Annotated in this window: 58 protein-coding genes (1 of these 58 running past the window's edge); 33 read left to right on the top strand and 25 right to left on the bottom strand. The window is 46.7% G+C overall.

Annotation, left to right across the window (positions count from 1 at the left end):
* The 5 genes from L3V37_RS21650 to dnaA form a co-directional block, all read right to left on the bottom strand.
* Positions 1-297: the 5' portion of a GreA/GreB family elongation factor gene (locus L3V37_RS21650; RefSeq protein ID WP_017635594.1), read on the bottom strand. The gene continues 120 nt to the left of window position 1, outside the view; the window shows 297 of its 417 coding nt (coding positions 1-297); its start codon is at positions 295-297; the stop codon falls past the left edge of the window.
* Positions 298-640: 343 nt separating this feature from the next.
* Positions 641-3,058 (bottom strand): DNA topoisomerase (ATP-hydrolyzing) subunit B, encoded by a 2,418-nt coding sequence (gyrB, locus tag L3V37_RS21645; protein ID WP_005378841.1) that lies wholly within the window; start codon positions 3,056-3,058, stop codon positions 641-643.
* Between the two features lie 13 nt (positions 3,059-3,071).
* Positions 3,072-4,151, bottom strand: a complete 1,080-nt coding sequence (gene recF, locus L3V37_RS21640) for a DNA replication/repair protein RecF (RefSeq protein WP_237307078.1) — start codon at positions 4,149-4,151, stop codon at positions 3,072-3,074.
* A gap of 9 nt (positions 4,152-4,160) precedes the next feature.
* Positions 4,161-5,261: a DNA polymerase III subunit beta gene (gene dnaN / locus L3V37_RS21635; RefSeq protein WP_237307077.1), complete on the bottom strand. Its 1,101-nt coding sequence runs from the start codon at positions 5,259-5,261 to the stop codon at positions 4,161-4,163.
* Positions 5,262-5,324: 63 nt separating this feature from the next.
* Entirely contained in the window at positions 5,325-6,731 is a 1,407-nt protein-coding gene (gene dnaA / locus L3V37_RS21630) for a chromosomal replication initiator protein DnaA (protein ID WP_005378835.1), read from the bottom strand.
* Positions 6,732-7,143: 412 nt separating this feature from the next.
* On the opposite strand from dnaA, the gene L3V37_RS21625 reads away from it, so the two are divergent.
* The 23 genes from L3V37_RS21625 to glmU all read left to right on the top strand — a co-directional run bounded on the left by L3V37_RS21625 (position 7,144) and on the right by glmU (position 27,393).
* Positions 7,144-7,890, top strand: a complete 747-nt coding sequence (locus tag L3V37_RS21625; protein WP_005378831.1) for an amino acid ABC transporter substrate-binding protein — start codon at positions 7,144-7,146, stop codon at positions 7,888-7,890.
* A 114-nt stretch (positions 7,891-8,004) separates the two neighbouring features.
* Positions 8,005-8,676, top strand: a complete 672-nt coding sequence (locus L3V37_RS21620) for an amino acid ABC transporter permease (protein WP_005378829.1) — start codon at positions 8,005-8,007, stop codon at positions 8,674-8,676.
* Positions 8,673-9,410 (top strand): amino acid ABC transporter ATP-binding protein, encoded by a 738-nt coding sequence (locus L3V37_RS21615; RefSeq protein ID WP_213971095.1) that lies wholly within the window; start codon positions 8,673-8,675, stop codon positions 9,408-9,410. The genes L3V37_RS21620 and L3V37_RS21615 overlap by 4 nt, the downstream gene beginning before the upstream one ends.
* A 242-nt stretch (positions 9,411-9,652) precedes the next feature.
* A complete protein-coding gene (gene rpmH, locus L3V37_RS21610) occupies positions 9,653-9,787 on the top strand; it encodes a 50S ribosomal protein L34 (RefSeq protein ID WP_005378825.1) in 135 nt (44 codons plus the stop codon).
* Between the two features lie 46 nt (positions 9,788-9,833).
* The gene (rnpA, locus tag L3V37_RS21605) at positions 9,834-10,157 is read left to right on the top strand and encodes a ribonuclease P protein component (RefSeq protein WP_005394102.1); all 324 of its coding nucleotides are present in this window, start codon (positions 9,834-9,836) and stop codon (positions 10,155-10,157) included.
* Positions 10,124-10,381 carry a membrane protein insertion efficiency factor YidD gene (yidD, locus tag L3V37_RS21600; RefSeq protein WP_005378822.1) on the top strand — a complete coding sequence of 86 codons (258 nt, stop codon included), beginning with the start codon at positions 10,124-10,126 and terminating at the stop codon, positions 10,379-10,381. The genes rnpA and yidD overlap by 34 nt, the downstream gene beginning before the upstream one ends.
* A gap of 2 nt (positions 10,382-10,383) precedes the next feature.
* Positions 10,384-12,006: a membrane protein insertase YidC gene (gene yidC / locus L3V37_RS21595; RefSeq protein ID WP_005383834.1), complete on the top strand. Its 1,623-nt coding sequence runs from the start codon at positions 10,384-10,386 to the stop codon at positions 12,004-12,006.
* A gap of 130 nt (positions 12,007-12,136) precedes the next feature.
* Positions 12,137-13,498, top strand: coding sequence for a tRNA uridine-5-carboxymethylaminomethyl(34) synthesis GTPase MnmE (gene mnmE / locus L3V37_RS21590; protein WP_005383836.1), 1,362 nt, complete (start codon positions 12,137-12,139; stop codon positions 13,496-13,498).
* A gap of 100 nt (positions 13,499-13,598) precedes the next feature.
* Entirely contained in the window at positions 13,599-14,033 is a 435-nt protein-coding gene (gene mioC / locus L3V37_RS21585) for an FMN-binding protein MioC (RefSeq protein ID WP_136976933.1), read from the top strand.
* Between the two features lie 477 nt (positions 14,034-14,510).
* Positions 14,511-16,406 (top strand): tRNA uridine-5-carboxymethylaminomethyl(34) synthesis enzyme MnmG, encoded by a 1,896-nt coding sequence (gene mnmG / locus L3V37_RS21580; protein ID WP_005378901.1) that lies wholly within the window; start codon positions 14,511-14,513, stop codon positions 16,404-16,406.
* Positions 16,406-17,041 (top strand): 16S rRNA (guanine(527)-N(7))-methyltransferase RsmG, encoded by a 636-nt coding sequence (gene rsmG, locus L3V37_RS21575; protein ID WP_005378902.1) that lies wholly within the window; start codon positions 16,406-16,408, stop codon positions 17,039-17,041. Before mnmG ends, rsmG begins: the two co-directional genes overlap by 1 nt.
* 10 nt (positions 17,042-17,051) lie before the next feature.
* Positions 17,052-17,825 carry a ParA family protein gene (locus L3V37_RS21570; protein ID WP_005383838.1) on the top strand — a complete coding sequence of 258 codons (774 nt, stop codon included), beginning with the start codon at positions 17,052-17,054 and terminating at the stop codon, positions 17,823-17,825.
* Positions 17,826-17,849: 24 nt separating this feature from the next.
* Positions 17,850-18,731: a ParB/RepB/Spo0J family partition protein gene (locus L3V37_RS21565; RefSeq protein ID WP_017821562.1), complete on the top strand. Its 882-nt coding sequence runs from the start codon at positions 17,850-17,852 to the stop codon at positions 18,729-18,731.
* Between the two features lie 189 nt (positions 18,732-18,920).
* On the top strand, positions 18,921-19,310 hold the full coding sequence (locus L3V37_RS21560) for a F0F1 ATP synthase subunit I (protein WP_005378921.1): 390 nt from the start codon (positions 18,921-18,923) through the stop codon (positions 19,308-19,310).
* Positions 19,311-19,318: 8 nt separating this feature from the next.
* Positions 19,319-20,131: a F0F1 ATP synthase subunit A gene (gene atpB, locus L3V37_RS21555; RefSeq protein ID WP_005378922.1), complete on the top strand. Its 813-nt coding sequence runs from the start codon at positions 19,319-19,321 to the stop codon at positions 20,129-20,131.
* Between the two features lie 57 nt (positions 20,132-20,188).
* Positions 20,189-20,443 (top strand): F0F1 ATP synthase subunit C, encoded by a 255-nt coding sequence (gene atpE / locus L3V37_RS21550; protein ID WP_002540812.1) that lies wholly within the window; start codon positions 20,189-20,191, stop codon positions 20,441-20,443.
* Between the two features lie 74 nt (positions 20,444-20,517).
* Positions 20,518-20,988, top strand: a complete 471-nt coding sequence (atpF, locus tag L3V37_RS21545; RefSeq protein ID WP_005378929.1) for a F0F1 ATP synthase subunit B — start codon at positions 20,518-20,520, stop codon at positions 20,986-20,988.
* Between the two features lie 14 nt (positions 20,989-21,002).
* Positions 21,003-21,536, top strand: a complete 534-nt coding sequence (gene atpH, locus L3V37_RS21540) for a F0F1 ATP synthase subunit delta (protein WP_138939885.1) — start codon at positions 21,003-21,005, stop codon at positions 21,534-21,536.
* Between the two features lie 13 nt (positions 21,537-21,549).
* Positions 21,550-23,091, top strand: a complete 1,542-nt coding sequence (gene atpA / locus L3V37_RS21535) for a F0F1 ATP synthase subunit alpha (RefSeq protein ID WP_005378931.1) — start codon at positions 21,550-21,552, stop codon at positions 23,089-23,091.
* 44 nt (positions 23,092-23,135) lie between these two features.
* The gene (atpG, locus tag L3V37_RS21530) at positions 23,136-24,002 is read left to right on the top strand and encodes a F0F1 ATP synthase subunit gamma (RefSeq protein ID WP_005378932.1); all 867 of its coding nucleotides are present in this window, start codon (positions 23,136-23,138) and stop codon (positions 24,000-24,002) included.
* 35 nt (positions 24,003-24,037) lie between these two features.
* Positions 24,038-25,441 (top strand): F0F1 ATP synthase subunit beta, encoded by a 1,404-nt coding sequence (atpD, locus tag L3V37_RS21525; RefSeq protein ID WP_005378933.1) that lies wholly within the window; start codon positions 24,038-24,040, stop codon positions 25,439-25,441.
* An 18-nt stretch (positions 25,442-25,459) separates the two neighbouring features.
* Complete coding sequence (locus L3V37_RS21520; protein WP_005378937.1) at positions 25,460-25,882, top strand: F0F1 ATP synthase subunit epsilon; 423 nt, start codon at positions 25,460-25,462, stop codon at positions 25,880-25,882.
* Positions 25,883-26,031: 149 nt separating this feature from the next.
* Positions 26,032-27,393: a bifunctional UDP-N-acetylglucosamine diphosphorylase/glucosamine-1-phosphate N-acetyltransferase GlmU gene (glmU, locus tag L3V37_RS21515; RefSeq protein ID WP_237307076.1), complete on the top strand. Its 1,362-nt coding sequence runs from the start codon at positions 26,032-26,034 to the stop codon at positions 27,391-27,393.
* A gap of 84 nt (positions 27,394-27,477) precedes the next feature.
* Here glmU and L3V37_RS21510 read toward each other — a convergent pair whose 3' ends face one another.
* Positions 27,478-28,218: an amino acid ABC transporter permease gene (locus L3V37_RS21510; RefSeq protein ID WP_005383852.1), complete on the bottom strand. Its 741-nt coding sequence runs from the start codon at positions 28,216-28,218 to the stop codon at positions 27,478-27,480.
* Positions 28,219-28,333: 115 nt separating this feature from the next.
* Between L3V37_RS21510 and L3V37_RS21505 the strand changes: the two genes are divergently transcribed.
* Positions 28,334-29,110, top strand: coding sequence for a transporter substrate-binding domain-containing protein (locus L3V37_RS21505; protein ID WP_237307075.1), 777 nt, complete (start codon positions 28,334-28,336; stop codon positions 29,108-29,110).
* A 44-nt stretch (positions 29,111-29,154) separates the two neighbouring features.
* On the opposite strand, the gene punC is transcribed toward L3V37_RS21505, so the two are convergent.
* The gene (punC, locus tag L3V37_RS21500; RefSeq protein WP_005378946.1) at positions 29,155-30,360 is read right to left on the bottom strand and encodes a purine nucleoside transporter PunC; all 1,206 of its coding nucleotides are present in this window, start codon (positions 30,358-30,360) and stop codon (positions 29,155-29,157) included.
* Between the two features lie 152 nt (positions 30,361-30,512).
* On the opposite strand from punC, the gene punR reads away from it, so the two are divergent.
* On the top strand, positions 30,513-31,415 hold the full coding sequence (punR, locus tag L3V37_RS21495) for a DNA-binding transcriptional activator PunR (RefSeq protein WP_017821565.1): 903 nt from the start codon (positions 30,513-30,515) through the stop codon (positions 31,413-31,415).
* 54 nt (positions 31,416-31,469) lie between these two features.
* On the opposite strand, the gene ilvA is transcribed toward punR, so the two are convergent.
* From ilvA to ilvG, 5 genes are read right to left on the bottom strand one after another with little or no spacing between them, the layout of a single operon-like run.
* Positions 31,470-33,017 (bottom strand): threonine ammonia-lyase, biosynthetic, encoded by a 1,548-nt coding sequence (gene ilvA, locus L3V37_RS21490; RefSeq protein ID WP_053304042.1) that lies wholly within the window; start codon positions 33,015-33,017, stop codon positions 31,470-31,472.
* 2 nt (positions 33,018-33,019) lie between these two features.
* Positions 33,020-34,861, bottom strand: a complete 1,842-nt coding sequence (gene ilvD / locus L3V37_RS21485) for a dihydroxy-acid dehydratase (RefSeq protein ID WP_017635601.1) — start codon at positions 34,859-34,861, stop codon at positions 33,020-33,022.
* 13 nt (positions 34,862-34,874) lie between these two features.
* Complete coding sequence (gene ilvE, locus L3V37_RS21480) at positions 34,875-35,813, bottom strand: branched-chain-amino-acid transaminase (RefSeq protein WP_025768922.1); 939 nt, start codon at positions 35,811-35,813, stop codon at positions 34,875-34,877.
* Between the two features lie 12 nt (positions 35,814-35,825).
* Positions 35,826-36,110, bottom strand: coding sequence for an acetolactate synthase 2 small subunit (ilvM, locus tag L3V37_RS21475; RefSeq protein ID WP_005378958.1), 285 nt, complete (start codon positions 36,108-36,110; stop codon positions 35,826-35,828).
* Between the two features lie 11 nt (positions 36,111-36,121).
* Positions 36,122-37,768 carry an acetolactate synthase 2 catalytic subunit gene (gene ilvG, locus L3V37_RS21470; RefSeq protein WP_005378960.1) on the bottom strand — a complete coding sequence of 549 codons (1,647 nt, stop codon included), beginning with the start codon at positions 37,766-37,768 and terminating at the stop codon, positions 36,122-36,124.
* A gap of 464 nt (positions 37,769-38,232) precedes the next feature.
* Here ilvG and L3V37_RS21465 point away from each other — a divergent pair, with 464 nt between their 5' ends.
* Positions 38,233-39,756: a YifB family Mg chelatase-like AAA ATPase gene (locus L3V37_RS21465; protein ID WP_237307074.1), complete on the top strand. Its 1,524-nt coding sequence runs from the start codon at positions 38,233-38,235 to the stop codon at positions 39,754-39,756.
* Between the two features lie 58 nt (positions 39,757-39,814).
* Here the strand turns inward: L3V37_RS21465 and L3V37_RS21460 are convergent, their stop codons facing one another.
* On the bottom strand, positions 39,815-40,771 hold the full coding sequence (locus tag L3V37_RS21460; RefSeq protein ID WP_237307073.1) for a DUF2860 domain-containing protein: 957 nt from the start codon (positions 40,769-40,771) through the stop codon (positions 39,815-39,817).
* Between the two features lie 149 nt (positions 40,772-40,920).
* On the opposite strand from L3V37_RS21460, the gene L3V37_RS21455 reads away from it, so the two are divergent.
* Positions 40,921-41,799, top strand: a complete 879-nt coding sequence (locus tag L3V37_RS21455; protein WP_005383867.1) for an acyltransferase — start codon at positions 40,921-40,923, stop codon at positions 41,797-41,799.
* Between the two features lie 46 nt (positions 41,800-41,845).
* Here L3V37_RS21455 and L3V37_RS21450 read toward each other — a convergent pair whose 3' ends face one another.
* The 5 genes from L3V37_RS21450 to L3V37_RS21430 form a co-directional block, all read right to left on the bottom strand.
* Entirely contained in the window at positions 41,846-42,448 is a 603-nt protein-coding gene (locus tag L3V37_RS21450; protein ID WP_005379036.1) for a thiol:disulfide interchange protein DsbA/DsbL, read from the bottom strand.
* Positions 42,449-42,482: 34 nt separating this feature from the next.
* On the bottom strand, positions 42,483-43,469 hold the full coding sequence (locus tag L3V37_RS21445; protein WP_237307072.1) for a serine/threonine protein kinase: 987 nt from the start codon (positions 43,467-43,469) through the stop codon (positions 42,483-42,485).
* Positions 43,470-43,522: 53 nt separating this feature from the next.
* A complete protein-coding gene (ccoG, locus tag L3V37_RS21440) occupies positions 43,523-44,944 on the bottom strand; it encodes a cytochrome c oxidase accessory protein CcoG (protein WP_005379038.1) in 1,422 nt (473 codons plus the stop codon).
* A 307-nt stretch (positions 44,945-45,251) separates the two neighbouring features.
* Entirely contained in the window at positions 45,252-45,518 is a 267-nt protein-coding gene (locus L3V37_RS21435; RefSeq protein WP_017821571.1) for a YihD family protein, read from the bottom strand.
* A 166-nt stretch (positions 45,519-45,684) separates the two neighbouring features.
* Positions 45,685-45,852 (bottom strand): hypothetical protein, encoded by a 168-nt coding sequence (locus tag L3V37_RS21430; protein WP_005379043.1) that lies wholly within the window; start codon positions 45,850-45,852, stop codon positions 45,685-45,687.
* A gap of 296 nt (positions 45,853-46,148) precedes the next feature.
* On the opposite strand from L3V37_RS21430, the gene L3V37_RS21425 reads away from it, so the two are divergent.
* Positions 46,149-46,955: a sporulation protein gene (locus L3V37_RS21425; protein ID WP_005379045.1), complete on the top strand. Its 807-nt coding sequence runs from the start codon at positions 46,149-46,151 to the stop codon at positions 46,953-46,955.
* A 70-nt stretch (positions 46,956-47,025) separates the two neighbouring features.
* Entirely contained in the window at positions 47,026-47,679 is a 654-nt protein-coding gene (locus L3V37_RS21420) for a hemolysin III family protein (protein ID WP_025768918.1), read from the top strand.
* A 33-nt stretch (positions 47,680-47,712) separates the two neighbouring features.
* Here the strand turns inward: L3V37_RS21420 and L3V37_RS21415 are convergent, their stop codons facing one another.
* The 6 genes from L3V37_RS21415 to def form a co-directional block, all read right to left on the bottom strand.
* The gene (locus L3V37_RS21415) at positions 47,713-48,297 is read right to left on the bottom strand and encodes a DUF3157 family protein (RefSeq protein WP_237307071.1); all 585 of its coding nucleotides are present in this window, start codon (positions 48,295-48,297) and stop codon (positions 47,713-47,715) included.
* 26 nt (positions 48,298-48,323) lie between these two features.
* Positions 48,324-49,769 carry a TrkH family potassium uptake protein gene (locus L3V37_RS21410; RefSeq protein WP_017821575.1) on the bottom strand — a complete coding sequence of 482 codons (1,446 nt, stop codon included), beginning with the start codon at positions 49,767-49,769 and terminating at the stop codon, positions 48,324-48,326.
* 9 nt (positions 49,770-49,778) lie between these two features.
* A complete protein-coding gene (trkA, locus tag L3V37_RS21405; RefSeq protein ID WP_005379062.1) occupies positions 49,779-51,155 on the bottom strand; it encodes a Trk system potassium transporter TrkA in 1,377 nt (458 codons plus the stop codon).
* A gap of 63 nt (positions 51,156-51,218) precedes the next feature.
* Complete coding sequence (rsmB, locus tag L3V37_RS21400; protein ID WP_237307070.1) at positions 51,219-52,502, bottom strand: 16S rRNA (cytosine(967)-C(5))-methyltransferase RsmB; 1,284 nt, start codon at positions 52,500-52,502, stop codon at positions 51,219-51,221.
* 80 nt (positions 52,503-52,582) lie between these two features.
* Positions 52,583-53,530 carry a methionyl-tRNA formyltransferase gene (fmt, locus tag L3V37_RS21395; protein WP_005379066.1) on the bottom strand — a complete coding sequence of 316 codons (948 nt, stop codon included), beginning with the start codon at positions 53,528-53,530 and terminating at the stop codon, positions 52,583-52,585.
* Between the two features lie 33 nt (positions 53,531-53,563).
* A complete protein-coding gene (gene def / locus L3V37_RS21390) occupies positions 53,564-54,082 on the bottom strand; it encodes a peptide deformylase (RefSeq protein WP_237307069.1) in 519 nt (172 codons plus the stop codon).
* A 138-nt stretch (positions 54,083-54,220) separates the two neighbouring features.
* On the opposite strand from def, the gene L3V37_RS21385 reads away from it, so the two are divergent.
* The 4 genes from L3V37_RS21385 (at position 54,221) to L3V37_RS21370 (ending at position 57,536) form a co-directional block, all read left to right on the top strand.
* Positions 54,221-55,315, top strand: a complete 1,095-nt coding sequence (locus L3V37_RS21385; protein WP_237307067.1) for a LysM peptidoglycan-binding domain-containing protein — start codon at positions 54,221-54,223, stop codon at positions 55,313-55,315.
* Positions 55,299-56,408 (top strand): DNA-processing protein DprA, encoded by a 1,110-nt coding sequence (gene dprA, locus L3V37_RS21380; protein ID WP_237307065.1) that lies wholly within the window; start codon positions 55,299-55,301, stop codon positions 56,406-56,408. The genes L3V37_RS21385 and dprA overlap by 17 nt, the downstream gene beginning before the upstream one ends.
* A gap of 2 nt (positions 56,409-56,410) precedes the next feature.
* On the top strand, positions 56,411-56,890 hold the full coding sequence (locus L3V37_RS21375) for a DUF494 family protein (RefSeq protein ID WP_005379074.1): 480 nt from the start codon (positions 56,411-56,413) through the stop codon (positions 56,888-56,890).
* A 76-nt stretch (positions 56,891-56,966) separates the two neighbouring features.
* Positions 56,967-57,536, top strand: a complete 570-nt coding sequence (locus L3V37_RS21370) for a type I DNA topoisomerase (protein WP_017821580.1) — start codon at positions 56,967-56,969, stop codon at positions 57,534-57,536.
* A 42-nt stretch (positions 57,537-57,578) separates the two neighbouring features.
* On the opposite strand, the gene L3V37_RS21365 is transcribed toward L3V37_RS21370, so the two are convergent.
* Positions 57,579-57,671, bottom strand: a 93-nt coding sequence (locus L3V37_RS21365) for an integrase core domain-containing protein (RefSeq protein WP_155489908.1), incomplete at its 5' end; no start/stop codon positions are given.

Here is a 57,671-nt window from a genome sequence, read left to right as displayed (position 1 = left end):
TTTAGCTCGACCTAACAGTCGAGACCCCAAATAAGAATCGACCGCGAGCATACCTGTCATGGGTTGCCCCTTACGCGAGCTGACCAATGTCATGCGATATTGATAGGCGCGTTCAACATCCACTAAGCGAACCGTGTCCCCAACCGCAATACGAGCTCGGTTACGGCAATGGGCTTGTTGCTCGCAGATTTCAAATAGCGATAACAACCTTAGTGGTGATTGATAGGTTAAAAAGCGACTGGTTAACCACCAAGTTCGCAGCGCCAAGCAGTACGCTGAGAACCAGCGTTCAAACATGATTATTTCCTTCTTAATGCCTTGTCTTACAAATAAATTCAGTGCATTGAACCGGAAGTGCATCACTTCCGGCTTAGTTCAGGAAAGTCATCACCATTTTCTTAGTCTCCTTATTCATCAGCTCTTCAGCACTATAGCGAGCAGAAAAAAGAAAGCAAAAACGCTCAAGCGAACAAAATGGCGAGAAAAAAAGAAAACAGAAATAAAATGGCAGGCTTGATCGGGTTGTTGGCAGTTAGTACCAGAAAAACATCCGCTTTAGCAGAAAGTGGCGATTTTAGCTGGTGGTACAACAAAAAAAGCAGCGATTTCTCGCTGCTTTTTACTATCACGAACAGTGTCGTTATACGTCTAGGTTCGCTACTTTCAGTGCGTTCTCTTCGATGAAGTTACGACGAGGTTCTACTTGGTCACCCATTAGCGTAGTGAACAGTTGATCTGCGCCTACCGCATCTTCAATCGTTACCTGCATCATACGACGAGTTTCTGGGTCCATGGTGGTTTCCCAAAGTTGGTCTGGGTTCATCTCACCTAGACCTTTGTAGCGCTGACGGCTTAATCCACGCATTGACTCTTTCACTAACCAGTCAAGCGCTTCTGCAAAGTTTGCCACTGGCATAGTACGCTCACCACGCTTGATGTACGCGCCTTCTTCCAGAAGTCCATCAAGTGCTTCTGATAGATCAGCCAACTTGCCGTACTCTTTCGAGTTTAGGAAGTCGATGCTAATTGCATGTTCGTGCGTCACACCGTGAGTACGAACCACAATCTTAGGCAAGTTTAAGCCAAGCTCTTCGTGCTGCTCAACTTCGTAGCTGTATTGGCTCGCACCCACTTCTTTCGCATTCAGCTGCTCAATAAGCTGCTTCGTCCACGCTTCCACAACTGATGCGTCATGGCATTGCTCTGGCGTTAGGCGAGGAGTGTAAATCAGCTCGTTTACCAAAGCACTTGGGTAACGACGGCTCATACGTTCCGCCAGTTTAATCCCCGCATTGTACTGTTGAACAAGCTTCTCTAGTGCTTCACCTGCCAATGCTGGTGCTTCTGCGTTTACGTGTAGCGATGCATTATCCAGAGCCAATGATACTTGGTATTGGTTCATCGCTTCTTCGTCTTTGATGTACTGCTCTTGTTTGCCTTTTTTCACTTTGTATAGTGGTGGCTGAGCGATGTACACATAGCCACGCTCGATAAGCTCTGGCATTTGACGGTAGAAGAAGGTCAACAGTAGCGTACGGATGTGCGAACCATCGACATCGGCATCGGTCATGATGATGATGTTGTGGTAACGAAGCTTGTCCGGGTTGTACTCGTCACGACCGATACCACAACCTAGTGCGGTGATCAGTGTTGCTACTTCTTGAGAAGATAGCATCTTGTCGAAACGTGCTTTTTCTACGTTAAGAATCTTACCTTTTAGCGGTAGGATCGCTTGGTTCTTACGGTTACGGCCTTGTTTTGCGGAGCCGCCTGCCGAATCACCCTCCACTATGTATAGTTCAGAGAGTGCCGGATCTTTTTCCTGACAGTCTGCAAGTTTACCTGGAAGGCCAGCTAGGTCTAGTGCACCTTTACGGCGCGTCATTTCACGAGCTTTACGCGCTGCTTCACGAGCACGTGCTGCATCGATGATTTTCGAACAAACCATCTTCGCTTCTGTCGGGTTCTCAATCAGGAACTCAGACAGTTTTTCACCCATTGCAGACTCAACAGCTGATTTCACTTCAGAAGAAACCAGTTTGTCTTTTGTTTGGCTTGAGAACTTAGGATCAGGCACTTTCACCGAAACAACCGCAGTTAGACCTTCACGCGCATCGTCGCCTGAAGTCGCTGTTTTCGCTTTCTTCGAGAAACCTTCTTTATCCATAAAGCTGTTCAATGTACGTGTTAGCGCAGCACGGAAACCAGCAAGGTGAGTACCACCATCACGCTGTGGGATATTGTTGGTAAAGCAGAAGATGTTCTCTTGGAAACCATCGTTCCATTGCATCGCCACTTCAACTGAAATGCCGTCTTCACGCTCAGAGTTAAAGTGGAAGATTTTTTCGATGATTGGCGTTTTGTTGGTGTTTAGGTGATCAACGAACGCTTGAATACCACCTTCATACATGAAGTGATCATGTTTGTCCGCTTCACGTTCATCAACCAATTTGATCGACACACCAGAGTTCAGGAATGACAGTTCACGCAGGCGTTTCGCCAGAATGTCATAGTGGAACTCAGTGTTAGAGAACGTTTCGGCACTTGGCCAGAAACGAATTTGTGTACCGGTTTTATCCGTATCACCCACAACGGCTAGTGGCGCTTGAGGCTCACCATGGCGGTAGGTTTGCGTATGGATATGGCCACCACGATGAATCGTTAGCTCAACTTTCTCTGATAGTGCGTTTACTACTGAAACACCTACCCCGTGAAGACCACCCGATACTTTGTATGAGTTATCGTCGAACTTACCACCCGCGTGAAGAACCGTCATGATTACTTCTGCTGCAGAGACATTTTCCTCTGAGTGGATTTCTGTTGGAATGCCACGACCATCATCGCTAACGGAAACCGAGTTATCCTCATGAATTGTCACAACGATGTCTTTACAGTGACCTGCCAACGCTTCATCAATTGAGTTATCCACCACCTCGAAAACCATGTGGTGAAGGCCGGTGCCGTCGTCCGTATCGCCGATGTACATTCCTGGACGCTTACGTACCGCATCCAGACCCTTCAGTACCTTAATACTCGATGAATCGTAATTTTCAGACATGAGTTTCTCTCTTCTAGTTTGACTCTATCCTGCCATGTTCCACATGAAACAATTTACCGTTATCGTCCAACATATCGGCGATTTGGCTTTCAGTGATAGAGCTTACAAATACTTGTGCGCCCGTCTCTTTTAAGCAGTCAGCAAGACGCTTGCGACGTTGGCTATCTAATTCCGACGCGAAGTCATCAATTAGGTAAATGCATTGTTTACCGGCCATCTCTGTCAGGTGTTGCCCTTGCGCTACACGCAATGCACACACCATGAGTTTTAATTGACCGCGTGACAGAACATCTTCAACGGGCGTTCCGTTCACTTTAATGCGCAAATCAGCTTTGTTTGGACCACTAAAGGTGTATCCCAATGCCTGATCACGCTCAAAATTCTTTTCTAGTATCTCGTGGTATGGGGTGTCTTTATCCCAGCCACGATAATACTTCAATTGGATCTCAAATTCTGGCAAAAATGTCTGACAGATAGTTTCTGCGACGGTTTTCATCTGCTCGATGTAACTTGCTCGCCATTGGCTGATGTTTTCAGCCAATCCTGCCATTTCCTGATCCCAATAACTGAGCTCACGATAACTATTGGCGGTTTTCAACAACGCGTTGCGCTGCTTGTTCAGGCGCCTGAACCTTCCCCATGCTTGATAAAAAGCGGGCTCGGTATGAAACACGCCCCAATCAATAAACGCACGACGATGTTTAGGGCCATCTGTCAGTAAATCAAACCCTTCTGGGTGTATCAACTGCAGAGGCAGAACTTGTGCCAACTGCGCTAATTTTTGTCCAGATTGACCGCCTATTTTAACCTCTGTTGAGCCATCACGCTGCTTATTAATGCCGATAGGTAGCTCAAATTGATCCGAGTTCAAAAAACGACCATGAACAAACAGTTCGTCACACTCATTTTGTATCACTCGTCCGGTGAGAGAGCTCTTGAATGAGCGGCCATGTCCGAGCAGATAAACCGCTTCTAAGACACTGGTTTTACCGCTGCCGTTCGGCCCGATAAGAAAGTTAAAGCCTGCTGATAACTCAATATCACAGGCTTTAATGTTTCGAAACTGCTGAATGATGAGACGAGAAAGAGGCATTCAGTTGGCTTATAGACGAATTGGCATCACCACGTACATGGCACTGTCATCGTCGGCATTTTCAATCAACGCGCTAGCGTTAGCATCCGACATCGACACACGTACATTTTCACAACGCAACGTGTTCAGAACATCAAGCACATAGCTTACGTTAAAGCCGATTTCGATGGCGTCACCTTCAAAGGTTACATCAAGCATCTCTTCCGCTTCTTCTTGTTCTGGGTTATTCGCGGTTATGCGCATTTCAGTATCAGCCAGATTCACACGCACGCCACGGAATTTTTCATTGGAAAGAATCGCAGCACGAGAGAAGGCTTGGCGCAACTCGTCACAACTTGCTATTAGTGTCTTATTGGTGCTCTGAGGCAATACACGGCGGTAGTCAGGGAAACGACCATCAACCAACTTAGAGGTAAAAGTAAAGTTATTCACCTCAGCACGAACATTGGAGCTACCGATCTGAAGTACTACGGGCAGCTCTGGCGCATCCATCAACTTTACTAATTCTTGCACACCTTTGCGTGGCACGATGATTTGCTTCTGCGCAAAGTCCGCACCTAGCTGAGTTTGCGATACCGCCATACGGTGGCCGTCCGTCGCCACGCTGCGTAGCGTGGTGCCGTCAATTTCAAACAACATGCCGTTGAGGTAGTAACGAACGTCTTGATTCGCCATCGAGAACTGAGTTTTGTCGATCAGCGTACGTAAATCAGCTTGGCTCAGTGATACTTCCACTTCGCTTTGCCAGTCTTCAATATTAGGGAAATCGTTCGCAGGAAGCGTTGCCAACGAGAAACGGCTGCGACCAGAGCGAACTTGTACGCGATCACCTTCTAATACAAATGTGATGATCGCATCGTCCGGTAAACCACGGCAGATATCGAGAAACTTACGCGAAGGAACGGTAATGCTGCCCGCTTCAAAATCACCTTCTAGCGTCACTTTGCTTACTAACTCTACTTCAAGATCGGTTGCCGTCATCGACAATACGTTCTCTTCTACTTTAAGAAGTAGGTTACCCAAGATTGGCAGAGTTGGTCGGCCACCTAAAGCGCCCGAAACCTGCTGTAGCGGTTTGATTAAATGACTACGTTCAATGGTAAATTTCATGCTTGGCTCTTTACGCTGTCAGCTCAATAAATGATTTGCTTAGAATACCGTTATTCTAACCGATTACGAAGACAGGGTGCGAATCAAGTTAGAGTAATCTTCTTTAATGTCGTGGCTCTCTTCACGCAGCTGCTCAATCTTGCGACAAGCATGAAGTACGGTCGTATGATCGCGGCCCCCAAACGCATCGCCAATTTCAGGCAAGCTATGGTTGGTTAGCTCTTTTGCTAACGCCATAGCCAGCTGACGAGGACGCGCTACAGAACGAGAACGACGCTTAGACAGCAAGTCCGCCACTTTAATCTTGTAGTATTCCGCCACGGTCTTTTGAATGTTATCGATCGTCACCAGCTTCTCTTGTAGAGCAAGCAGATCGCGCAGCGCTTCACGAACAAAATCAATCGTAATTGGACGACCAGTAAAATTCGCATTCGCGATAACACGGTTCAGTGCACCTTCTAGCTCACGAACGTTCGAACGCAGACGCTTGGCAATGAAGAATGCCACTTCATCAGCAAGGTGGATTTGGTGATCTTCAGCTTTTTTCATCAAAATCGCCACACGCGTTTCAAGCTCAGGTGGCTCGATCGCAACAGTAAGACCCCAACCAAAGCGAGATTTAAGACGATCTTCAACGCCATTAATTTCTTTAGGATAACGGTCAGACGTTAGAATGATCTGCTGATTACCTTCCAATAGTGCGTTGAAGGTATGGAAGAATTCTTCTTGTGAACGTTCTTTATTAGCAAAGAATTGGATGTCATCGATAAGGAGCGCATCCACGCTGCGGTAGTAGCGTTTGAATTCTTCAATCGCATTGTTTTGCAACGCTTTTACCATGTCTTGCACAAAACGTTCTGAGTGCATGTAGACCACTTTTGCGTTCGGGTTGTTATCCACAATCGCGTTGCCCACCGCATGCAACAAGTGCGTTTTACCCAAGCCCGTGCCGCCGTATAGGAACAGCGGATTGTATGCTGCACCAGGATTATCCGATACCTGACGCGCCGCAGCCAAACCCAGTTGGTTCGACTTACCTTCAACAAAGTTGTCGAACTTGTGCTTTGGGTTCATGTTTGAGCGGTGATTGATAGCCGCAATCGCTTGAGCATCGTCATCCCAGGTTTTGTGTACTGGCTTACGCGCCTGTAATTGCGCAGGTGCAGATGACTCGGCAGCCACATCTGCAGGCGTACGTGTCGGCGCTGGTTTTGGTGCGGAGACAGGTCGGCTCCCCACTTCAAAACGTAAGTTAGGAATATCGCCACCGCAGTATTCCTGCAGTAAGCGAGTAATATTGTTCAGATACTTATCACGCACCCAGTCCAACACAAAGCGGTTTGGCGCGAATAGAGTGAGAGTATTGTCATTGAGCTCCGCTTGTAGCGGACGAACCCACATGCTGAATTCTGTAGCTGGTAGCTCTTCTTGAAGCTGCTGCAAACATTGCAGCCAAAGCGAAGATGACACGGTGCCCCCACTGAGTAATTGAATTATCGGAAAAGACTGGCAATTTTACCTGTTGATAACCAAGATCGCCAGCGATTGATCGACGATCCAGTGAATAAGATCCAAGTTATTCACAATTATTTCTGCAAACTTGATGAGATCAACACACCTTGCCCCAAATTTGCCCACACAACGATCCACAATTGGGCAAAATTCACAAGATCGAGCGATTGGTGATAAGTCTGTGTATTATTTTATTCCCAATGATGATTTTGTCGATCATTTCGCTAGGTTCAGTTCGCATTTTCGTCACATTTAACATTCTTCTTCTATTATCTAATAACTCACAGGTCTAGGTTATTGCTCTTGGTTATTTATTTAATTGAGCTAACTAACAGTAGTATTTCCAACCATAAAATTATGGAGATGTATTATGAAAAACTGGATTAAGGTTGCCGTTGCAGCCATTGCACTGTCGGCAGCAACCGTACAAGCCGCTACTGAAGTCAAAGTTGGTATGTCAGGTCGCTACTTCCCGTTTACTTTTGTAAAGCAAGACAAGCTACAAGGCTTTGAAGTCGACATGTGGGATGAAATCGGTAAACGTAACGATTACAAAATCGAATACGTAACAGCCAACTTCTCTGGTTTATTTGGTCTTTTAGAAACTGGTCGTATCGATACGATCTCCAACCAAATCACCATGACTGATGAGCGTAAAGCTAAATACCTATTTGCTGACCCTTACGTTGTAGATGGCGCACAAATTACCGTGCGTAAAGGCAACGACAGCATCAAAGGTGTTGACGATCTTGCGGGCAAAACCGTTGCGGTGAACCTAGGCTCTAACTTTGAGCAACTGCTGCGTCAATACGACAAAGACGGCAAGATCAACATTAAAACGTACGACACAGGTATCGAACATGACGTGGCGCTCGGTCGTGCAGACGCGTTTGTAATGGATCGTCTTTCTGCGTTAGAGCTGATTAAGAAAACTGGCCTTCCTCTGGAATTGGCAGGCGAACCGTTTGAGACCATTCAAAACGCATGGCCTTTCGTTGACAACGAGAAAGGTCGTAAGCTGCAAGAAGAAGTAAACAAAGCACTAGCTGAGATGCGCGCAGATGGTACAGTAGAGAAAATTTCCGTGAAGTGGTTTGGCGCTGACATCACGAAATAAGAACTCTTTGTACTTTAGGCCGCAAAGTGGTATCACTCTCGGACTAAAATAAACTTACGTAAAGGTGGAACTTGTTTTCCACCTTTTCTTTTCTCTAGCCTTTAGGTAAGCCGTATGGGATTTGACTTTAATTACATGTTGGAACTGTTGCCGATATTGCTGAAATATCTTGGCACAACCATGGAAATGGCGACATGGGGATTGGTGTTTTCGCTGATTTTATCCGTCATTTTAGCCAATATTCGCGTATTTAAACTGCCAGTTCTGGATCAATTAAGCCAACTGTACATCAGCTTCTTCCGTGGCACCCCACTGTTGGTTCAGCTTTTCCTGCTTTATTACGGCTTACCGCAAATTTTTCCATTGATGGTCGGTATCGACGCCTTTTCAGCAGCGGTTATCGGTTTAACGCTGCACTTTGCCGCTTATATGGCGGAAAGTATTCGTGCCGCCATTATTGGCATTGATCGCAGCCAAATGGAAGCGAGCTTATCGGTCGGTATGACGACATCCCAAGCAATGCGCCGAGTGATTTTACCTCAAGCAACGCGTGTCGCACTGCCTTCATTGATGAACTACTTCATCGATATGATCAAGTCAACGTCTCTCGCTTTCACGCTTGGTGTGGCCGAAATCATGGCGAAAGCACAGATGGAAGCCTCATCAAGTTTCCGTTTCTTTGAAGCTTTCCTTGCGGTTGCTCTTATTTACTGGGGCGTGGTGGTAATTCTGACTCGCGTACAAATCTGGGCAGAAGCAAAACTGAATAAGGCGTACGTACGATGATTAAGTTAGAAAATATTCACAAACGTTTTGGTGAGACTGAAGTGCTGAAAGGCATCGACCTCGATATTAAGCAAGGTGAGATCATCGTGATTATCGGCTCAAGTGGTACGGGTAAATCAACCTTGCTGCGTACGGTGAACTTTCTAGAACAAGCAGATGAAGGTAGTATCACGATAGATGACATCTCCGTTGATACTCAAAAACACACTAAAGCCGAAGTATTAGCGCTGCGTCGTCGAACTGGCTTTGTGTTCCAAAACTATGCCCTGTTTGCCCATATGAATGCGCGCCAGAACATTGCCGAAGGTCTAGTGACCGTTCGAGGTTGGAAAAAAGCCGATGCTCTCAAACGAGCGCAACAAATTCTGGATGATATCGGTCTTGGGGATAAAGGCGATAGTTATCCAGCGGCATTGTCTGGCGGCCAACAACAACGTGTGGGTATCGGCCGAGCGATGGCGCTGCAACCAGAACTGCTGTTGTTTGACGAACCAACTTCTGCGCTGGATCCTGAATGGGTCGGTGAAGTTCTCTCATTAATGAAGAAGTTAGCTAATCAGCATCAAACTATGCTGGTGGTGACGCACGAGATGCAATTCGCGAAAGAAGTCGCTGATAGAGTGATCTTCATGGCGGAAGGCAATATCGTTGAGCAAGGTTCTCCACAGGATATCTTCGATAATCCACAAGATCCTCGTTTGAAAAAATTCCTTAACCAAGTAGGAATAGAGTAACGATCAAGCATCAGGATCGATTGATCCTTGAGATTTTACTCACACTACGTATAATCGCCCGGCCGGAATTTCGTACTCATTGAGTCATTGACACATTATGTGAGTGTGATTACAATTCCGCCTCTTTGTTGAGAGGCGTCGGTTGTCCTTCTCTATATAAAGAGCTTCTTTATATAAGAAAGCAAATACCCACGCCGGGTTTAACAAGAACCTAAAACTACTGATCAGTAAAGGTAATTATCATGAAACGCACTTTTCAACCTACAGTTCTAAAGCGCAAGCGTACTCACGGCTTCCGTGCTCGCATGGCAACTAAGAACGGTCGTAAAGTTATCAACGCACGTCGTGCAAAAGGCCGTGCGCGCCTATCAAAATAATCGCTAGTTTATTTTGAACACGTACGCGTTTAATCGGGAGTTACGTTTGTTAACTCCCGAGCATTATCAAAACGTCTTCCAGCAAGCTCATCGAGCTGGCTCGCCTCATTTCACCATCATTGCTCGCAATAACAAACTTTCTCACCCACGATTAGGTTTAGCGGTTCCCAAAAAGCAAATCAAAACGGCTGTCGGTCGTAACCGATTTAAGCGTTTGGCTCGTGAAAGCTTTCGTAACAATCAACATCAGCTTCCAAACAAAGATTTTGTTGTGATTGCGAAGAAAAGCGCGCAAGATTTAAGCAATGAGGAAATTTTTAAGTTGTTTGATAAGCTATGGCAACGCCTGTCTCGCCCTTCACGTGGATAGCCATTGGGCTCGTTTATCTGTATCGCTGGTTTATCAGCCCTTTGATTGGTCCTCGTTGCCGGTTCACACCAACCTGTTCCACTTACGCGCTAGAAGCTTTGAGAGCTCACGGTTTTGTAAAAGGATGTTGGTTATCAGGCAAACGTCTATTAAAATGCCACCCTTTGAATGAAGGGGGGTATGACCCCGTTCCACCAGTCCAAAAACAAGACAGAGATAACTAACGATGGATTCTCAACGTAATATCCTGCTCATCGGTTTGGCCCTGGTTTCTTTTTTGCTGTTTCAACAATGGCAAGTTGCAAAGAATCCAGAACCTCAAGCAGTTGAACAGGCTCAATCAAGCAGCACTCTACCTGCACCATCTTTTGCTGATGAACTTGACCCAGTTCCTGGTCAACAGCAAGCTTCTGCAAAAACTATCACAGTAACGACTGATGTTTTAACTCTGTCGATCGACACCGTTGGTGGCGATGTGGTACATGCCAACCTTAACGAATACTCTGCTGAGTTAGATTCATCAGATTCCTTTGTTCTGCTTAAAGACGCTCAAGGTCACCAATTTATCGCTCAAAGCGGTCTAGTGGGTCCTCAAGGTATCGACTTGAGCAGCACAAATCGCCCTCACTACAACGTAAGTGCAGACAGCTTCACAATGGCTGACGGTCAAGATGAACTTCGCGTTCCGATGACATTCACTGCAAACGGCATCGAATACACCAAAACTTACATCTTTAAACGCGGCAGCTACGCGCTTAATGTTGAATACGATGTAGTGAACAACTCAGGCAACAACGCAACATTTGGTATGTACGCTCACCTACGTCAAAACCTAATGGACGATGGTGGTAGCATCACAATGCCTACTTACCGTGGTGGCGCATACTCAACAGAAGATACGCGTTACAAGAAGTACAGCTTTGATGATATGCAGGATCGCAACCTGTCTCTTAACCTAGCCGATGGCCAAGGTTGGGCAGCAATGATTCAGCACTACTTTGCCGCAGCTTGGATCCCACGTAACGAACCAGGTACTAACCTATACACTCGTGTAATTGGCAACCTAGGCGACATCGGCGTTCGTATGCCGAACAAAACTATCGCAACAGGCGATCAGGCTAAGTTTGAAGCAACACTTTGGGTTGGTCCAAAACTGCAAGATGAAATGGCAGAAGTGGCACCTAACCTAGACCTAGTAGTGGACTACGGCTGGTTATGGTTCATTGCGAAGCCTCTTCATATGTTGCTTTCATTCATCCAGAGCTTTGTTGGTAACTGGGGTGTGGCAATCATCTGTCTGACCTTCATCGTTCGTGGTGCAATGTACCCACTAACAAAAGCGCAATACACGTCTATGGCGAAAATGCGCATGCTACAGCCTAAGCTGCAAGCAATGCGTGAGCGTATCGGTGATGACCGTCAGCGCATGAGCCAAGAAATGATGGAACTGTACAAGAAAGAGAAAGTGAACCCACTAGGTGGTTGTCTACCTCTTATCCTACAGATGCCTATTTTCATCGCGCTTTACTGGGCACTAATGGAATCGGTAGAGCTACGTCACTCTCCATTCTTCGGTTGGATTCATGACCTTTCAGCGCAGGACCCTTACTACATCCTGCCGCTATTGATGGGTGCGTCTATGTTCCTAATCCAGAAGATGAGCCCGACAACGGTAACGGATCCAATGCAGCAGAAGATCATGACCTTTATGCCGGTTATGTTTACCTTCTTCTTCTTGTTCTTCCCATCAGGTCTCGTTCTGTACTGGTTGGTGTCGAACATCGTAACGCTTATCCAGCAAACTCTGATCTACAAAGGATTAGAGAAAAAAGGCTTACACAGCAAGTAACCTTTTAGGAAATGATTGAGAAAGGCGGCCAAAAGGTCGCCTTTTTGTTTTTGGCTGATTACAATTCAGCTAATTAATTGTGATGGCTCCCTAGGTATCTTCCCTATAGCCCAGCTCAAAAGGCAAAATTATGACTACAGATACGATTGTCGCTCAAGCGACCGCGCCTGGTCGTGGCGGTGTCGGTATTATTCGAGTTTCTGGCCCTAAAGCCAACCAAGTGGCGTTAGAAGTCACTGGCAAAACACTAAAGCCCCGCTACGCAGAGTACCTGCCGTTTAAGTCAGAAGATGGCACTGTGCTTGATCAGGGCATCGCACTGTACTTCCCTAACCCGCACTCATTTACCGGTGAAGACGTACTTGAGCTGCAAGGCCATGGCGGCCCCGTCGTGATGGATATGCTGATAAAACGCATTCTAGGTATAGATGGTATTCGAGCTGCTCGCCCTGGTGAGTTCTCTGAACGCGCATTTCTGAACGATAAACTCGACCTCGCTCAAGCCGAGGCGATCGCAGACCTCATTGATGCCAGTTCTGAAGAAGCAGCAAAATCGGCGCTGCAATCCTTACAGGGCGCATTTTCAGGCCGCATTAATACCTTAGTTGAGTCGCTGATTCATTTGCGTATCTATGTTGAAGCAGCCATCGACTTCCCTGAAGAAGAGATCGACTTTTTGGCCGACGGTAAAGTGGCTGGTGACCTACAAGCCATCATCGACAACCTAGATGCGGTGCGCAAAGAAGCTAACCAAGGCGCTATTATGCGTGAAGGGATGAAAGTCGTGATTGCGGGTCGTCCAAATGCGGGCAAATCAAGCCTACTGAACGCGCTATCGGGTAAAGAATCTGCAATCGTAACCGACATCGCAGGAACCACGCGTGATGTACTGCGTGAGCATATCCATATTGATGGCATGCCACTACACATCATTGATACAGCAGGTTTGCGTGATGCTTCCGATGAAGTAGAGAAAATCGGTATCGAACGCGCGTGGGATGAAATAGCCCAAGCAGACCGCGTGTTGTTCATGGTGGATGGCACTACAACCGATGCCACCGATCCGAAAGATATCTGGCCAGATTTTGTGGATCGCCTACCAGACAACATTGGCATAACTGTGATCCGTAATAAAGCGGATCAAACGGGTGAAGATATGGGGATCTGCCACGTCAATAACCCTACTCTTATCCGTTTGTCAGCGAAGACTGGTGCAGGGGTTGAAGCTCTGCGCGATCATCTCAAGGAGTGTATGGGCTTCTCTGGCAACAGTGAAGGTGGGTTTATGGCTCGTCGTCGTCATCTCGATGCATTAGAACGTGCCGCACAGCACCTTCAAATAGGCCAGGAGCAACTTGAAGGCTATATGGCAGGTGAAATATTGGCTGAAGAGCTACGCATCACCCAACAACATCTCAATGAGATTACCGGTGAGTTCAGTTCTGACGACTTACTGGGACGAATCTTCTCTTCATTCTGTATCGGGAAGTAAATAATCGAACGCGCGGTGCTGAGCTTAACTCACACCGCGTTTCTTTTTGTACGGCAAGCCATCCATGAGCTTTAGCCGTCGCATTCAATAAGGAAGAAGTATGATCCACATTATTACAGGCAGCACGTTAGGTGGCGCAGAATACGTAGGGGATCACCTGAGTGATCTATTCAACGAGAATGGATTTGAAACAACGATCCACAACCAGCCTTCCCTCAGTGATATCGAAAATCAAGGTACGTGGTTGGTGATCACCTCTACACATGGAGCTGGTGAGTATCCTGATAATATCCAACCTTTTATCGCAGCATTACAAAATACACCGCCAAAAATGACTGATGTAAAATTTGCGGTGATTGCGATTGGTGACTCTAGCTACGATACGTTCTGTGCCGCTGGTCAACACGCTTATGATTTATTAGAGGATATTGGTGCAACCCCTCTCGCAGATTGCTTTAAAATCGATGTACTGAGCCATGATGTGCCAGAAGACGCCGCAGAGATGTGGTTAAAAGAGAATATCGAACGTTTTTAAACTCACGACTTTCCCTTCAACAGAGTCGAAATTCGGCTCTGTTTTCTCCCATGTGAATAACTCCCACCAAATTATTTTGTTTAACCGCTCAAAAACTAACCAAACAGACTGTGGATAACTACAATAAGATCCAGTGATTTTCCTTTAGTTATCCCAATAACAACTTTGATCAATTTTACCCCCTGTGTATAACCACCACTTTTGATCCCAGGTAATCCTCGATCTGATCCAATCATGATCACAAGATATGATCCAAAGAAGATCCATGATCTTGTTGATCATTTTTAGGTTATCCACAGAAACGGTCGATCCTAATAGTAGATCTAATAAAAGATCATATATATAGATCTTATATATATTTATCTTGAAGCTTAAAACGGATAAAACGAGAAAACGTTTTTCTCTCTGGCATAAAGCAGGTAAAATACGGCTCCTTTATCTGTCCATTAAATCCCTTTGAATACCTGAGGTCAGTTCATGCTTTATCACGAAAACTTTGACGTCATTGTTGTCGGTGGCGGACACGCAGGAACGGAAGCCGCGCTCGCATCTGCACGCACAGGACAAAAAACGCTTCTCCTTACCCATAACATCGATACATTAGGCCAGATGTCTTGTAATCCGGCGATCGGTGGTATTGGTAAAGGTCACTTAGTAAAAGAAGTAGATGCTATGGGCGGTTTGATGGCTGAAGCTATCGACCATGCAGGTATTCAGTTTCGTACACTAAATGCCTCCAAAGGTCCTGCAGTACGAGCAACTCGAGCTCAAGCCGATCGCGCTCTGTACAAAGCGTACGTTCGTAATGCATTAGAAAATGCGCCTAACTTAACGTTGTTCCAGCAGTCAGTTGATGATCTGATTGTTGAACAAGATCGCGCAGTTGGTGTGGTAACTCAAATGGGACTTCGCTTCCATGCGAAAGCCGTTGTGCTAACCGTGGGTACCTTCCTTGGTGGTAAGATCCACATAGGTATGGAAAGCTCGTCTGGTGGTCGTGCCGGGGATCCACCATCGATCGCATTAGCGGATCGACTGCGTGAACTGCCGTTCCGTGTGGATCGTTTAAAAACAGGTACTCCACCGCGCATTGATGCTCGTACAGTTGATTTTTCAGTGCTAGAAGCTCAGCACGGTGATAACCCAACGCCTGTATTCTCGTTCATGGGCAAACGTGAACAGCATCCGCGTCAGATTCCATGTTTCATTACCCACACCAATGAACAAACTCACGATGTGATCCGTAGTAACTTGGATCGCAGTCCAATGTACGCAGGTGTGATTGAAGGTATTGGTCCTCGTTACTGTCCGTCTATTGAAGACAAAGTGATGCGTTTCGCTGACAAAAACAGCCACCAAATCTTCATTGAGCCAGAAGGCCTAACCACGCACGAGTTATACCCTAATGGTATCTCGACCAGCTTGCCATTTGATGTGCAAGTACAAATCGTGCGCTCAATGAAAGGGTTTGAAAATGCACACATCGTTCGCCCAGGTTATGCGATTGAATACGATTTCTTCGATCCACGTGATTTGAAGCAAACGTACGAGACGAAGTTCATCCATGGTTTGTTCTTTGCTGGCCAGATTAATGGTACGACTGGCTACGAAGAAGCCGCAGCGCAAGGCTTGATGGCGGGCCTAAACGCAAGCTTGTTTAGCCAAGACAAAGAAGGCTGGAGCCCACGTCGTGACCAAGCTTACATGGGTGTGTTGATTGATGACTTATCGACCATGGGTACCAAAGAGCCGTACCGCATGTTCACTTCTCGTGCGGAATACCGCCTGCTACTTCGTGAAGATAATGCCGATTTGCGTTTAACGGAAAAAGCGCGCGAGCTAGGCTTGATTGATGATGTTCGTTGGGCTCGCTTTAACGAGAAAATCAACAATATGGAAACGGAGCGTCAGCGTTTGAAAGCAACGTGGATGAATCCGAAGTCAGAGGGTGTTGATGAGCTGAACAAGCTACTGAAAACCCCAATGGCCCGTGAAGCGAGTGGTGAGGATCTTCTGCGTCGTCCAGAGATCACTTATTCGCAACTGACGCAACTTGAAGCGTTTGCTCCTGCACTTGAAGATCAGCAAGCGGCTGAGCAAGTTGAAATTCAAGTGAAATACGATGGTTACATCAAGCGTCAGCAGGAAGAGATCGAAAAATCACTGCGTCACGAAAATACCAAGTTACCTGCTGATTTGGATTACCGCGATGTAAAAGGTTTATCAAACGAAGTCGTTGCTAAACTGAGCGAGGCCAAACCAGAGAGCATCGGTATTGCATCACGCATTTCTGGTATTACGCCTGCTGCAATTTCTATTCTACTTGTTCACTTGAAAAAGCATGGTTTGCTGAAGAAAGGTGAGGAAGAATAATGAGCGCATTGCGAACAAAGCTGGATTCACTGATCGCGAAAACCGATTTGGAAGTGTCAGAACAGCAACGAGAGCAGTTAGTTGGTTATGTCGAACTGCTCGACAAATGGAACAAAGCGTACAATTTAACATCGGTACGTGATCCGCTTGATATGTTAGTGAAACATATTCTTGATAGTATCGTTGTAAGCGCACACCTGCCCGGTGAGCGCTTCATTGATGTTGGTACTGGTCCGGGGTTACCGGGCATCCCTTTGGCAATCATGAACCCTGAGAAAACCTTCTTTTTGCTCGACAGTCTTGGCAAACGCATCCGTTTTATCAAGCAAGTCGTGCACACATTAGGGCTGAAAAACGTGACACCAATTCAAAGTCGCGTCGAAGAATTCCAGCCTGAAGAAAAATTTGATGGCGTTTTGAGTCGAGCTTTTGCTTCAATGACAGACATGGTGGAATGGTGCCACCATTTGCCGAAACAAGAGCACGGGGTGTTTCTAGCGCTGAAAGGACAGCACCCTAAAGATGAAATGGATCAGCTTCCTGAATGGTGCAGTGTGACAGAGATCATATCTTTGGCTGTTCCTGAGTTGGAAGGTGATCGTCATCTAGTAATCTTATCGCGCAAGGAAAATTAGCGAGGTAATCGTGGGTAAAATTGTAGCAATCGCCAACCAGAAAGGTGGGGTCGGCAAAACAACAACGTGCATTAACTTAGCGGCTTCGATGGCGGCAACAAAGCGCAAGGTTTTGGTGATCGATCTCGACCCGCAAGGTAATGCTACGATGGCCAGTGGCGTGGATAAGTATATGGTTGACGCCACCGCATACGATCTTTTGGTCGAAGATACACCGTTCGATCAAGTCGTTTGTACCCAAACAACAGGGAAGTATGATTTGATCGCGGCGAACGGAGACGTAACCGCGGCAGAAATCAAATTGATGGAAGTTTTCGCTCGTGAAGTGCGTCTAAAAAATGCATTGTCGTCAGTTCGCGATAACTATGATTTCATCTTTATTGATTGTCCTCCTTCTCTAAACCTTCTTACAATCAATGCGATGGCGGCAGCTGACTCTGTGCTGGTGCCGATGCAATGTGAATACTTTGCGTTAGAAGGTTTAACTGCTCTTATGGATACAATCAGCAAGTTAGCGGCTGTTGTGAATGAAAACCTCAAAATCGAAGGTTTATTGCGTACCATGTACGACCCACGCAACCGCTTATCGAATGAAGTATCCGATCAACTTAAAAAACACTTTGGGAATAAAGTTTACCGTACTGTCATTCCGCGTAATGTTCGTTTGGCTGAAGCACCAAGTCACGGTAAGCCTGCAATGTACTACGATAAGTACTCCGCAGGTGCCAAAGCGTATCTTGCTCTAGCGGGCGAAATGCTCCGCCGCGAAGAAATCCCAGTTTAACTCTAACCTAAGGAATTCAATCCCATGTCTAAGCGTGGTCTCGGAAAAGGACTGGATGCGTTATTGTCGACCAGTTCGTTTGCTCGTGAAAAACAGCATATTGCATCGCATAGCCAAGAATTATCGGCAGACGGTGAGTTAACCGATTTAGCGATTGGTCAATTGCAGCCGGGCGTATACCAACCGCGTAAAGATATGGCGCCTGAAGCGCTAGAAGAACTAGCGGCTTCGATTCAATCACAAGGCATTATTCAACCAATCGTGGTTCGCCAGGTCGAAAGTGGTCAGTTTGAGATCATCGCAGGTGAACGCCGCTGGCGTGCTGCAAGGCAGGCGGGTTTAAAACGCGTGCCGTGTTTGGTGAAAAAAGTTGAAGATCGTGCCGCCATCGCCATGGCGTTGATTGAAAACATTCAACGTGAAGACTTGAATGTGATTGAGGAAGCCCAAGCGCTTGAGCGTCTACAAGATGAATTCACGCTGACACATCAGCAAGTGGCCGATGTGATTGGTAAATCAAGAACGACGGTGAGTAACCTATTACGTCTGAATCAGTTGGAAGTTGATGTAAAAGGTCTGGTTGCAGATAAAAAATTGGAAATGGGTCATGCTCGAGCTCTGTTAGCGTTAGAAGGCGAACAGCAAGTCGAAGTAGCTCAACAAGTGGCTAAGAAGCAAATGACTGTTCGCCAAACCGAACAGTTAGTAAAAAAGTGCTTAGCCCCACAAAATGAGCAAAAAGGGCAACAAGAGGATACCGAAGCCGAGCAAATGTCGCATAAATTGAGTCAGCTGCTTGATGCAAAAGTTTCTCTTACCCGTTCTGCAAACGGAAAAGCGAAATTGACGATAAGTCTTGATGAGCCTCACAAATTGGACCAACTAATTGCCAAGCTTGAGGCCTAGATGAGATAATTGATTTAGGTCAATTAATCTAATTAATCGAATTTTGTGCGAAAGTTGTCGTTTTGTAAACAAAACTGTAAGTTTTTGATGCAATCGAATTGCTTTACGTTGAACTGAACGTATAATTTTCGCCAATTTCCCAGCACAGAGAGTTAAGTGCGAAGTGGATATTACTAGAGGTACGAATACATGGTAGCTGCGTTAGCTAGACCAGGACGAGAGCTCGCAAGGCAATTGTTAATGATCCAGTCTGGCGCGGTTATTTTTGTGGCAGCAGGAATGGCGGTAGCCATAAATCCTGACTGGGGATTTTCAGCGCTGATTGGCGGAGGCATTTTTGTTGTTGCCAATGCAGTATTCGCGCTGTGTGCTTTCATGTTTAGTGGAGCTCGCGCTGCCAAGCGCATCGCTGCTTCCTTCTATACGGGTGAAGTACTGAAAATTCTCATCACGGTTGCACTGTTCTATGTTGCCTACATGTATATGCAGGTGGAACTTGTTCCCCTCAAACTAACCTATTTGCTGGTACTAGGTATTAATATCTGTGCACCAGTGCTATTCATTAACAACAAAAAATAGGATGAGTTATGGCTGCGCCAGGTGAAGCGCTAACATCGTCCGGTTACATTGCCCACCACCTTTCTAACCTATCGCTATACAAGTTGGGTTTAGTAGGGTCGGAGACAAGTTTCTGGAACGTACATATCGATAGCCTGTTTTTTTCTTGGTTTACTGGTTTAATCTTCCTCGGAATTTTTTACAAAGTAGCAAAGAGAACAACAGCGGGTGTACCGGGTAAGCTTCAGTGTGCTGTAGAAATGATCGTTGAATTTGTCGCCGATAACGTCAAAGACACGTTCCATGGACGCAACCCACTGATCGCGCCTTTAGCACTGACTATCTTTTGTTGGGTATTTTTGATGAACGTGATGGACTTAGTTCCTATCGACTTCTTACCATACCCAGCAGAGCATTGGCTAGGTATTCCTTACCTTAAGGTTGTACCGTCTGCTGATGTGAATATCACCATGGCTATGGCTCTAGGCGTTTTTGCATTGATGATTTACTACAGCATCAAAGTAAAAGGTCTAGGTGGATTCGCAAAAGAACTTGCACTACATCCATTCAATCACCCACTGATGATTCCGTTTAACCTACTAATTGAAGTGGTATCGCTATTAGCGAAACCTCTATCACTTGGTATGCGTCTATTCGGTAACATGTTCGCGGGTGAGGTTGTATTCATTCTTTGTGCGGCAATGCTACCATGGTACTTACAATGGATGGGTTCACTACCGTGGGCAATCTTCCATATCTTGGTTATTACGATTCAAGCCTTCGTATTCATGATGTTGACAATTGTTTACCTGTCAATGGCACACGAAGATCCTGATCATTAATTTTTTTAAAGCTTTTTATTTGGGCACTAAGCCAACAACTATAAATTGGAGATAGTAATGGAAACTTTACTGAGCTTTTCTGCAATCGCCGTAGGTATTATCGTCGGTCTTGCTTCTCTTGGTACAGCGATTGGTTTCGCACTGCTAGGTGGTAAATTCCTAGAAGGTGCTGCACGTCAACCAGAAATGGCTCCTATGCTACAAGTTAAGATGTTCATCATCGCGGGTCTACTTGATGCGGTTCCAATGATCGGTATCGTAATCGCGCTACTATTCACTTTCGCAAACCCATTCGTTGGTCAACTAGGTTAATCACCTTTAACTCGGGACGGGCGATTATCGCTTGTCACTGATTAACACTAAGTCCAAATAGAGGGGTAGCTGTTGTGAACATAAACGCAACTCTGCTAGGTCAAGCAATCTCGTTCGCACTATTTGTGTGGTTCTGCATGAAGTATGTATGGCCACCATTGATGCAAGCGATCGAAGAGCGTCAGAAGAAAATTGCTGATGGTCTTCAAGCAGCAGAACGTGCTGCGAAAGACTTGGATCTAGCACAAGCCAACGCTTCTGATCAATTGAAAGAAGCGAAGCGCACAGCAACTGAGATCATCGAACAAGCGAACAAGCGTAAGTCTCAAATTCTTGATGAAGCTCGCGAGGAAGCTCAGGCAGAACGCCAGAAAATCCTAGCGCAAGCAGAAGCAGAACTTGAAGCTGAACGCAATCGTGCACGCGATGAGCTGCGCAAACAAGTTGCTACTCTGGCTGTAGCTGGTGCTGAGAAAATCCTTGAGCGTTCTATCGATAAAGATGCGCAAAAAGATATTCTCGACAACATTACTGCAAAACTTTAAGTCTGGGGGCGCATATGTCTGATTTGACTACTATCGCACGCCCCTATGCTAAAGCAGCCTTCGACTTTGCTTTAGAGAAAGACCAGTTGGACCAATGGGGCCAAATGTTATCTTTTGCTGCTGAAGTGGCCAAAAACGAACAAATGAACGAACTACTAACGGGTTCGGTTTCTGCTGATAAAATGGCAGAAATTTTTGTTGCAGTTTGCGGTGAACAAGTTGATGCGCACGGTCAAAACCTTATGAAGGTAATGGCTGAGAATGGTCGTTTAGCGGCCCTTCCTGATGTTTGTAAAGAGTTTTTTACTCTGAAAAAAGAACATGAGAAAGAAATTGATGTTGAAGTAATTTCAGCAACAGAGCTTTCTGATGAACAACTTGCAAACATTGGCAGCAAACTTGAAAAGCGTCTTGAACGCAAAGTGAAGCTGAATTGCAGTGTAGATGAGACCCTACTTGGTGGGGTTATTATTCGAGCCGGAGACCTAGTCATCGATGACTCAGCGCGTGGTCGTTTGAACCGCCTGAGCGATGCATTGCAGTCTTAATGGGGATTGGAGCATGCAACTTAATTCCACGGAAATTAGCGATCTGATCAAACAACGTATCGAATCTTTCGAAGTTGTTAGTGAAGCTCGCAACGAGGGTACTATCGTATCGGTAAGCGATGGTATCATCCGCATCCACGGCCTAGCGGACGTGATGCAAGGTGAAATGATTGAATTACCGGGTGGCCGTTATGCACTGGCACTTAACCTTGAGCGTGACTCGGTTGGTGCGGTTGTAATGGGCCCATATGCTGACCTTAAGGAAGGCATGAAAGTTACAGGTACTGGCCGCATTCTTGAAGTGCCAGTTGGTCCAGAACTACTAGGCCGCGTAGTAAACACGCTGGGTGAGCCTATCGATGGTAAAGGTCCAATCGAAGCGAAAATGACTTCGCCTGTAGAAGTGATCGCACCAGGTGTAATCGACCGTAAATCGGTAGACCAACCTGTGCAAACTGGTTATAAGTCAGTTGACTCAATGATCCCAATCGGTCGTGGTCAGCGTGAGCTTATCATCGGTGACCGTCAGATTGGTAAAACAGCACTGGCGATCGACGCGATCATCAACCAGAAAGACTCTGGTATTTTCTCTATCTACGTAGCAATCGGTCAGAAAGCATCGACTATCGCTAACGTTGTTCGCAAACTAGAAGAGCACGGCGCACTACAAAACACTATCGTTGTAGTTGCATCAGCTTCTGAATCTGCAGCGCTTCAATATCTAGCGCCTTACGCAGGTTGTGCGATGGGTGAATACTTCCGCGATCGCGGTGAAGACGCACTGATTGTTTACGATGATCTATCTAAGCAAGCGGTAGCTTACCGTCAGATCTCTCTACTACTTAAACGTCCACCAGGCCGTGAGGCATTCCCAGGTGACGTATTCTACTTACACTCGCGTCTACTAGAGCGTGCAGCTCGTGTAAACGAAGAGTACGTAGAGCGTTTCACTAACGGTGAAGTGAAAGGTAAGACTGGTTCTTTGACTGCTCTTCCTATCATCGAAACTCAAGCAGGTGACGTTTCAGCATTCGTACCGACTAACGTAATCTCGATTACCGATGGTCAGATCTTCCTACAAACTGAGCTATTCAACGCTGGTGTTCGTCCTGCTGTTGACCCAGGTATCTCAGTATCTCGTGTAGGTGGTTCAGCTCAGACGAAAATCATCAAGAAACTATCAGGTGGTATCCGTACAGCACTAGCTGCATACCGTGAACTAGCGGCATTTGCTCAGTTCTCTTCTGACCTTGATGACGCAACGAAGAAACAGCTAGACCATGGTCAAAAAGTTACAGAACTAATGAAGCAGAAGCAGTACGCTCCAATGTCTGTATTTGACCAAGCTCTAACTATCTTCGCGGCAGAGCGCGGTTACCTTGATGATGTAGAACTTAACAAAGTTCTAGATTTCGAGGCGGCTCTACTATCGTACGCTCGCGGTCAATACGCTGAACTAGCAGCTGAGATCGACAAGTCTGGCGCTTACAACGATGAAATCGAAGCTCAGTTGAAGAAACTGACTGACGACTTCAAAGCAACCCAAACTTGGTAATTAGGTCGGTGGCAGTTTCTGCCACCAACTAACGGAGAGTAACGATGGCCGGCGCAAAAGAGATACGTAATAAAATCGGTAGTGTTAAAAGCACTCAGAAAATTACGAAAGCGATGGAAATGGTAGCAGCTTCAAAAATGCGTCGTTCTCAAGATGCAATGGAAGCTTCTCGTCCATACGCTGAAACAATGCGTAAAGTGATCGGTCATGTGGCTAACGCAAACCTAGAGTACCGTCATCCGTACCTAGAAGAGCGTGAAGCTAAACGTGTTGGTTACATCATCGTTTCGACAGACCGTGGTCTGTGTGGTGGTTTGAACATTAACGTGTTCAAAAAAGCCGTTACAGATATGCAAGCATGGAGAGAGAAAGGTGCTGAGATTGAGCTAGCCGTTGTTGGCTCAAAAGCAACAGCTTTCTTTAAACATGGTGGCGCAAAAGTTGCGGCACAGGTTTCTGGTCTTGGAGATAATCCAAGCCTACAAGACCTAATCGGCTCTGTTGGCGTAATGCTGAAGAAATACGATGAAGGTGAACTGGACCGTCTATATGTAGTATTCAACAAGTTTGTAAATACTATGGTTCAGCAACCAACGATCGATCAATTGCTACCTTTGCCTAAATCGGACAGCGAAGAGATGCAGCGTGAGCATTCATGGGACTACATCTATGAGCCTGAACCAAAACCTCTACTGGATACGCTATTAGTGCGTTACGTAGAGTCTCAGGTATACCAAGGTGTGGTTGAGAACCTTGCTTGTGAGCAAGCGGCTCGAATGATTGCGATGAAGGCTGCAACGGATAACGCAACCAGTTTGATTGACGATTTGGAACTTGTGTACAACAAAGCCCGTCAGGCTGCGATTACACAAGAACTATCAGAAATCGTTGGTGGTGCAGCTGCGGTTTAAGCTTAGGTAAAACGAAATAGTTTAGAGGATTAACGATGGCTACAGGTAAGATCGTACAGATCATCGGTGCGGTAGTCGACGTAGAGTTCCCACAGAGCGATGTACCTAGTGTATATGACGCTCTAAACGTAACGGACTCAAAAGAGCGTCTAGTTCTTGAAGTTCAACAACAGCTAGGCGGTGGCGTAGTTCGTTGTATCGTAATGGGTAGCTCTGATGGTTTACGTCGTGGAGTAGAAGTGGTTAACACTGGCGCTCCAATTTCAGTACCAGTAGGTACTAAAACTCTAGGTCGTATCATGAACGTCCTAGGTGACGCGATTGACGAGCGTGGTGAAGTGGGTGCGGAAGAGGTTTACTCTATCCACCGTAGTGCACCAAGCTACGAAGAGCAATCAAACGAAATTGCACTTCTAGAAACGGGCGTTAAAGTAATCGACCTAATTTGTCCATTCGCTAAGGGTGGTAAAATCGGTCTATTCGGTGGTGCTGGTGTAGGTAAGACCGTTAACATGATGGAACTTATCAACAACATCGCACTACAGCACTCAGGTCTATCAGTATTTGCTGGTGTTGGTGAGCGTACTCGTGAAGGTAACGATTTCTACTACGAGATGCAGGAAGCGGGCGTTGTAAACGTTGAGAAGCCTGAAGAATCAAAAGTAGCGATGGTTTACGGTCAGATGAACGAGCCACCAGGTAACCGTCTACGTGTTGCACTGACTGGTCTAACAATGGCAGAGCGTTTCCGTGACGAAGGTCGTGACGTACTACTGTTCATTGATAACATCTACCGTTACACACTTGCAGGTACAGAGGTATCAGCACTACTAGGTCGTATGCCTTCTGCGGTAGGTTACCAGCCAACTCTTGCAGAAGAGATGGGTGTACTCCAGGAGCGTATCACGTCAACGAAATCAGGTTCTATCACGTCTGTACAGGCGGTATACGTACCAGCGGATGACTTGACTGACCCGTCTCCAGCAACAACGTTCGCGCACTTGGATGCAACGGTTGTACTTAACCGTAACATCGCTGCAATGGGTCTATACCCTGCGATCGACCCGCTAGATTCAACATCTCGTATGCTTGATCCACTAGTCGTTGGTCAAGATCACTACGAAGTTGCTCGTGGTGTTCAGCAGACTCTTCAGCGCTACAAAGAGCTGAAAGATATCATTGCTATCCTAGGTATGGACGAGCTATCTGAAGAAGATAAGCAAGTTGTATCTCGTGCACGTAAGATTGAGCGTTTCCTAACTCAGCCTTACCACGTAGCAGAAGTATTTACAGGTGACCCTGGTATTTACGTACCTCTAAAAGAGACTCTACGTGGCTTTAAAGGTCTACTAGCTGGTGAATACGACGACATTCCTGAGCAGGCATTTATGTACTGCGGTAGCATCGACGATGCTATTGAGAATGCGAAGAAGCTATAAGGCTAACTAGGAGGCGATATGGCAGCAATAACCTTTCACCTAGACGTAGTAAGCGCTGAGAAGAAAATCTTCTCTGGTCGTGTTGAAACGTTTCAGGTGACCGGTAGCGAAGGTGAACTTGGTATTTTCCATGGTCACACACCGCTGCTGACCGCTATCAAGCCTGGTATGGTGCGTATTGTGAAACAGCACGGCCACGAAGAAATTATTTATGTTTCTGGTGGTATGGTAGAGATTCAGCCTGGTACAGCGACTGTACTAGCTGATACAGCTATCCGTGGTGAAGAGCTAGACGCAGCGAAGGCAGAAGAAGCCAAACGCCGCGCTGAGGAGCAAATCCAGAATCAGCATGGTGACATGGACTTCGCACAAGCGGCCAGTGAACTGGCTAAAGCCATTGCTCAGCTACGAGTTATCGAGCTGACAAAAAAGCGTCGCTAAGCTTAATTAGCAACGTTGCATGAAAAAAGGCGGCCAATTGGTCGCCTTTTTGATTAATTTTAGTTGGAAATTTACCTTACTCCATTAACTATTTTAAAAGAGCTGTTTAAAATAACGGCCAATTAACATAAAACGTCAATAGGTTATCAATGAAATTCAGTGCTGTGATTCTTGCAGCGGGTAAAGGTACCCGTATGCATTCGAACATGCCTAAAGTGCTACACACTTTGGCAGGCAAGCCAATGGCAAAACATGTGATTGATACATGTACAGGTCTAGGTGCACAAAATATCCACTTGGTCTTTGGTCACGGTGGTGATCAAATGCAAACCACTCTTGCAGAAGAGCCTGTAAATTGGGTGCTTCAAGCGGAGCAGTTAGGGACTGGTCATGCGGTTGATCAAGCATCTCCTCGCTTTGAAGACGATGAAAAAGTACTGGTGCTTTACGGTGATGTTCCACTGATTTCAGCTGAAACGATTGAAAACCTATTAGATGCACAGCCAACAGGCGGTATTGCACTACTAACAGTGATTCTAGATAACCCGACAGGCTACGGTCGTATTATCCGTAAGAATGGTCCTGTTGTGGCGATCGTTGAGCAAAAAGATGCAACAGAAGAACAAAAACAAATTAAAGAGATCAATACTGGCGTGATGGTTGCGACTGGTGGGGATCTTAAGCGTTGGTTGTCTGGCTTAAACAACAACAACGCACAAGGCGAATACTACCTAACTGACGTTATTGCAGCTGCACACGATGAAGGTCGTGCCGTTGAGGCAGTACACCCAGTCAATGCCATTGAGGTGGAAGGGGTCAATGACCGCGCACAGCTTGCTCGTCTAGAGCGTGCTTTCCAGTCAATGCAAGCTCAGAAGCTACTAGAGCAAGGTGTCATGCTACGCGATCCAGCACGCTTTGATTTGCGTGGTGAGTTACAGTGCGGTATGGACTGTGAAATCGACGTGAATGTTATCGTCGAAGGTAAAGTTTCACTGGGTGATAACGTGGTTATCGGTGCGGGTTGTGTACTGAAAGATTGTGAAATCGACGACAACACCATCGTTCGCCCTTACAGTGTGATTGAAGGTGCAACGGTTGGTGAAGAATGTACGGTTGGTCCATTTACTCGCCTTCGTCCTGGTGCTGAAATGCGTAACGATTCCCATGTGGGTAACTTCGTTGAAGTGAAAAATGCGCGCATCGGAGAAGGTTCAAAAGCGAACCACCTAACTTACTTAGGTGATGCAGAGATCGGTCAACGTACTAACATCGGCGCAGGTACTATCACTTGTAACTACGATGGTGCGAACAAGTTTAAAACCATCATCGGTAATGATGTATTTGTTGGTTCTGATAGCCAGCTGGTGGCGCCTGTCACTATCGCTGATGGCGCAACCATAGGTGCAGGCACGACACTAACAAAAGATGTTGAAGAAGGTGAGTTAGTAATTACTCGCGTCAAAGAGCGCAAAATTACTGGCTGGCAGCGTCCTGTAAAACAGAAATAAACATTACCTGCACTCACTCTATCGCTATACTGTCAAAGCCGCTCAACAAGAGCGGCTTTGTTGTTTCTAGCTCAGGCTTCATCGTTAGTAGCTAGGAATAGCAATACGTTTTTCGAGCCAACGAACGGCTTGAGATACAAATAGGATGAGCAACAAGTACTCCAAAACGAGGAAGGTATAAATCTCTAGGGGTAAGTACTCATTCACCACCAGCTCATTAGCACGGCGAGTGAGATCGCTTAAACCAATCACGCTGACTAAAGAACTCATCTTGAGAATGTAGACAAATTGATTGCCCAGTGGAGGGAGGATTTGTCGAAACGCTTGGGGAAGAATTACCAAGCGCATCTTTTGCCAATAGCTTAAGCCCAAAGACTCAGCTGCTTCATGCTGGCCACGGCTGATAGCTTGTATCCCACCGCGAAACACTTCCGCCATAAACGCACTCTCAGCGATAGTCAGTGCAATAACACCCGCCCAAAAGTGATTGAGTGAGACATCCAATAGCGTAGGCATGCCGTAATACACCCAAAGTAGTAAGACTAAAACTGGCACTGAACGGATCACCTCGACATAAATACGGTTTATCCACTTCAGAGAGGCAGAGTCCGACAGAGCGGGTAACGCAACGATCAGGCCCAAGCTCATCGCAAATAACATACTGAGGAGTGATACCTGAATGGTGTCATTAAACCCAGCGATTAAAAACTTTAGATTGGTGAGCCCTTGATCCGTAGAAGGGTCAAGTACATACCAGCCCCATTGATAATCTGAACAACCAGTGAGTAATAGCAGTGAAAACAGCCATAGAGTTCGAAACGTCACATTTACTCCCTGAATTAACTAAAAAACTTCCTTTGTTGCTGCTATGTTATCAGTAGAGCTCTAATAAAGGTTAATTATTAAACCGTATAAGGTCATTATTTTTAAGGGAATAAAAATGAGAAAGATTTTACTAGTGCTAGGAATGTGTTTGCTTGCTGCGACTCAAGTCGCTCACGCTGAAAGCCGTCTTCAATCCATTTTAGACAATGGCGTACTCCGAGTTGGAACGACGGGAGATTGGAATCCGATGACGATGAAAGACCCCGCGACAAACAGTTATCGTGGCTTCGATATCGATGTAACAACAGAACTTGCTAAATATCTCGGTGTAAAAGTGGAGTATGTGCCCACGGATTGGAAGACGCTAGTTAATGGCATTACCGCCAACAAATACGATATTACTGGCAGCGCATCTCTGAACATGTCGCGCGCGAAAGTAGCTGGATACAGCCAGCCGTATTTCTACCTTGCCTTTGTACCTGTGGTGCAAAAGAAAGATCTCGCCAAATTTTCTGATTGGGCGGATTTTAATAAACCAGAAGTAAAAGTCGCAGCGACGTTAGGTACGGTACAAGAAAAAATGGTGAAAGAGTTCTTCCCGTCTGCTCAGCATATTGTTATTGAAGCGCCAGCGCGCGACTTCCAAGAACTACTAGCTCGCAGGGCCGATGTATCGGTGACGTCCAATGTGGAAGCAGCGACGTTGGTGGATAAGTTTAAACAGTTGGCGATAGTGCCAGTGACCGCACCGCGTAAACCAACCCCAATTGCTATGTTGTTGCCGCAAGACGATCAAGTATGGATTAATTACATCAATCACTGGGTAGAGTTGAAAAAGACTCAAGGCTTTTTTAAGCAGACTGCCAAGAAGTGGGGGTTGAAAAGCTTATAAACAGAAAGAGCCGCATTGCGCGGCTCTTTTTATTATCTGAACGATTAAAGTTCGTCTTCACTCACGACTCGGGCGTTGTCAGGAGTCGTAAAGTGCTTGGATAATTCGCGATTCGACAGAATGTATCCCATCCACAGCCCACCCATACAGATGATGATTGCGATGCCAGTAACCATCTGAGCTTGGCTTGCCATTGCGGCTACCAATGCACTTGAGAAGCTACTTACACAGATTTGCAGGCTGTTTTGCAGACCTGCTGCTGTTGCAGGGCTCTGTTGTGCGCTGGCCAGTGCACGGTTTACCACTATTGGGTACAGCGCGCCGTTAGCAACGGCAATCAAACAGAATGGCGCAAGAATAGGCCAAATCGATGACAGCTCCCACTGTGAAGCAATGAAAATCATTAATGCCGCGACACTAAATAGGCCAATCAGTTGGCGCAGAACCTTTTCATCACCAAATTTTCGAACGCCTACTTTACCTAAGTAGCCACCAGCCATAAATGCGATAGTTTGTGGGATAAAGCTCAAACCAATATCTTTTGCTTCGTAGCCCAGTTGCGCCATGATTTCTGGCATCCCTGTTAGGTAAGCAAAGAATGCAGCTGAAGCCGTCGCAAACATAAACACGTTGCCAAGGTATTTTTTAGAACTCAGCAGCGCTTTGATGTCGGCAGACATACTGGTTTGTTTGATTTCTGCTTTCTCGTCTTTTTGTGCCATGGTCGCAAAGACCAAAAAGACACCAACCAGTGTTAGCGTAATAAAGATACTGTGCCAGCCGAAGTTATCTGCCAACACAACCCCTAATTGAGGTGCTAGTGCTGGTGATAGCGCGACGAGTGGCATTATTGTCGCAAAAATTTGTTGGCTACTGCTTGAGTAGCGCTTAATGACCATAGCCTGCCAGATCACGGCTGGTGCACACACACCGATAGCTTGGATAAAGCGCAGTGTGAGTAGTTGCCATACTTGATCACAGAAAGCCAAACCGAATGACGCGATAGTAAATAGCACCAACCCGGCTGCGAGTGTATTACGATGGCCAAATTTATCGGATGCCAATCCCCACATTAGTTGGCCAATCGCCATACCAACGAGGAATACCGTTAAAGAGAGCGCAATTTGCTCAGGGCCTGTTGCAAAGTCGATTTCCATCGCTTTGAATGCTGGCAGATACATATCGGTAGCAACGAAGCCAAGCATCGATAATGCTGCCAGATAAATGAGCTGTAGTTTTGAGATTTTCATGATTCAACCAGTCAAATTATTTAATCATTTTTTAATCAACATCAGTTGGCGCCAACCCTGATTTATTTACCTTATTATTCTATTTTTCGATTTTGAGAAAATAAAACGCTAAAATTGTTGGTTATCAATCAAATTTTTTGAAAGGTTAAATCATGTTCTCTAAAGCGTCTTTGGAAATGCTGGATACGGTTGCCCGTTTAGGCAGTTTCACCGCTGCGGCTGAGGTATTGCATAAAGTCCCCTCAGCCATCAGCTATGGAGTAAGGCAGGTCGAGCAAGATTTAGATGTGGTGCTGTTTCGACGTTTACCAAGGAAAGTCGAGCTAACTCCAGCGGGTGAACTTTTTATGGCCGAGGCGCGCTCTTTGCTGCGTCAAATGGAAGAGGTGAAAGCACAAACGCGGCGAGCGGCTCAAGGATGGAAAAGCACGTTAAAGCTGACCTTAGATAACGTGGTGAAGTTAGAAAAACTCAAACCTTTGGTGGAAGATTTCTATCGCGAGTTTGAATTTGCTGAATTGCAGATCAATATGGAGGTCTTCAATGGTTCTTGGGAAGCCATAGCACAAGGTCGAGCTGACATTGTCGTTGGCGCGACATCTGCGGTTCCCGTTGGGGGAGATTTTGAAGTCAAAGATATGGGCGTATTAGATTGGGCATTTGTAATGTCACCCGCTCATCCTTGCGTTCGACAACAAGTGCTTACTGAAGAGTTTGTGAGTCAATTTCCGGCGATCTGTCTTGATGATACTTCGAACGTGCTGCCAAAACGCCATACTGGCCATTATCCGCAACAGCGCCGATTATTATTGCCCAATTGGTATAGTGCGATTGAATGTTTAAAAAATGGGGTGGGCGTGGGTTACATGCCACGTCATATTGCAACACCCTTAATCAATGATGGTGTGCTGGTGGAGAAGGTCATGCCGGATGATAAACCGCTCAGTCACTGCTGCTTAGTATGGCGCAAAGATGATAATCATAAATTGATCCAGTGGATGGTGGACTATCTTGGGTCGCCTAATCAGCTACATAAAGATTGGTTACAGTCATAAAAAACACCTCGCATTAGCGAGGTGTTTTCATTGATATGTTTAAAATGTGGCGTTTTATGACAAGAAAAACTTATACGATGGGTTGTCTGTCTCGTCTTTGCATTGATAGCCAAGTTCACGTAAATGTGCAGAAAACTGAGCTAAATCGCTTTCATCTAACTCGAAACCACATAAAACACGTCCGTAGTCAGCGCCGTGGTTACGGTAGTTGAACAAACTGATATTCCAGTGTGTGCCGAGTGTGCTTAAGAACTTAAGTAGCGCCCCAGGGTACTCTGGGAATTCAAAGCTGTAGAGGCGCTCTTTAAGCGGCTTAGACGGCTTACCACCAATCATGTAGCGCACGTGCAGTTTCGCCATTTCATCATCAGACAAATCAACCACTGGGTAGCCACCATCACGTAAGTCGTGAATGATATGTTCTAGCTCTTCCTGACCGCCTTGCAAACGCACACCGACAAAGATATTTGCCAATGCGTCATCGTTGTAGCGGTAGTTAAACTCTGTCACGGCACGGCCGCCAATGAGATTACAGAACTCAAAGAAAGCACCTTGACGCTCAGGGATGGTGACGGCAAGCAGACCTTCACGTTTTTCACCAAGCTCGCAGCGTTCAGAAACATAACGCAGACCGTGGAAGTTGGTGTTTGCGCCAGACAATACCGTACCTAGGTTTTTGTCTTTCAGCTTGTTCTGTTCAGCAAACTTCTTCAAACCCGCCAGAGCAAGCGCGCCAGAAGGTTCTGCAATCGCACGGGTGTCTTCAAAGATGTCTTTTACTGCTGCGCAGATTTCATCGCTAGAGACTGCAATATGGCCATCAATGTACTTTTGGCATAGACGAAACGTCTCTTCACCAATGCGTTTTACTGCAACGCCATCGGCAAACATGCTGACCTGGTCTAATACTACTGGTTCACCTGCATCCAATGCCGCTTTGAGGCATGAAGAATCTTCTGGCTCGACCGCAATCACTTTGATTTCTGGCATGAGCTGCTTCACGAGTACCGCAACACCGGCAGCCAAACCGCCACCACCGACAGGGACGAAGATGTAATCAAGGTGACCATTTTGCTGCAGCATTTCCATGCCGATGGTGCCTTGACCTGCAATCACCAGTGGGTGATCGAAAGGAGGGACAAATGTGTACCCATGCAGATCAGAAAGGCGTTCCGCTTCCGCTTTTGCCTCATCAAAGTTGCTGCCGTGCAGCACTACATTGCCACCGAAGCCACGTACCGCATCGACTTTGATGTCTGGTGTGGTTTTGGGCATCACGATGGTGGTCTTGATGCCTAGCTTAGTACCAGAGAGCGCCATGCCTTGAGCGTGGTTACCTGCCGATGCTGCAATGACACCAGCGGCTTTCTGTGCTTCAGATAAACTCGCCACCATGTTGTATGCACCGCGCAATTTGAACGAGTGTACGGGTTGGCGATCTTCACGCTTGATCTGCACATTATTCCCGATACGTGCAGATAAACGAGGCATTTCTTGCAGTGGCGTCACTGTTGCTACTTCATAAACAGGTGCGCGAAGGATTTGGCGCAGATAATCTGCGCCAGTTTGGTTCACTTGTTTTTCGGGTTGAGCTTCCATCATTGCTAGCCCTCTAGCTTCGACTTGTCTCGTACTGCACCCTTGTCAGCACTGGTTGCCATACTCGCGTACGCTTTGAGTGCAAATGAAACTTCACGTTGGCGGTCAACTGGTTTCCAGCCTAGTTCGTCTTGTTTTGCACGGCGCTCAGCAAGTTCTTGTTCAGACACTTGGAGTGAAATTGAACGGTTTGGAATATCAATTGCGATCATATCGCCTTGTTTTACCAGACCAATTGCACCGCCGTTTGCTGCTTCAGGAGAGGCGTGGCCGATAGACAGACCTGATGTGCCGCCAGAGAAACGGCCGTCAGTCAGAAGTGCACACTCTTTGCCAAGGCCCATCGATTTTAGATAAGTGGTTGGGTAAAGCATTTCTTGCATGCCCGGACCACCTTTAGGGCCTTCGTAACGGATAACAACCACGTCGCCAGCTTTTACTTTGCCACCCAAGATGCCTTCTACGGCGTCTTCTTGGCTTTCAAATACCACAGCTGGACCAGTGAATTTATGAATGCTCTCATCCACACCAGCAGTCTTAACGATACAACCATCTAATGCGATGTTGCCTGATAGAACGGCTAGGCCACCTTCTTGGCTAAAGGCATGATCGATAGTACGAATACAACCTTCCGCACGGTCGTCATCAAGGCGATCCCAGCGGCAATCTTGTGAGAACGCTTGAGTAGTACGAATACCCGCAGGACCTGCGCGGTAGAACTTAAGTACTTCTTCGTCTTCAGTTTGGATGATGTCGTATTTCGCCAGCTGCTCTTTCATCGAAAGGCCAAGCACGGTGCGCGCATCATTGTGTAGAAGACCTGCACGATCTAACTCACCAAGAATCGCCATGACGCCACCTGCGCGGTGTACGTCTTCCATGTGATATTTCTGGGTAGATGGTGCCACTTTACATAGGTGTGGTACTTGACGTGATAGGCGATCGATATCTTCCATATCGAAATCCACTTCACCTTCTTGCGCCGCGGCAAGTAGGTGCAGAATGGTGTTGGTTGAACCGCCCATTGCGATGTCCAATGCCATTGCGTTTTCGAACGCATCAAACGTAGCGATGTTGCGCGGCAGTGCTGATTCGTCATCTTGCTCGTAGTAACGACGAGTCAGTTCAACGATACGACGGCCTGCATTAAGGAACAGTTGTTCACGGTCAGCGTGCGTTGCCAGCATAGAACCGTTGCCTGGTTGAGAAAGACCCAGTGCTTCCGTTAGACAGTTCATTGAGTTTGCAGTGAACATGCCTGAACACGATCCACACGTTGGACATGCGCTGCGTTCGATCTGCTCGCTTTGCTCATCAGACACTTTTGGATCCGCGCCTTGGATCATCGCATCTACAAGGTCTAGTTTGATGATCTGATCAGAAAGCTTGGTTTTACCCGCTTCCATTGGACCACCAGAAACAAAGATAACCGGGATGTTGAGACGCATAGATGCCATCAACATTCCCGGAGTGATTTTGTCACAGTTAGAGATACATACCATGGCATCGGCACAGTGCGCGTTGACCATGTACTCCACAGAGTCTGCGATCAGTTCGCGTGAAGGCAGTGAGTACAGCATGCCGCCGTGACCCATTGCGATACCATCATCAACCGCGATGGTGTTGAATTCTTTTGCGATGCCGCCGGCTTTTTCGATTTCACGCGCTACAAGCTGGCCCATGTCTTTCAGGTGTACGTGACCCGGAACAAATTGAGTAAACGAGTTTACAACGGCGATGATTGGTTTACCGAAGTCTTCTTCTTTCACACCCGTTGCACGCCACAGTGCTCGTGCACCCGCCATGTTACGACCATGTGTGGTGGTAGCTGATCTATATTTTGGCATTTCCTAATCCTTCTTACTTCTGTTCTGGGTACACATAGTCTAACCAGCCCCACTTATCTTCCGTGGTGCCGTCAAATAGGCCAAAGTAGGCTGCTTGTAGTTCTTTAGTGATAGGGCCGCGCTTACCAGTGCCCACTTCAATCTTGTCGATGGTTGCCACTGGTACAATCTCAGCCGCAGTACCTGTCATGAAGACTTCATCGGCAAGGTAAAGGGCTTCACGAGCAATGTTCGCCTCACGTACTTTGTAGCCTTTATCGCGTGCAATTGTCATGATCGAGTCACGAGTGATGCCCGGTAGAATCGCGCTAGTTGCTGGTGGTGTGGTGATTACGCCATCTTTGATAACGAAGATGTTTTCACCAGCCCCTTCCGATAGGTAACCATCTACGCTTAGCGCAATACCTTCGTCGTAACCGTGACGACGCGCTTCACCACCAACCAGTAGTGAAGATAGGTAGTTACCGCCTGCTTTAGCCGCAGTTGGGATGGTGTTTGGCGCAGCGCGGTTCCAGCTTGAAATCATCGCATCGACACCTTTTTCTAGCGCTTCTTCGCCTAAGTAAGAGCCCCAAGGAAATGCTGCAATGATTAGATCCATCTCAGTGCCAACTGGTGGACATACGCCTAAGCCAACATTACCGACAAAACCCAATGGACGAATGTAAGCGCTGTCGAGTTTGTTTTGGCGCAGTGTTTCGCGGGTCGCTTCCATGATTTCTTCTACAGAGAAAGGGATCGGAAAGCGGTAAATCTTGGCAGAATCTTTTAGACGTTGTGCATGCTCACGGTGACGGAAGACAATTGGGCCTTTTGGTGTGTTGTAACAGCGCACGCCTTCAAACACGGATGTACCATAGTGCATTGCGTGAGTCAGAACGTGAACGTTCGCCTCTGCCCATGGAACCATCTCACCATTAAACCAAATGAAATCTGCAGTTTTCGTTGCCATTTGTTGCCTTCCTTATGCACTTACGTGTTGTTGTAAGTTGTGATTTGGCAGTTCATCGTTGCGGATTTTTAGCACCTCAACCTTACGAACGTCCCACAACTTCTCTATTTGATTGATCAAAAACGAGATTGGTCGATCGCTGTCGACGATGATCTCGACGCTGGCTACTTTGCTTTCGTGGTTTTGCGTAGCAGCGACTTGTTTGATCACGAAGCCTCGGTGACGAATCACACGTAGAACGCGCTCCAACAGTACCGGTTTGTCATCGGCTTTGATGTCGAGTAAATATCTGTCCATGCGATTGTCTCCTATGTATTTTCCAACATATCACTGTTTGATGCGCCAGGTGGCACCAATGGCCACACGTTTTCTTCTTCATCAATCAAAACGTGAAGCATGTAAGAAGTTTCACTCGCTAGCATCTCTTTGAGAGCAGGTTCGACTTCTTCTTTCTTGGTGATGGTTTTGCCCGGGATATCGAACGCTTTTGCTAACATCACGAAATCTGGGTTGTCATCAAGAATGGTTTCACTGTGGCGACCGTCAAAGAACAATGACTGCCATTGGCGAACCATGCCAAGACGTTGGTTATTAAGAAGGACAATCTTCACTGGAATCTGACGACGCTTCAGCGTGCCCAATTCCTGAACGTTCATCATAAATGAACCGTCACCTGTAATAAGGATAGACTGATCATCAGGACGTGCGACTGCAGCACCCATCGCCGCTGGCAAGCCAAAGCCCATGGTGCCAAGGCCAGCAGAAGTGATGAAATTTTGTGGTTCGCGTGGCTGGATATGTTGCGCTGCCCACATCTGGTGCTGACCGACGTCGGTCGAGACAATTGAGCTATCTGGCATCATGTCAGACAGCTGTTTAAGCAATAGCGGTGCGTAGATTAACTCGCCCGGGTGGTCGTAACGCCACTTAAAGCCGCTGCGCAGACTTTCACTGTGATGAACCCACGGTGAGATATCTTGAGTCAGCTCTAGCTGAGGGAGAATGGTGTTGATGTCGCCACGTAATGGTGCGTTGGCGTGGCGCAGTTTATGAATCTCCGCAGCATCAATGTCGATGTGAATCACTTTCGCATTTGGTGCAAACGTATCGAGCTTACCCGTCACACGGTCATCAAAACGCGCGCCAACCACGATCAATAGATCGGCTTCTTGAACCACTAGGTTAGCGGCTTTGGTGCCGTGCATACCCAACATACCAAGATAGTGAGGATCATGGCGTTCAATGGTACCGAGGCCTTTTAATGTGCTAACTGCAGGCATTGGGTTTAAGCGAAGAAATTCGCGTACTGCATCGGTTGCTTTCGCAAGTTGCACGCCACCACCAACATACAACACTGGGCGAGTAGATGCTGCCAGCACATCTTGCGCACGTTTGATATCTTCAGCGCTGACATCTTCAATTGCTGGTGCTATGTATGGAGGAAGAAGGTCTGTAGGTGCTTGAGCGAGTTGAACGTCTTTGGCGATATCGACAATGACTGGACCCGGACGACCGGTTTTTGCGACCTCAAAGGCTTCGGCAAGTGTCGGAGCTAGATCTTCAATTTCGGTCACGAGATAGCTGTGCTTAGTACAGGCTAGGGACATTCCGATCACATCCATTTCTTGGAATGCATCGGTACCGATATGAGAGCTAGCAACCTGGCCTGTGATGGCAACTAGAGGTACGGAGTCAAGGAAAGCGTCGGCAAGGCCGGTAACAAGGTTAGTGGCTCCTGGGCCGGAAGTTGCCATGCACACAGCAACGTCTTGAGTAGAACGAGCCATCCCGATAGCTGCCATAGCGGCCCCTTGCTCGTGACGGCATAGGATGTGTTCCACCCCACCGTCATACAAAGCATCATAGATTGGCATGATGGCCCCGCCGGGGTAGCCAAAAACGGTTTCGATGCCTTGCTGTCTTAAAGCGGCTACGACAAGTTGTGCACCAGTCATCGTAAACCTCCTTTGCTACGTTGTGGCTCGTAGCGATTGCCATATTTATTGCACTTCATGTGCACTCCCATTCTTCCCGTTAAACTGTCCGAGGGTTAGACAGATGACAACTTGTAGTTGTAAAAAAACCCCCGGACTTTTCAGTGCGGGGGTTTTTTGTAATTTGTGGTTACCTTTCGCCCACAATACCCCGCGCGGTGCCAATAATGACCACGATAATCAGGGCTAGCAGTGCGTTGATATGAGCGAAAAGGTTCATCTGTCTGTCGTTCTTTTTTCGTTAAAAAATGTTGTGTAATGTTCTACGAAATTGTTTGCGTCATTAGTGGTATCACACAATTCCGCTGCATGACAAGCAAAAAGTCATTCTTTTTTCACATTAACTCTCAATTGGGACGCGGTATATAACATAACCAACTAGATAAAACATTTGTTTACAGAGTGTTCAAAAAATTGAGGAACGTATGGGGCTGGCAATCATTCATAGTCGAGCAAGCGTCGGGGTGCAAGCGCCATCGGTTAGTGTAGAAGTTCATATCAGCAACGGCATGCCAGGGTTTACCTTAGTAGGCTTGCCAGAGACAACGGTAAAAGAGTCCAAAGATCGCGTACGCAGTGCGATCATTAATTCTAACTTTCAATTTCCTGCTAAGCGGATCACCGTGAACTTGGCTCCGGCAGATCTACCCAAGGAGGGAGGGCGTTTTGATCTTCCTATTGCATTGGGAATTTTGGCCGCTTCGGAGCAAATCGCGACAGATAAGCTCAAAAACTACGAATTTGTTGGTGAGTTAGCGTTATCTGGTGGTCTGAGACCTGTAAAAGGTGTGCTGCCTGCTGCGCTGGAAGCCAGTAAGATTCACCGTCATTTGGTCGTCCCACATGTGAATGGCGATCAGGCGGCGCTGGTGGGGAAGGAACAACATAAATCGGCCCAATCATTACTGGAAGTATGTGCCGAGCTTTGTGGTCAACATCGACTGAATCTTTTTCAAACGCCTAAGCGAAAAACGATCGAAAAACATGGTCGAGACTTACAAGATATTATTGGCCAACAACAAGGTAAGCGAGCACTGGAGATTGCTGCCGCTGGAAACCACAACTTACTTTTCCTTGGCCCGCCAGGTACTGGAAAAACGATGTTGGCTTCGCGTTTGTGTGACTTATTACCGGAAATGAGTGACGAAGAAGCAATGGAAACCGCTTCGGTGGCATCGTTGACTCAGAGTGAAATTAATGAGCATAACTGGAAGTCGCGTCCGTTTCGTTCTCCGCATCATTCAAGTTCAATGGCGGCATTAGTCGGCGGTGGTTCGGTACCCAGACCAGGGGAGATCTCTTTAGCCCACAACGGGTTATTGTTTCTCGATGAAATGCCCGAATTTGATCGTAAAGTTCTGGACTCGTTACGCGAACCGCTCGAATCTGGCGAGATCATTATCTCTCGAGCGCAAGGTAAAACACGCTTTCCGGCTCGTTTCCAATTAGTTGGAGCATTGAACCCAAGCCCGACAGGATATTACGAAGGCAATCAAGCGCGCACCAATCCACAAGCTATTTTGCGCTACCTTGGTCGATTATCTGGACCACTGTTAGATCGCTTTGATATGTCTTTAGAAATCCCAGCTTTGCCCAAAGGGACATTAGCAGAAGGTGGTGATCGCGGTGAGCCGACTGCTATCGTAAAAGCGCGTGTGAGCCATGCGCGTAACAATATGCTAAACCGCAGTGGTAAGGTCAATGCACTGCTAGGTAGTCGAGAAATTGAGGCGTTTTGTCCCTTGCACAAGAGTGATGCTGAGTTTCTTGAAACCGCTTTGCACCGTTTAGGGCTCTCGATTCGTGCATATCATCGTATTATCAAAGTGGCGCGAACAATCGCCGATCTGGATGGGGCGGAGCAAATTGAACGAACGCACTTGGCCGAGGCGCTTGGGTATCGAGCGATGGACCGTTTACTGAAACAGCTTACGGCGCAAGCGGTATAGAGACATGCAAAATGTCATCGCAACAAGTGTTGTGAGCGCCTTGTTGCGATGAAGGACGTTAGAAGGTGTAGTTGAGACCAAGCGACAATAGGTACTCTTTCTCCTCATAAAACGTGATATTCGAGTCAGTTTGGCTATAGCCGGCTAAAGAAATGAACGACCAGTCTTGCCAGTCAAATACGTTTTGATATTCGTAGGCCGCAAATAGGCTGACGGTGTCGTCATTTCGTGTTTTAGCAAAAGTTTGGCTAGCGGCTTGATAGTCTTTCCATGCATAACCTGCGGTGAGGGCCAATCGATGGCGGTTGATAAATTTAAACCAGCTGATGTCAAACCCGTACGAATCAAATGATTCCGCCTTACCGTCGGCATCTTGATTGATGTAGGTGAAAGCGGGTTGCAACATAGACGTTTGGTTGAGTGGAATGCGATAGTCGCCTTTGACATAGTAAAGGTTAGCATCGCGAGCAAGTGAGCGGTCTGTCACTTCCTCCTGCTCGATGTCTTTATCAGCATAAGCAAGATCAAGGTTGAAGTTCTTATCAATCAACCCTTTGATCTGAAAGCGATACGCATTGCCGTCAACATCCGTCTCTTTACGTGCGGTTCCTACTTGATAAGGGTTGCGCCAAGTTTCGCCTTTGAGTACCGTCGGCAGATAGGAAACATCGAGCACGGTGCCAGATTGTAGCTCGTGTTGATAGCCCAACTGAAAAGCGAGTGTACCTACCGCGACATCGGAACGTGTGGTACCGGCGTAAACTTGGTGGTTGAGTCGGCTACCAAAGGTGTATGTCACACTCCCTAGCGGTGCAGCGATAACAGAACTGTCACTATCGGCACGCTTATTGAGAGAATCGATGGTGTTACTATTTTCTGTATTGAAATTGGATTCTGATGATATGAATCCGGCATTCAGCGAAATTTCACCGCCAAAACCTGCGGTTTCAGCGAGTTGAGCCTGAGCAGAACTGACGACAAAGGCCAAAGGCAAGAGAATTAGCCTTGGTTTCATTCGTTATCTCCTTATTGTCGAATGAGTGGTGCACATATTGGTTGCGGTAACAAATCTGACCATTCCCACGCATGTTCCAATGTGGCAAAGGCGCAGTATAATTACACGCTGTTTTATTCTTCACACATTATCACTGTTGTTTGACTATCATGTTGGCATATTTGTTATTTTTTTTTAACGCTTCTTTTGTGATTCTCAATTCTGCGGTTTGTTCACTCGCAATTTGTGTTATCGCTGTATTTAAAATATTGCTTCCTGGCGTAAAGCTAAAAGCGATAGCGACCGCTTGTGCCAATAAGGTGATGTGGTTATGGGCTACCGTTAATGCGTGCATTCTGGCGGTATCTAACCGTGTTGAGTGGGATGTTCAGGGCGGTGAAGCGCTTAAAAAAGACGGGTGGTATCTGCTGATCAGTAACCATCTCAGTTGGACAGATATTGTTGTGCTTTGCTGCGTGTTTAAAGACCGTATTCCCATGCCGAAGTTTTTCCTCAAGCAACAACTGCTGTATGTGCCTTTCATCGGGATGGCGTGTTGGGCGCTCGATATGCCATTTATGCGTCGCTATTCGCGAGAGTATCTGATCCGCAACCCTCATAAGCGAGGTCAAGATTTAGAAACGACACGTCGCTCGTGCGCTAAATTCAAACACACTCCAACCACAGTGGTTAACTATGTCGAAGGAACCCGATTTACCGAAGAAAAGCAGCGTAAGAGTAAAGCAAACTATCAATATTTGCTGCAACCAAAATCGGGCGGGATTGCGTACACGTTAGCGGCGATGGGGGAACAGTTCGAGAGCATTATCGACGTTACGTTGGCGTACCCAGAAAATACGCATAAACCGTTCAAGGATTTATTGATGGGTCGCATGGGCAAGGTGGTTGTGCGTGTGAATGTGTTACCCGTTGATGAACGAGTGCTCGGTGATTACTTCAACGATAAGCCCTATAAGCGGCAATTTCAGCAATGGCTGAGTGATGTGTGGCAAGAAAAAGATCGGTTACTACAAGAGATTTACAAGTAAACAAAAGGGGAGCGACGTGCTCCCCTTTTGATTGATATCGATGTGCTTATTTTAGTGTCAGCAAGTAGTTCACCAGAGAGAAGTACTCATCCATCGTTTTGATGCTTTGTGCTTGAACTAGGTATTTGTTGTTAACGATAACCGCAGGAACGCCGGTTAGACCGCTGTTTTCAAATTGCTTGTCCATACGGCGAACCATTGAATCAACCGCGAAGCCTTTGAATGCAGAATCGAATTTTTTCGCATCTACACCTTCATCAAGGAAGATTTGACGAAGTTCTTCATCATTACGTGGTGCTTTCTTTAGATTGTGGATGCGGTTAAACATCACTGGCACCATTTTGTCTTCCACTTTTAGTGCAACCATCGTTGCGTAGGCTTTGCTCATTGATGGGCCCATGTTGCCACCCATGAAAGAAACGTGGTTTTTTAATAGCTTAGTACCTTCTGGTAACTGCTTTTTCAGTTGCTGGATAACTGGTTCAAAGCTATTACAGTGCGGGCAGTAGAAAGAGAAAAACTCCGTCACAAGAGGTTTTTTTGATGCCTCAAGATCCAATACTTTGTAATGTTCACCTTCTTTGAATTGCGCTGCATGTGCCGACAGGCTTAACATCAGCATAGAAAACAGTGCGAACAGTTTTTTCATCGAAATATCTCCATTTTTGAATTTTTGGCCTGACTTACCATTGAGGCATTAAAGACAGCGGTGCTTCTTCTAAAGCGGCGATCTGCTCTTTAAATGCAAGGACCTGACCTTCCCAGTATTTTGGCTCATTAAACCATGGAAAAGCGAGAGGAAATGCAGGGTCATGCCAACGTTTTGCTAGCCATGCCATATAGTGCACCATTCGTAGACCGCGAAGTGGCTCGATTAGTTTCAATTCTGCAGGATTAAAGTCGCAAAACTCTTGGTAAGCCTCTAAAACAATATCCAACTGCATCAGTTTGTCTTGGCGTTCACCGTTCAGTAGCATCCATAAGTCTTGTACTGCAGGGCCGTTACGAGCGTCATCCAAATCAACAAACATAGGGCCATCTCGCCACAAAATATTGCCTGGGTGGCAATCGCCATGCAAACGAATCATATTGAAGCCTTCTTGCCAGTGGCTTTCAATTGATTTGATCAGCATATCCAAGTCATTGAAGAAGCTGTTCTCCAAGTGCATTGGAATCATATTGGCGTTTTGCAGAATCTCTCTTGGTTGATACAGGTATTCTTGTAAGCCGATCGTAGGGCGATGTTGGAAGGCTTGGTGGCTGCCGACTTTATGGATGCGGCCAAGGAAACGCCCTACACCTTCGAGCTGATCTAAATTGTCAACCTCGTATTGGCGACCACCCACGCTATCAAACAGCGCAAAAGCATAGCCTTGATAGTGATGCAGGGTTTCACCGTTGATGCGCACAGGTGGTGCGACGGGGATCTCATTGCCAATCAGCTCTAAAGTAAAGTCGTGTTCCTCTTGGATCTGTTCATTGCTCCAACGTTCAGGACGGTAAAACTTGACGACATAACGACGACGCTCTTCGTCAGTGAATTGATAAACACGGTTTTCGTAGCTATTGAGGGGAAGAAAGCCTGATTCTGCGCGAACGCCGATGCTTTCTAACGCGTACCACATAAAGTCTGGGGTAAGGGCGTCAAAGTTAAACATACTTTGGGACATATAAACAAAAAGGCTCATTACTGAGCCTTTTTCCGTTAGTCACTGAAGTAGCGCTATAGTTTTTTAATAAAACGGCTTTCTACTTCAATAGTGAATTCGTTGCTCTTATCGGTGAGTATAAACTGAATTGTCGTAATCGCAGAGTTTAGCTTGTCAGGATCGGCACCAAGACTCATTGGCAGGTTCAATACCTCACCTGGCTGGACCTGAATTGTCTGCTTACCATACCAGCTTACATCGGATAGCCCTTCAACATCCAACGAGTACTCTTGCACTTGCTGAGTTTTGTTGATCACCTTGAGGGTGTAGGTGTTTTCTACTTCTCCCGAGCTATTAACGCGGAACAGTTGGTTACGGTCGCGAATAACACTCATGCCGGCTGGGTCTACCGCTGCAATTTGGGCAAAGAAAAGACCGACCATGACGAGTAGTACGGCACCATAGCCTAGCAGCTTCGGACGCATGACTTTGGTACTCTTACCCGATAAGCGATGCTCGGTGGTGTAACTAATTAGGCCTTTCTCGTAGCCCATGCGATCCATGGTGTTGTCACACGCATCAATACAGGCGCCACAGTTGATACATTCATACTGCAAGCCGTCACGAATATCGATACCTGTTGGGCACACCTGCACACACAAATCACAATCAATACAATCACCCAAACCAAGTTGCTTTGGATCGGCTTTACGCGGACGTGGGCCACGTTTTTCCCCACGTTTTGCATCGTAGCCAACGATGAAGGTGTCTTTATCAAACATGGCAGACTGGAAGCGCGCGTAAGGACACATGTGAATACACATGATGGAACGCATCCAACCAGCATTACCATAGGTACAAATGGCAAAGAACATTACCCAAAAGACGGGCCAAAAGTTGGCGTTAAAGGTGAAAAAGTCGATAACCAATTGCTTCATTGGTACGAAGTAGCCAACAAAAGTAAAACCAGTGGCGAGTGCAATGGCAAACCAAGCTATATGTTTGACGGCTTTACGCATCGCTAAATTCGCCGTCAGCTTATTGGAGTCTTGTTTGCGGCGTTTATTGGCACTACCTTCCAGCTTCTCTTCAAACCAGATATACATGAAGGTCCAGACGGTTTGTGGGCAGAGATAGCCACACCAAACCCGACCTAAGAAGGTGGTAATAAAGAACAACCCAAACGCCGCGATCACAAACAGCAAGGCGAGTAGGGTAAGATCTTGTGGGTACAGTGTAGTACCGAAAAAGTTGAACTGCTGGTTGCCAATATCAAGCAAGATCGCTTGACGTTCACCGTAAGGAATCCACGGTATCAAAGCGAAGAGAAGTAGTAAGAACCAACCACCGTAACGACGTAGTTTCTGGTAAGTTCCTTTACTTTCGCGTACATAGATGCGATTACTTGGGTTGAACCGATCCCCGTTTCCTTTATGGGTTTTGGGATTATAGGTTTTAGGAGTCACATCTTTGATATCGATCTTGTCCTGACTCATGCACTCATCCTTCTTAGGCTTTTATAATGTACGGCGTCATTTCTATTGATGTCGCTCGATGACATTGCTGCTCGTTCCGTCATAAAGATGACCGAACATAATTATTTTAGTAAATACTGATGAACGGCGATTATACAATCAATAACAATTCCGTTTCTTTAACGCAGTCAATGTTTAACAACAAAAATCAGTACAGTTAACCTGATAATTGGCTGAACAGTTATAACCAATTGTGGGACTAAAAACTTTGGTTATAAAAAGCGACTCACAGAGAGAGTCGCTTAAAGAATACTGGCTGTTGAGCTGGTTATTTGATGATGCCACGAGCGCGTAGGATCGCCGTTTTAAAATCGTCCTCTTGGTCTTTTTTGAGTCCAGGGATCATTTCATCTTTGCTGCTATTACGCATTTTAAGGTGGTAGATCAGTACATCGTCGGTCAGATCTTCTAGCTTTCCTTCATAGCCAGCTTCTTTTGCTAGCTTAACGATGAACTGCAATAGGTTCAGCTCCTGATCTTTATGCCATTCAGGCTCTAGTAGCTCAAGCAGCTCTTCAATGCGATGACACTTCATTTCTTTCTCCACAGAATTTATAGGTGTAATTAGCAGTAAAGGTACCAAATTGCTTTGCTAAGACCAAATAGGAAAAACGATCTCTTTCACCGAGGTTTATTCTAAGTCTTTGAAGTTTTATGAGTTGCGTGCAAAGAAAAAAGCGCAGCTGGCGCCGCGCTTTTGATTAAGCTGCTTTGATAACTTTGGCCGGAACACTCGACATCATTGCTGTCTTCTCAACCAATGTCATTGCTGGCGCAACTTGCTTTGCCTTTGGTGCAGTAGTAAAGCCACTGCGGCGGCGCATTGCACTAGTATTAGTGTGTGCGAACCTGACTGTTGTTGGGCGCATTAATTTACCTAACTGTCAGGCATATCCATTGCCGATGTAATGGCCTGAATCATTATGAGCTAGGCTCCAACAAGATTGAAGAATCACTCTTCTGGCTCTCGCCAATCCAGTTAATGAGTCAGGAATACCGATATGCATGCATATCAAGTGTAAGATTAGCATCCTTGTAATAATTGGTCGATAGTTGAGCAATTGAATTGTTTAGATTTTGTCATTTTGTCGCGATGTTCGAGGCAATTTTTGTTTGATCCCACGATCAGCAGTAGTAGTATGAGATCTCGATGAAGGAGGTGCCTATGTCATTTTTGAAGAAGACACTTGCCAGTTTTGGGATTGGGAGCGCGAAGGTAGACTCAATCTTAAACCAAGACGTGCTATACCCAGGTCAAAGTGTGGATGTGTCGATCCATGTATATGGTGGTGCGACTGAACAAGCGATCGACAACATTGATTTAAAACTCTGTTGCCGCTACATCGCAGAAGCCCCTGATGACCGTGGTGCGCGAGAAGGACACAGCATGCGCCGAGTACCTCAAACTCATGTGCTTGCTAAGTGGAGTCTCCCTTACGCATTTACCATCCATTCCGGCGAAGAGCGTACCTTCGATGTTAAGCTCGATGTGCCTTGGAACACGCCTGTCACCATTGGTGATGCCAAAGTATGGTTAGAAACCGGCTTAGACGTTGCCGCTGCTTTGGATCCGACTGATAAAGACATCCTCACCGTTCGACCTGATCCACTGATGGATGCGGTACTATCTGCATTTGAAGCGCAAGGTTTACGAATTCGCCAGGTGGAATGCGAGGAAGTGAAAGGATTCGATCTACCATTTGTGCAAGAGTTTGAACTGGTGCCAACCGACGGACCTTACCACGGCGTGTGGCGCGAATTAGAATTTGTTGCCCACCGAAGTGAGCAAGAACTCAAGTTATGGTTTGAAGTTGACCGCACACGCAAGGGGCAAGGTGGCATGCTCGCGAGCTTACTGGGTAGTGGCAAACTCAAGCGAGAGCTGACCATCCCTGCCACGACTAAGCCAGATCAAGTTGGCGAACTGGTACTCAATTATCTCGATCAAACTACTGCCGTTCATGAGTCTTAATTTAAGCTTACACGTGTAAGCCTAATGTGCCATACTAGAGCAAATTTCAAACTCTAGTATAGGCGCATTGATGTCCGAGCTGCAGAAACCTCAATACAGTCAACGTGAAGAACTGGCCAATACCATCACCCACGGTATAGGGATGATTTTTGGTATTGTTGGCTTGATACTGCTGTTAGTTAAAGCCATAGACCATCAAGCTGACACTTTAACGCTTACCAGTATGGCGATTTATGGTGCGAGTATTATCGTGCTATTTTTGGCCTCGACGCTCTATCATGCGATCCCTCATCCCAAAGCGAAACGTTGGCTAAAAACCTTCGACCACTGTGCTATTTATCTTTTGATAGCAGGCAGCTATACCCCTTTCTTGTTAGTCAGCTTAAGAACACCTCTAGCATTTGGGTTGATGATCGTTATTTGGAGCATTGCGTTGATCGGCATCATCATGAAAGTTGCGTTCGTCTATCGATTTAAAAAGCTTTCTTTGATGACGTATTTAGTGATGGGATGGTTATCGTTGATTGTGATTTATCAGTTGGCGATCAACTTGGACGTCGGCGGACTTACACTGCTTGCTGCTGGTGGAGTTGTGTATTCACTGGGCGTGATTTTCTACGTTGCGAAGCGCATTCCCTTTAACCATGCGATTTGGCACGGCTTTGTTTTGGCTGGCTGCGTGTGCCATTTCTTTGCGATTTATTACTTTGTTGAGCCTATCTAGCCGATAGGCTCAACAAAGAATATTAAACACGTATTAGCGAGTTTTTACCTCTAGTACTTTGGCAGAAAACTGGTATTGCTGTGATTGCGGTACAGCCAATTTAATGCTCTTACCTTGTTCCGCTTGCTGTGGTCGCAGGTAGGTATCCGCCATGCGCTTGATGGATTGCCAAACCGTCACGTTTTCTTTTGCCAGTTGCTGACCAGGCATATCAAACACTTGCACCTCAACTTCCACTTGAATGACAGATTGAGAGCTTTGGTTAGTGATTGATGTAGGCAAAATAAGCTCACCGCTTTGATAGCTTGCTGAACCAATCAATACATCCACACCTGAATCTGATAGCTGCATGGTTGGCTTTTTGGCGTTTACCACCACGGTCGTGCCAACGGTTTTCGTTACCACTGGAATTGTCGCAATCGCAGGAGCTGCGATTGTTTCAACTACGCTTGCTGTTGTTTGTGTCTCCGTCGCTTGCTGCGCCGGTTTTTTCATGACGTATTCCCAGGTAAAGTCATCGTTCAACTTCACTTCTCGACCATCGGCTAAAGTGATGACCTCGGCGGCGTATGTGGATGAGGCGGCAAGTAGGGTCGCCAGAGTAATCCATGTTTTCATTGTTATACCTTTTAATTAGAGTCTGCTTAGCGGCGCCAAAACGCAGGAAAGAACAGTACAAGAATAGTCAGAATTTCCAAGCGGCCCATTAACATCCCAAAGCTTAAGAGCCATTTGGCAGTATCGGGCAGAGGCGCGAAGTTGCCTGTTGGGCCAATCACACTGCCCATACCAGGGCCAACATTGGCAACGGCGGTGATTGAGCCAGAAATACTGGTCACAGGGTCGAGGCCTAGTGCACTTAAACAACCCGCGATAAAGATAATAGTGATAAAAAACATCAAGCCAAATGCCACCACTGAGCGAACAATATCATCATTCACCGGTCGCTGGTTATAACGCTGTACAAACACCCCAGAAGGGTGAATCAACTTCATCATTTGTTTGTTTAGCAGCGTCATTGCAATTTGGAAGCGGAAGATTTTGATCCCGCCAGACGTTGATCCTGAGCATGCTCCCGCCATCATTAAGAATGCGAAAAGAGTAGTGGGTAATGCGCCCCATGCGGTGAAGTCTTCTAAGCCAAAGCCAGTTGTGGTGACGACAGAGACAATATTAAACATCGACACTCGCAGGGCATCCAAAATGGTGTACCCATCTCGAATCACTAGCCAAGCTGAAATCACTAAGCTTGAGAATACGAACAGGTACGCAAATCCTCTAACTTGAGCGTCGTTAACCAACACATCAATACGGCGTTTACGTAATGCGGCGATAAAGAGCAAAAACGGCAAACCACCTAAGAACATAAAGGTAGTGGCCACCCAATGTGCGCCATTAGAGAAGTGGTTCATTGACCCATCAGATGTAGAGTATCCACCCGTCGATAGCGTAGTAAAGGCATGGTTGATTGCTTCGAACAGGTTCATGCCGGTGATCAAGTAGCCCAAAATACATAGGCCTGTTAGCATCAAATAAACCGCTACGATGTTTTTGGCGACCGTTTTCGCTCTTGGACTACTTTTATCCGACCAATCTGATGATTCGGTTTGGAATAGCTTCATACCACCGACATTCAGCATAGGTAGCACTGCTACCGCCATCACGATAAAACCAATGCCACCAAGCCACTGTAAAATAGAGCGCCACAACAATATGCTCGGCGCCATGTTGTCTAGGCCACTGAGCACCGTTGAGCCCGTCGTGGTGATACCCGACATCGTTTCGAAGTAGGCGTCGGTGAAGCTGATGTGGTTGATAAACACAAATGGCAAAGCGGCAAACGCACTCGCGATGGTCCAAACCAAACTGGTGATGAGGAACATATCGCGTACGCTGAGTTTGAACTTGGCGGTTCGACCTATCGTTAGGCAGATGAAGGCGGCAAGGTGCGTGATCACAACGGCTTGGGCGAAATCGAGGAATCCCCCCGTACCGGTAAAGAAAGCGACCAAAGTCGGCACGTACATAAACAGGGCCAGTTTGGATAAAACTAGCCCGATAACAAACAGTACGGGACGTAAGTTGACCATAGGAAAATCCTAGAGGAAGAATGGACTCGGCTGGAATAGCGCTTCGACGTCTGATACGTATTTTTTGTTGACCAGGAACATCACCACATGGTCATCCTGCTCGATGACCGTACGGTCGTGGGCAATAAGAACTTCTTCGCCACGAACGATAGCACCAATGGTGGTCCCAGGTGGAAGTTTTATATCTCCAATTGCACGTCCAACCACTTTAGATGTACTTTCATCACCGTGAGCGACGGCTTCAATCGCTTCCGCAGCACCGCGGCGAAGTGAGGACACGTTTACGATATCAGCGCGACGAACGTGCGTTAGCAAGGCTGAAATAGTGGCTTGCTGAGGTGAGATTGCTACATCAATTACGCCGCCTTGTACCAGGTCTACATAAGCGCCACGTTGGATCAGCACCATCACTTTTTTAGCGCCCATGCGTTTTGCCAACATTGCAGACATGATGTTGGTTTCATCTTCGTTGGTCAGCGCGATGAAGACGTCGACTTGGTCGATGTTCTCTTCCGAGAGAAGCTCTTGGTCTGCCGCATCACCGCAGAACACGATGGTGTTTTCTAGTTGCTCAGAGAGCTTTTCTGCACGCTGGTAGTTACGCTCAATCAGCTTCACGCTGTAAGTTTGCTCTAGGCGTTTTGCCAAGCTTGCGCCGATGTTACCCCCGCCAACAATCATGATGCGGCGGTACGGTTTTTCTAGGCGCTGAAGCTCACTCATCACTGAGCGAATATGATTACTTGCTGCAACGAAGAACACTTCATCGTCGGCTTCAATGATGGTGGTACCTTGTGGGCGAATCGGACGGCCTTGACGGAAAATCGCCGCCACACGGGTATCGATGTGCGGCATGTGCTCACGCAAAGCAGACAGCGCGTTACCCACCAACGGGCCACCATAGTAGGCTTTCACCGCCACTAGGCTGACTTTCTGTTCAGCAAAGCTCACCACTTGCAGCGCGCCTGGGTATTGGATCAGACGTTCGATGTAGCTCGTGACGAGTTCTTCTGGTGCGATAAGGTGATCAACAGGAATAGCACCAGATTTAAACAGGGCTTCTTTTTCGGCCAGATATTCTGGAGAGCGAATACGCGCAACGCGGTTTGGGGTATTGAATAGAGTGAACGCGACCTGACAGGCGGCCATGTTGGTTTCATCAGTGTTGGTTACTGCGACGAGCATATCAGCGTCTTGCGCGCCAGCTTCGTGTAGCACGTCTGGATGGCTCGCATGGCCATTGACCACACGTAGGTCGTATTTGTCCTGCAATTCACGCAGTCGGTCGGCATTATTGTCGACGATGGTGATGTCGTTGTTTTCACCCACTAGGTTTTCTGCTAGTGTGCCGCCAACCTGACCTGCACCAAGAATAATGATCTTCATACTCTTTTCTCGTATCTGAAAAAGGCGATTGAAATCACTTCAATCGCCCTATTTAGCATGCTGTTACGCGTGTGTTTTAGTTAGCACTGCGTAGTAGAAACCATCCATATCTTCTTCGCCTGGTAGAATTTGACGACCAGGCTGGTCGGGATCAGAATCCAGCAGTTGCGCATCCGCGGTACGTGCTAAAAACGCTTTTACTTGCTCCACGTTTTCTTGCGGTGTGATTGAACAAGTCGCGTAAACCATGGTGCCGCCGGGCTTCAGTTGCGTCCACATGGCATCAAAAATTTCACTTTGCAGCTCTGCTAATGCGGTGATGTCGTCTGCACGACGTAGCCATTTGATGTCTGGGTGACGACGAATCACGCCAGTCGCAGAACATGGGGCATCCAGCAAAATGCGATCAAATTGCTCGCCTTGCCACCATTCTTGTGGATTACGCGCATCACCGCAAACCACTTTTGCCTGAAGGTTGAGACGCTTCAGGTTTTCATGCACACGTTTCAAGCGTGTGTCGTCGCAGTCAATCGCGACCACTTCACTGCCTGACGTGCGCTCTAGAATGTGCACCGTCTTGCCACCTGGCGCTGCACAGCAATCTAAAATCAGTTCGCCGTCTTGTGGTTTTAGATAGTTGATCGAGAGCTGCGCCGCCGCATCTTGGACCGAAACCCAACCTTTTTCAAAACCAGGTAGCTTCATCACGTCACATGGTGCGGCCAATTTTATGGCGTCCATTGCTTCTGTGTGTGGCGTGCTATCAATGTTTTCATTTTTGAGCAGCGCAAGGTATTCATCACGAGTGTGGTGTTGATGGTTCACACGCAGCCACATTGGTGCTTTTTGGTTGTTCGCTTCAACAATGCTTTCCCATTGCTGTGGGTAGGCCTCTTGCAGCAGTTTTAGTAACCAGCTTGGGTGACCGTACTTGCCAGCGTTGTTGCTGACGGCCATTTGGTCGAGTTCTTCTTGGTTGCGCTGGTAGTTACGCAATACCGCGTTAATCAAACCACGCAGACGAGGACCTTTCAGCTCTTTAGTGCCTTCAACCGTTTCACCGACAGCTGCGTGCGCAGGAATGCGCATGAAGCTCAGTTGGTAAATACCAACCAGAATTAGGTGATGGAATACACGTTGTTTGCCTTTTAGCGGCTTATCCATCAATTGGTTTGCGATCATTTCTAGGCGAGGGAGGTAACGTAGCGCACCGTAACAGATCTCTTGTAACAGAGCGTGGTCACGAGGTCGTACCGTTTGTTGAGCCGCTGGAAGAGCGCTTGAAAGTGAGTGGCCCTTGTCGACGACAAGATACAGGACGTTAGCAGCCGCAGCGCGAACATTCATGATGAGTACCTTAAAGTAAAGGAGGGCATCTCTGCCCTCTAAAAGTTCGTATAATCGGGGATAATAACCCCTAGTATGGCTTAAACCAGCAGAGTGCCAACTTCAAACCAAGCCGCACGCGAATTCAGAATATCCTGAACTGACATGGCTTTTTTGCCAGGAACTTGCAGTTGCTCTAGCACCAGTACGCCGTTGCCTGTCGCAACATAAATACCGGTTTTATCTGCTTGTACGATGGTGCCGGCTGGCTTGTCACTGGTTTGCTCTGCCACACGGCTTTGCCATACTTTGATGCTGTTTTCTGCCGCCTCAAAGTGGCTCATTGGCCATGGGTTAAATGCACGAACGCAGCGCTCAATGTGCGCCGCATCGTCGTTCCAGTTGATGCGTGCTTCTTCTTTGCTGAGCTTTTTCGCATAGTTCGCTAGCTCATCGTCTTGCTTCACTGGCACTGCTTTACCCGCAGCAATGTCTACTAGGCAGTCAATCAGGGCTTCTGGACCAAGCTCAGCCAATTTTTCGTACATTGAAGCGCTGGTATCTGTCGCTTCGATTGGCAGAGTTGCAATCTTCAGCATATCACCAGTGTCGAGACCGATGTCCATCTGCATGATGGTCACGCCAGTTTCTGCATCGCCCGCCCAAATAGAGCGTTGGATTGGAGCCGCACCACGCCAACGAGGTAGGATAGAACCATGTACGTTGATACAACCCAGTTTAGGTGTATCAAGAACCGCTTGTGGCAGCAGCATACCGTACGCCACGACAACCATGAGGTCGGCGTTCAGATCGGCAAGTTCTTGTTTCGCTTCGTCGGACTTAAAGCTTTCAGGTTGGTAAACCGGGATATTGTGTTCTAGCGCCAGTTGTTTTACCGGTGGCGCAGCCAATTTTTTGCCACGACCCGCTGGACGATCTGGGTTTGTGTAAACCGCGATGACTTCATGCTCCGAAGACAACAACGCCGCCAAGTGACGGGCGGCGAAATCCGGAGTACCTGCAAAGACAATTCGTAAAGACTGACTCAAGGTAGACTTCCTTCTAATTGGTATGGTTCGAGATTAAGCGTTTTGCTGCTTCTCGTTAAAGCGTTTGATTTTCGCTAGCTTGTCCTGAATGCGTTTGCGTTTCAGTGGCGATAGGTAATCCACGAACAGCTTACCTTGTAAGTGATCAAGCTCGTGTTGAACACAAATCGCTAGCAGGTCGTCGGCTTCAAAGGTGAACTCTTTGCCATCACGATCCAGTGCTTTAACGGTAACTTCTGCAGCGCGAGGCACAAGTGCGCGCGCACCTGGTACCGACAGACAGCCTTCTTCGATGCCATCTTCGCCACGCTTTTCCAGAATCTCAGGGTTGATTAGCACCATCGGCTCATCGCGAGTTTCTGAAATATCAATCACTACGATACGTTTGTGGATATCAACCTGCGTTGCAGCAAGGCCAATACCTTCTTCGTCGTACATGGTTTCAATCATGCCATCGACGATTTTTTGAATCTCAGGTGTCACCGCTTCAACAGGCTTTGCGACTGTGCGCAGGCGATCATCCGGGAATGTTAATACTTGTAATACAGACATATTCACTCGAAATATTGAACTGTGCCGAAACAGCACAAACCTTGTTGGCTCAATTCTAGACATTTTATAGCCTAAATGACAGCATCCTTGCACCAATTTCCATTCTGGTTCCTGCTTAATAGATCAAGGACGAGGGTCATGAATCGAACTTTCCGCAACGTTGCCAGTGTTACGTTGCCGTTACTTTTCTCTTTCAACGCTGTAGCAAATGTGGATGCGAACCCACTGACTGTTAAAGATGATGCGCCACAAACATATGTAGTTGTGAAGGGCGATACGCTATGGGATATTTCGGCCATGTACTTGGATAGCCCGTGGTTGTGGCCTCGTTTATGGCAAGTAAACCCGGAAATCGATAACCCTCATTTAATTTATCCCGGAGACAAGCTGTCTTTGGTGTGGATTAACGGTCAGCCCGTGTTGAGCCTAAAACCGGTTAAGAAGCTGAGCCCGAAAGCTCGCATCACAGAAAAGAAAGCCGTACCAACGGTCGCGGAAGGTTTGGTGATGCCTTACCTCAAATCGGATCGGTTGCTAGATAAAGATTCGTTGAACAATGCTGCAAAAGTGATGGGTAGCAGCAAAGGCAGTAAGTATCTGACTGCAGAAGATGTGCTGTATATCAATGGCAATCAGACCGCGACAGGTTGGGCTATTTACCGACCAGTAGCTACCTTTTCGCGTGACGATGTGTCCGAAGAGATTACCGCGCTGCGTTTGATTGCCAAAGGCGAGCTCGTTGAAGCTTCGAGTGATTATTCAGGTTTGAAGCTTACATCGCAAATGCAAGAAATCCTACGTAACGATATCGCGTTGCCAAATCAATCGGTTGAGAATACTGACTTCACGACTACGTTCTATCCGCTGCCGTCGCCACAAGGCAGTTCTGCAAAGTTGCTAGGTAATATCGAAGGCATTCGCTTTAGTTCAACTAACCAAGTCGTGGTGATTGATAAAGGCACGTCAGACAATCTGAAGCAAGGCAGTGTGTTTGATTTAAAAGAAGACGCGCACCCAGTTTACAAAGAGGGCGATGAGTTCAAGAAAGAGTTTGGCGTGCTTGATAAGAAAATTACTTTGCCTCAAAGCAAAGTTGGTGAGTTGCTGGTCATTCGTCCTTATGAGTACTTTAGCTTGGCACTGATCACTAACAGTACGAAACCCATTAACCAAGATATTTCGGTGATGTCACCGTTGGCGGACGAATTAACCATCGATGAATCGACGAAATAACGATGATCTCGCTGCCTGGTTAAAACTGAGTTGTTTACCAGGCATTGGCGGCGTCAAAATGAATAAGCTACTGGCAAGAGACACGCCACGTAACATCGTAAACTTCTCTCCTGAACAGCTACAACAACTTGGGTTAACAACTAAGCAAATTCAAGCTTGGGCTTCAACAGATAAAGAAGTCGATGCTTGTTTAAGCTGGCTTGAAGCTTCTACAAATCATCATATCCTGACACTGACTGACCCGCATTATCCACCTCAACTCAAACAAATCGTTGCGCCGCCACCTCTACTTTTTGTTCAAGGAAACTCTACTTGTCTTTCTCTGCCACAAATCGCGATGGTTGGCAGCCGAAATGCGAGTATTGATGGATTACAGCATGCACGTCAGTTTGCTGCAGAGTTTGTTCAGCACGATTTTATTGTCACCAGTGGTCTCGCTTTAGGCATTGATGGTCATGCGCATGATGGTGCGTTGCAAGCGGGTGGTAAGACGATTGCGGTGCTAGGATCTGGCTTAGCAAATATTTATCCGGCACGTCATCGTGGTTTAGCGCAACGTGTTATTGAACATGGGGCTTTGGTGTCTGAGTTTCGGCCTAATGCCAAGCCGCGCCCAGAAAACTTCCCGCGTCGTAATCGTATTATTAGTGGATTATCGCTTGGTGTACTGGTCGTCGAGGCGGCGAAAAAGAGCGGCTCGTTAATTACAGCTCGTTACGCGCTTGAGCAAGGTCGAGAAGTATTTGCGCTGCCAGCGTCAATCAATGCCCCCAATGCCTGCGGTGGAAACCAGTTGATACGTCATGGCGCTTGCCTCGTAGAAAAGACGAAAGATGTCTTAGATGAAATACAGTCCTTGCTTGATTGGTCTATTAATCAGAGTACCGATTTATTTTCTACGTTAAATGATGAAGAAGAATTGCCATTTCCTCAGCTGTTAGCTAACGTAGGAAGTGAAGCTACACCGGTTGATATTCTTGCAAACAGGACCAATATACCTGTCCAAGAAGTCATGATGCAGCTCTTAGAGTTAGAACTCTCTGGGCATGTCGTTGCGGTTTCAGGTGGCTATATTCGAAAGGGGAGGGGCTAGCTATGATGATGGATATACTGATGTATCTATTCGAAACCTACATCCATAGCGATGCAGAGTTACAGGTCGAACAAGACGAGTTGGAAGAAGAGTTGCTTCGTGCAGGCTTCCAACAAAAAGATATCTACAAAGCCCTTGTCTGGTTAGAAGAGCTTGCCGCATTGCAGCAAAGTGACACCTCTTCTGCAATCTCGACTTGCATGGCTTCGTCATCAACTCGTATCTACACAGCGAAAGAGATGCAGCGTTTAGATTTGGAATGCCGAGGATTTCTATTGTTTCTCGAGCAAATCAATGTGTTAACCACAGAAACTCGCGAAATGGTGATTGACCGAGTGATGGGATTAGAAACGAGTGAGTTTGAGCTTGAAGACCTCAAATGGATCATTCTGATGGTGCTGTTTAATGTGCCTGGCAACGAAAACGCTTACACGCTAATGGAAGAGCTGTTGTACACCAAGGAACAAGGGATTCTTCACTAACCATCTGGGCAAGTTCGAGTTTAGCCAGAATAAACGCGAGCTTGTCTTTTTGTGTGTTTTTCACGAAACGGTAAGTATGAGTAGTAAAATCGACAACACCCTTTTCTCTGCCCATGAACACGCTTTGGAGCACGAGCCGTGTCCAAAATGTGGTGGTGAGCTGACTCTCAAGCACGGAAAACATGGCCCATTTCTCGGCTGTAACCATTACCCAAGCTGTGATTACATTAAACCGCTACACAGCAATGATGGTCACATCGTGAAAGAGTTGGGTGTGCCTTGTCCTGAGTGTGGCAATGAGTTGGTTCTCCGCCAAGGGCGCTACGGTATGTTCGTTGGTTGTAGCCATTACCCGGCTTGTCATCATATTGAGTCGATTAATCAACCAGAGCCAGAGGCGCAGTCACAAGAGCAACACGCTTGCCCTGAATGTGGCAAAGGACATTTGGTTGAGCGTAAAACCCGATTTGGCAAAACATTCTACGCGTGTGATAACTACCCTAAATGCAAATTTGCTGTGAACCTTGCTCCGGTCAAGGGGCGATGCGAAGAATGTGGTTTTACTTTGTTGGTGGAGAAGAAACTCGCCAGTGGTGTGAAATTGCAATGTGCCAACCGTAAGTGCCAGCACACCCAACAAGGGTAAATACATCAATGACCCGTCCTGATATGGGTTGACACTTTTTAACTAAAACGCTCGATGTACTTCATCGGGCGTTTTGTATTTTAAAGCCGTATGAGGCCTCATTTGATTATAGATATCTACGGACTCTGCTACCAT

Origin of the sequence: Vibrio sp. D54 (assembly GCF_021728075.1) — a bacterium.
Lineage (GTDB): Bacteria > Pseudomonadota > Gammaproteobacteria > Enterobacterales > Vibrionaceae > Vibrio > Vibrio alginolyticus.
This window is presented reverse-complemented; position numbering and strand designations above follow the sequence as displayed.

Coding starts and splice junctions, on each gene's coding strand:
- gyrB (WP_005378841.1), bottom strand. CDS start 3,058: ATGTCTGAAAATTACGATTCATCGAGTATTAAGGTACTGAAGGGTCTG.
- recF (WP_237307078.1), bottom strand. CDS start 4,151: ATGCCTCTTTCTCGTCTCATCATTCAGCAGTTTCGAAACATTAAAGCC.
- dnaN (WP_237307077.1), bottom strand. CDS start 5,261: ATGAAATTTACCATTGAACGTAGTCATTTAATCAAACCGCTACAGCAG.
- L3V37_RS21625 (WP_005378831.1), top strand. CDS start 7,144: ATGAAAAACTGGATTAAGGTTGCCGTTGCAGCCATTGCACTGTCGGCA.
- L3V37_RS21620 (WP_005378829.1), top strand. CDS start 8,005: ATGGGATTTGACTTTAATTACATGTTGGAACTGTTGCCGATATTGCTG.
- L3V37_RS21615 (WP_213971095.1), top strand. CDS start 8,673: ATGATTAAGTTAGAAAATATTCACAAACGTTTTGGTGAGACTGAAGTG.
- rpmH (WP_005378825.1), top strand. CDS start 9,653: ATGAAACGCACTTTTCAACCTACAGTTCTAAAGCGCAAGCGTACTCAC.
- yidD (WP_005378822.1), top strand. CDS start 10,124: ATGGCAACGCCTGTCTCGCCCTTCACGTGGATAGCCATTGGGCTCGTT.
- yidC (WP_005383834.1), top strand. CDS start 10,384: ATGGATTCTCAACGTAATATCCTGCTCATCGGTTTGGCCCTGGTTTCT.
- mnmE (WP_005383836.1), top strand. CDS start 12,137: ATGACTACAGATACGATTGTCGCTCAAGCGACCGCGCCTGGTCGTGGC.
- mioC (WP_136976933.1), top strand. CDS start 13,599: ATGATCCACATTATTACAGGCAGCACGTTAGGTGGCGCAGAATACGTA.
- mnmG (WP_005378901.1), top strand. CDS start 14,511: ATGCTTTATCACGAAAACTTTGACGTCATTGTTGTCGGTGGCGGACAC.
- rsmG (WP_005378902.1), top strand. CDS start 16,406: ATGAGCGCATTGCGAACAAAGCTGGATTCACTGATCGCGAAAACCGAT.
- L3V37_RS21565 (WP_017821562.1), top strand. CDS start 17,850: ATGTCTAAGCGTGGTCTCGGAAAAGGACTGGATGCGTTATTGTCGACC.
- L3V37_RS21560 (WP_005378921.1), top strand. CDS start 18,921: ATGGTAGCTGCGTTAGCTAGACCAGGACGAGAGCTCGCAAGGCAATTG.
- atpB (WP_005378922.1), top strand. CDS start 19,319: ATGGCTGCGCCAGGTGAAGCGCTAACATCGTCCGGTTACATTGCCCAC.
- atpE (WP_002540812.1), top strand. CDS start 20,189: ATGGAAACTTTACTGAGCTTTTCTGCAATCGCCGTAGGTATTATCGTC.
- atpH (WP_138939885.1), top strand. CDS start 21,003: ATGTCTGATTTGACTACTATCGCACGCCCCTATGCTAAAGCAGCCTTC.
- atpA (WP_005378931.1), top strand. CDS start 21,550: ATGCAACTTAATTCCACGGAAATTAGCGATCTGATCAAACAACGTATC.
- atpG (WP_005378932.1), top strand. CDS start 23,136: ATGGCCGGCGCAAAAGAGATACGTAATAAAATCGGTAGTGTTAAAAGC.
- atpD (WP_005378933.1), top strand. CDS start 24,038: ATGGCTACAGGTAAGATCGTACAGATCATCGGTGCGGTAGTCGACGTA.
- L3V37_RS21520 (WP_005378937.1), top strand. CDS start 25,460: ATGGCAGCAATAACCTTTCACCTAGACGTAGTAAGCGCTGAGAAGAAA.
- glmU (WP_237307076.1), top strand. CDS start 26,032: ATGAAATTCAGTGCTGTGATTCTTGCAGCGGGTAAAGGTACCCGTATG.
- L3V37_RS21505 (WP_237307075.1), top strand. CDS start 28,334: ATGAGAAAGATTTTACTAGTGCTAGGAATGTGTTTGCTTGCTGCGACT.
- punC (WP_005378946.1), bottom strand. CDS start 30,360: ATGAAAATCTCAAAACTACAGCTCATTTATCTGGCAGCATTATCGATG.
- punR (WP_017821565.1), top strand. CDS start 30,513: ATGTTCTCTAAAGCGTCTTTGGAAATGCTGGATACGGTTGCCCGTTTA.
- ilvA (WP_053304042.1), bottom strand. CDS start 33,017: ATGATGGAAGCTCAACCCGAAAAACAAGTGAACCAAACTGGCGCAGAT.
- ilvD (WP_017635601.1), bottom strand. CDS start 34,861: ATGCCAAAATATAGATCAGCTACCACCACACATGGTCGTAACATGGCG.
- ilvE (WP_025768922.1), bottom strand. CDS start 35,813: ATGGCAACGAAAACTGCAGATTTCATTTGGTTTAATGGTGAGATGGTT.
- ilvM (WP_005378958.1), bottom strand. CDS start 36,110: ATGGACAGATATTTACTCGACATCAAAGCCGATGACAAACCGGTACTG.
- ilvG (WP_005378960.1), bottom strand. CDS start 37,768: ATGACTGGTGCACAACTTGTCGTAGCCGCTTTAAGACAGCAAGGCATC.
- L3V37_RS21465 (WP_237307074.1), top strand. CDS start 38,233: ATGGGGCTGGCAATCATTCATAGTCGAGCAAGCGTCGGGGTGCAAGCG.
- L3V37_RS21460 (WP_237307073.1), bottom strand. CDS start 40,771: ATGAAACCAAGGCTAATTCTCTTGCCTTTGGCCTTTGTCGTCAGTTCT.
- L3V37_RS21455 (WP_005383867.1), top strand. CDS start 40,921: ATGTTGGCATATTTGTTATTTTTTTTTAACGCTTCTTTTGTGATTCTC.
- L3V37_RS21450 (WP_005379036.1), bottom strand. CDS start 42,448: ATGAAAAAACTGTTCGCACTGTTTTCTATGCTGATGTTAAGCCTGTCG.
- L3V37_RS21445 (WP_237307072.1), bottom strand. CDS start 43,469: ATGTCCCAAAGTATGTTTAACTTTGACGCCCTTACCCCAGACTTTATG.
- ccoG (WP_005379038.1), bottom strand. CDS start 44,944: ATGAGTCAGGACAAGATCGATATCAAAGATGTGACTCCTAAAACCTAT.
- L3V37_RS21435 (WP_017821571.1), bottom strand. CDS start 45,518: ATGAAGTGTCATCGCATTGAAGAGCTGCTTGAGCTACTAGAGCCTGAA.
- L3V37_RS21430 (WP_005379043.1), bottom strand. CDS start 45,852: ATGCGCCCAACAACAGTCAGGTTCGCACACACTAATACTAGTGCAATG.
- L3V37_RS21425 (WP_005379045.1), top strand. CDS start 46,149: ATGTCATTTTTGAAGAAGACACTTGCCAGTTTTGGGATTGGGAGCGCG.
- L3V37_RS21420 (WP_025768918.1), top strand. CDS start 47,026: ATGTCCGAGCTGCAGAAACCTCAATACAGTCAACGTGAAGAACTGGCC.
- L3V37_RS21415 (WP_237307071.1), bottom strand. CDS start 48,297: ATGAAAACATGGATTACTCTGGCGACCCTACTTGCCGCCTCATCCACA.
- L3V37_RS21410 (WP_017821575.1), bottom strand. CDS start 49,769: ATGGTCAACTTACGTCCCGTACTGTTTGTTATCGGGCTAGTTTTATCC.
- trkA (WP_005379062.1), bottom strand. CDS start 51,155: ATGAAGATCATTATTCTTGGTGCAGGTCAGGTTGGCGGCACACTAGCA.
- rsmB (WP_237307070.1), bottom strand. CDS start 52,502: ATGAATGTTCGCGCTGCGGCTGCTAACGTCCTGTATCTTGTCGTCGAC.
- def (WP_237307069.1), bottom strand. CDS start 54,082: ATGTCTGTATTACAAGTATTAACATTCCCGGATGATCGCCTGCGCACA.
- L3V37_RS21385 (WP_237307067.1), top strand. CDS start 54,221: ATGAATCGAACTTTCCGCAACGTTGCCAGTGTTACGTTGCCGTTACTT.
- dprA (WP_237307065.1), top strand. CDS start 55,299: ATGAATCGACGAAATAACGATGATCTCGCTGCCTGGTTAAAACTGAGT.
- L3V37_RS21375 (WP_005379074.1), top strand. CDS start 56,411: ATGATGATGGATATACTGATGTATCTATTCGAAACCTACATCCATAGC.
- L3V37_RS21370 (WP_017821580.1), top strand. CDS start 56,967: ATGAGTAGTAAAATCGACAACACCCTTTTCTCTGCCCATGAACACGCT.